This is a genomic window from Streptomyces sp. NPDC047072, from assembly GCF_040643855.1.
GTDB lineage: Bacteria > Actinomycetota > Actinomycetes > Streptomycetales > Streptomycetaceae > Streptomyces.
In genome coordinates, this window is the sequence record NZ_JBEYVC010000007.1 from 55,672 (window position 1) to 108,566 (window position 52,895).

63 protein-coding genes, 1 tRNA gene and 1 pseudogene (1 of these 65 running past the window's edge) are annotated in these 52,895 nt (G+C 70.7%); 32 read left to right on the forward strand and 33 right to left on the reverse strand.

What is annotated here, in order from left to right:
- Together ABZ896_RS04890 and ABZ896_RS04895 are read left to right on the forward strand one after the other, a co-directional pair.
- A protein-coding gene (locus tag ABZ896_RS04890; RefSeq protein WP_360922270.1) for a flavin reductase family protein crosses the window boundary here: on the forward strand, window positions 1-361 show its 3' portion. 185 nt of this gene lie to the left of the window's left edge; the window shows 361 of its 546 coding nt (coding positions 186-546); its start codon lies beyond the left edge, outside the window; its stop codon occupies window positions 359-361.
- A 43-nt stretch (window positions 362-404) separates the two neighbouring features.
- A complete protein-coding gene (locus ABZ896_RS04895) occupies window positions 405-872 on the forward strand; it encodes a GNAT family N-acetyltransferase (RefSeq protein WP_360921988.1) in 468 nt (155 codons plus the stop codon).
- A gap of 23 nt (window positions 873-895) precedes the next feature.
- On the opposite strand, the gene ABZ896_RS04900 is transcribed toward ABZ896_RS04895, so the two are convergent.
- The gene (locus ABZ896_RS04900; protein WP_360921990.1) at window positions 896-1,741 is read right to left on the reverse strand and encodes a sigma-70 family RNA polymerase sigma factor; all 846 of its coding nucleotides are present in this window, start codon (window positions 1,739-1,741) and stop codon (window positions 896-898) included.
- Between the two features lie 174 nt (window positions 1,742-1,915).
- Between ABZ896_RS04900 and ABZ896_RS04905 the strand changes: the two genes are divergently transcribed.
- Window positions 1,916-2,416, forward strand: coding sequence for a MarR family winged helix-turn-helix transcriptional regulator (locus ABZ896_RS04905; protein WP_360921993.1), 501 nt, complete (start codon window positions 1,916-1,918; stop codon window positions 2,414-2,416).
- Here ABZ896_RS04905 and arfB read toward each other — a convergent pair.
- Complete coding sequence (gene arfB / locus ABZ896_RS04910; protein WP_360921996.1) at window positions 2,413-2,850, reverse strand: alternative ribosome rescue aminoacyl-tRNA hydrolase ArfB; 438 nt, start codon at window positions 2,848-2,850, stop codon at window positions 2,413-2,415. The genes ABZ896_RS04905 and arfB overlap by 4 nt on opposite strands.
- Before the next feature lie 158 nt (window positions 2,851-3,008).
- On the opposite strand from arfB, the gene ABZ896_RS04915 reads away from it, so the two are divergent.
- Window positions 3,009-3,584, forward strand: coding sequence for a TerD family protein (locus ABZ896_RS04915; RefSeq protein ID WP_360921999.1), 576 nt, complete (start codon window positions 3,009-3,011; stop codon window positions 3,582-3,584).
- 68 nt (window positions 3,585-3,652) lie between these two features.
- Here ABZ896_RS04915 and ABZ896_RS04920 read toward each other — a convergent pair whose 3' ends face one another.
- From ABZ896_RS04920 to ABZ896_RS04930, 3 genes are read right to left on the reverse strand one after another with little or no spacing between them, the layout of a single operon-like run.
- A complete protein-coding gene (locus ABZ896_RS04920; protein ID WP_360922002.1) occupies window positions 3,653-3,841 on the reverse strand; it encodes a DUF397 domain-containing protein in 189 nt (62 codons plus the stop codon).
- A 12-nt stretch (window positions 3,842-3,853) separates the two neighbouring features.
- Entirely contained in the window at window positions 3,854-4,057 is a 204-nt protein-coding gene (locus tag ABZ896_RS04925; RefSeq protein WP_360922006.1) for a DUF397 domain-containing protein, read from the reverse strand.
- On the reverse strand, window positions 4,054-4,911 hold the full coding sequence (locus ABZ896_RS04930; RefSeq protein ID WP_360922008.1) for a helix-turn-helix transcriptional regulator: 858 nt from the start codon (window positions 4,909-4,911) through the stop codon (window positions 4,054-4,056). The genes ABZ896_RS04925 and ABZ896_RS04930 overlap by 4 nt, the downstream gene beginning before the upstream one ends.
- 155 nt (window positions 4,912-5,066) lie before the next feature.
- Between ABZ896_RS04930 and ABZ896_RS04935 the strand changes: the two genes are divergently transcribed.
- The 3 genes from ABZ896_RS04935 (at window position 5,067) to ABZ896_RS04945 (ending at window position 7,349) form a co-directional block, all read left to right on the forward strand.
- On the forward strand, window positions 5,067-5,543 hold the full coding sequence (locus tag ABZ896_RS04935) for an ATP-binding protein (protein ID WP_360922011.1): 477 nt from the start codon (window positions 5,067-5,069) through the stop codon (window positions 5,541-5,543).
- Window positions 5,544-5,743: 200 nt separating this feature from the next.
- The gene (locus ABZ896_RS04940; protein WP_360922015.1) at window positions 5,744-6,667 is read left to right on the forward strand and encodes a helix-turn-helix domain-containing protein; all 924 of its coding nucleotides are present in this window, start codon (window positions 5,744-5,746) and stop codon (window positions 6,665-6,667) included.
- Window positions 6,668-6,716: 49 nt separating this feature from the next.
- Window positions 6,717-7,349, forward strand: a complete 633-nt coding sequence (locus tag ABZ896_RS04945; RefSeq protein ID WP_360922018.1) for a Uma2 family endonuclease — start codon at window positions 6,717-6,719, stop codon at window positions 7,347-7,349.
- On the opposite strand, the gene ABZ896_RS04950 is transcribed toward ABZ896_RS04945, so the two are convergent.
- Window positions 7,312-7,539 (reverse strand): hypothetical protein, encoded by a 228-nt coding sequence (locus tag ABZ896_RS04950; RefSeq protein ID WP_360922021.1) that lies wholly within the window; start codon window positions 7,537-7,539, stop codon window positions 7,312-7,314. The two genes, ABZ896_RS04945 and ABZ896_RS04950, sit on opposite strands and share 38 nt — an antisense overlap.
- A gap of 59 nt (window positions 7,540-7,598) precedes the next feature.
- Between ABZ896_RS04950 and ABZ896_RS04955 the strand changes: the two genes are divergently transcribed.
- Both ABZ896_RS04955 and ABZ896_RS04960 read left to right on the forward strand, forming a co-directional pair.
- Window positions 7,599-8,111 carry a GNAT family N-acetyltransferase gene (locus ABZ896_RS04955; protein WP_360922024.1) on the forward strand — a complete coding sequence of 171 codons (513 nt, stop codon included), beginning with the start codon at window positions 7,599-7,601 and terminating at the stop codon, window positions 8,109-8,111.
- Window positions 8,112-8,251: 140 nt separating this feature from the next.
- A complete protein-coding gene (locus ABZ896_RS04960) occupies window positions 8,252-8,602 on the forward strand; it encodes a phosphotransferase (protein ID WP_360922273.1) in 351 nt (116 codons plus the stop codon).
- 46 nt (window positions 8,603-8,648) lie between these two features.
- Here the strand turns inward: ABZ896_RS04960 and ABZ896_RS04965 are convergent, their stop codons facing one another.
- A complete protein-coding gene (locus ABZ896_RS04965; protein WP_360922027.1) occupies window positions 8,649-8,984 on the reverse strand; it encodes a hypothetical protein in 336 nt (111 codons plus the stop codon).
- Between the two features lie 43 nt (window positions 8,985-9,027).
- Window positions 9,028-10,452, reverse strand: coding sequence for a M1 family metallopeptidase (locus tag ABZ896_RS04970; protein ID WP_360922030.1), 1,425 nt, complete (start codon window positions 10,450-10,452; stop codon window positions 9,028-9,030).
- A gap of 82 nt (window positions 10,453-10,534) precedes the next feature.
- On the opposite strand from ABZ896_RS04970, the gene ABZ896_RS04975 reads away from it, so the two are divergent.
- Both ABZ896_RS04975 and ABZ896_RS04980 read left to right on the forward strand, forming a co-directional pair.
- Window positions 10,535-11,035, forward strand: coding sequence for a hypothetical protein (locus ABZ896_RS04975; RefSeq protein ID WP_360922033.1), 501 nt, complete (start codon window positions 10,535-10,537; stop codon window positions 11,033-11,035).
- 155 nt (window positions 11,036-11,190) lie between these two features.
- Window positions 11,191-12,093: a phosphotransferase gene (locus ABZ896_RS04980; RefSeq protein WP_360922276.1), complete on the forward strand. Its 903-nt coding sequence runs from the start codon at window positions 11,191-11,193 to the stop codon at window positions 12,091-12,093.
- Between the two features lie 438 nt (window positions 12,094-12,531).
- Here the strand turns inward: ABZ896_RS04980 and ABZ896_RS04985 are convergent, their stop codons facing one another.
- The gene (locus ABZ896_RS04985) at window positions 12,532-13,242 is read right to left on the reverse strand and encodes a pentapeptide repeat-containing protein (protein WP_360922037.1); all 711 of its coding nucleotides are present in this window, start codon (window positions 13,240-13,242) and stop codon (window positions 12,532-12,534) included.
- A 148-nt stretch (window positions 13,243-13,390) separates the two neighbouring features.
- On the opposite strand from ABZ896_RS04985, the gene ABZ896_RS04990 reads away from it, so the two are divergent.
- On the forward strand, window positions 13,391-14,551 hold the full coding sequence (locus ABZ896_RS04990; RefSeq protein WP_360922040.1) for an FAD-dependent oxidoreductase: 1,161 nt from the start codon (window positions 13,391-13,393) through the stop codon (window positions 14,549-14,551).
- Window positions 14,552-14,605: 54 nt separating this feature from the next.
- Window positions 14,606-15,580 carry a zinc-binding dehydrogenase gene (locus ABZ896_RS04995; protein ID WP_360922043.1) on the forward strand — a complete coding sequence of 325 codons (975 nt, stop codon included), beginning with the start codon at window positions 14,606-14,608 and terminating at the stop codon, window positions 15,578-15,580.
- A 51-nt stretch (window positions 15,581-15,631) separates the two neighbouring features.
- Here the strand turns inward: ABZ896_RS04995 and ABZ896_RS05000 are convergent, their stop codons facing one another.
- Both ABZ896_RS05000 and ABZ896_RS05005 read right to left on the reverse strand, forming a co-directional pair.
- A complete protein-coding gene (locus ABZ896_RS05000) occupies window positions 15,632-17,029 on the reverse strand; it encodes an FAD-dependent oxidoreductase (RefSeq protein WP_360922046.1) in 1,398 nt (465 codons plus the stop codon).
- A 9-nt stretch (window positions 17,030-17,038) separates the two neighbouring features.
- Window positions 17,039-17,692: a rhomboid-like protein gene (locus ABZ896_RS05005; protein ID WP_360922049.1), complete on the reverse strand. Its 654-nt coding sequence runs from the start codon at window positions 17,690-17,692 to the stop codon at window positions 17,039-17,041.
- A gap of 34 nt (window positions 17,693-17,726) precedes the next feature.
- Here ABZ896_RS05005 and ABZ896_RS05010 point away from each other — a divergent pair, with 34 nt between their 5' ends.
- The 3 genes from ABZ896_RS05010 (at window position 17,727) to ABZ896_RS05020 (ending at window position 20,225) form a co-directional block, all read left to right on the forward strand.
- Complete coding sequence (locus ABZ896_RS05010; protein WP_360922053.1) at window positions 17,727-18,617, forward strand: aminoglycoside phosphotransferase family protein; 891 nt, start codon at window positions 17,727-17,729, stop codon at window positions 18,615-18,617.
- Between the two features lie 62 nt (window positions 18,618-18,679).
- A complete protein-coding gene (locus tag ABZ896_RS05015) occupies window positions 18,680-19,162 on the forward strand; it encodes a GNAT family N-acetyltransferase (protein ID WP_360922056.1) in 483 nt (160 codons plus the stop codon).
- Entirely contained in the window at window positions 19,152-20,225 is a 1,074-nt protein-coding gene (locus tag ABZ896_RS05020) for a DUF4037 domain-containing protein (RefSeq protein ID WP_360922059.1), read from the forward strand. The genes ABZ896_RS05015 and ABZ896_RS05020 overlap by 11 nt, the downstream gene beginning before the upstream one ends.
- Before the next feature lie 15 nt (window positions 20,226-20,240).
- Here ABZ896_RS05020 and ABZ896_RS05025 read toward each other — a convergent pair.
- A tRNA-Thr gene (locus tag ABZ896_RS05025) sits at window positions 20,241-20,314 on the reverse strand.
- A gap of 191 nt (window positions 20,315-20,505) precedes the next feature.
- Between ABZ896_RS05025 and ugpC the strand changes: the two genes are divergently transcribed.
- From ugpC to ABZ896_RS05040, 3 genes are all read left to right on the forward strand, one after another.
- The gene (gene ugpC, locus ABZ896_RS05030) at window positions 20,506-21,594 is read left to right on the forward strand and encodes a sn-glycerol-3-phosphate ABC transporter ATP-binding protein UgpC (RefSeq protein WP_360922062.1); all 1,089 of its coding nucleotides are present in this window, start codon (window positions 20,506-20,508) and stop codon (window positions 21,592-21,594) included.
- A 234-nt stretch (window positions 21,595-21,828) separates the two neighbouring features.
- On the forward strand, window positions 21,829-22,287 hold the full coding sequence (locus tag ABZ896_RS05035; RefSeq protein ID WP_360922064.1) for a hypothetical protein: 459 nt from the start codon (window positions 21,829-21,831) through the stop codon (window positions 22,285-22,287).
- A gap of 438 nt (window positions 22,288-22,725) precedes the next feature.
- Window positions 22,726-23,457: a nucleotidyltransferase family protein gene (locus ABZ896_RS05040; RefSeq protein WP_360922066.1), complete on the forward strand. Its 732-nt coding sequence runs from the start codon at window positions 22,726-22,728 to the stop codon at window positions 23,455-23,457.
- Between the two features lie 103 nt (window positions 23,458-23,560).
- Here the strand turns inward: ABZ896_RS05040 and ABZ896_RS05045 are convergent, their stop codons facing one another.
- The 7 genes and pseudogenes from ABZ896_RS05045 to ABZ896_RS05075 form a co-directional block, all read right to left on the reverse strand.
- Window positions 23,561-25,201 (reverse strand): DoxX family membrane protein, encoded by a 1,641-nt coding sequence (locus ABZ896_RS05045; RefSeq protein WP_360922069.1) that lies wholly within the window; start codon window positions 25,199-25,201, stop codon window positions 23,561-23,563.
- A gap of 131 nt (window positions 25,202-25,332) precedes the next feature.
- Window positions 25,333-25,443: pseudogene (locus ABZ896_RS05050) on the reverse strand (TrmH family RNA methyltransferase); the annotation flags it as partial.
- An 88-nt stretch (window positions 25,444-25,531) separates the two neighbouring features.
- Complete coding sequence (gene rlmB, locus ABZ896_RS05055) at window positions 25,532-26,473, reverse strand: 23S rRNA (guanosine(2251)-2'-O)-methyltransferase RlmB (RefSeq protein WP_360922071.1); 942 nt, start codon at window positions 26,471-26,473, stop codon at window positions 25,532-25,534.
- Between the two features lie 99 nt (window positions 26,474-26,572).
- Window positions 26,573-27,967 carry a cysteine--tRNA ligase gene (cysS, locus tag ABZ896_RS05060; protein ID WP_360922075.1) on the reverse strand — a complete coding sequence of 465 codons (1,395 nt, stop codon included), beginning with the start codon at window positions 27,965-27,967 and terminating at the stop codon, window positions 26,573-26,575.
- 66 nt (window positions 27,968-28,033) lie between these two features.
- Entirely contained in the window at window positions 28,034-28,519 is a 486-nt protein-coding gene (ispF, locus tag ABZ896_RS05065) for a 2-C-methyl-D-erythritol 2,4-cyclodiphosphate synthase (RefSeq protein WP_360922078.1), read from the reverse strand.
- Complete coding sequence (gene ispD, locus ABZ896_RS05070; protein WP_360922080.1) at window positions 28,509-29,267, reverse strand: 2-C-methyl-D-erythritol 4-phosphate cytidylyltransferase; 759 nt, start codon at window positions 29,265-29,267, stop codon at window positions 28,509-28,511. The genes ispF and ispD overlap by 11 nt, the downstream gene beginning before the upstream one ends.
- 277 nt (window positions 29,268-29,544) lie before the next feature.
- Window positions 29,545-30,027: a CarD family transcriptional regulator gene (locus ABZ896_RS05075; protein WP_003953493.1), complete on the reverse strand. Its 483-nt coding sequence runs from the start codon at window positions 30,025-30,027 to the stop codon at window positions 29,545-29,547.
- Between the two features lie 589 nt (window positions 30,028-30,616).
- Between ABZ896_RS05075 and ABZ896_RS05080 the strand changes: the two genes are divergently transcribed.
- Window positions 30,617-31,258, forward strand: coding sequence for a copper chaperone PCu(A)C (locus ABZ896_RS05080; protein WP_360922083.1), 642 nt, complete (start codon window positions 30,617-30,619; stop codon window positions 31,256-31,258).
- 67 nt (window positions 31,259-31,325) lie between these two features.
- Here the strand turns inward: ABZ896_RS05080 and ABZ896_RS05085 are convergent, their stop codons facing one another.
- Window positions 31,326-32,006: a response regulator transcription factor gene (locus tag ABZ896_RS05085; RefSeq protein WP_015659563.1), complete on the reverse strand. Its 681-nt coding sequence runs from the start codon at window positions 32,004-32,006 to the stop codon at window positions 31,326-31,328.
- On the reverse strand, window positions 32,003-33,256 hold the full coding sequence (locus tag ABZ896_RS05090; protein ID WP_360922086.1) for an ATP-binding protein: 1,254 nt from the start codon (window positions 33,254-33,256) through the stop codon (window positions 32,003-32,005). The genes ABZ896_RS05085 and ABZ896_RS05090 overlap by 4 nt, the downstream gene beginning before the upstream one ends.
- Before the next feature lie 224 nt (window positions 33,257-33,480).
- Here ABZ896_RS05090 and phoU point away from each other — a divergent pair, with 224 nt between their 5' ends.
- Both phoU and ABZ896_RS05100 read left to right on the forward strand, forming a co-directional pair.
- Complete coding sequence (phoU, locus tag ABZ896_RS05095) at window positions 33,481-34,173, forward strand: phosphate signaling complex protein PhoU (protein ID WP_360922089.1); 693 nt, start codon at window positions 33,481-33,483, stop codon at window positions 34,171-34,173.
- A 156-nt stretch (window positions 34,174-34,329) separates the two neighbouring features.
- Window positions 34,330-34,488, forward strand: coding sequence for a hypothetical protein (locus ABZ896_RS05100; protein ID WP_360922092.1), 159 nt, complete (start codon window positions 34,330-34,332; stop codon window positions 34,486-34,488).
- A 73-nt stretch (window positions 34,489-34,561) separates the two neighbouring features.
- Here ABZ896_RS05100 and ABZ896_RS05105 read toward each other — a convergent pair whose 3' ends face one another.
- The 4 genes from ABZ896_RS05105 to ABZ896_RS05120 all read right to left on the reverse strand — a co-directional run bounded on the left by ABZ896_RS05105 (window position 34,562) and on the right by ABZ896_RS05120 (window position 37,563).
- A complete protein-coding gene (locus tag ABZ896_RS05105) occupies window positions 34,562-34,912 on the reverse strand; it encodes a DoxX family protein (protein WP_360922095.1) in 351 nt (116 codons plus the stop codon).
- Between the two features lie 197 nt (window positions 34,913-35,109).
- Window positions 35,110-35,904, reverse strand: a complete 795-nt coding sequence (locus ABZ896_RS05110) for an ABC transporter permease (RefSeq protein ID WP_360922098.1) — start codon at window positions 35,902-35,904, stop codon at window positions 35,110-35,112.
- Window positions 35,901-36,851, reverse strand: coding sequence for an ATP-binding cassette domain-containing protein (locus ABZ896_RS05115; protein ID WP_360922100.1), 951 nt, complete (start codon window positions 36,849-36,851; stop codon window positions 35,901-35,903). The genes ABZ896_RS05110 and ABZ896_RS05115 overlap by 4 nt, the downstream gene beginning before the upstream one ends.
- Before the next feature lie 43 nt (window positions 36,852-36,894).
- Window positions 36,895-37,563, reverse strand: a complete 669-nt coding sequence (locus tag ABZ896_RS05120; RefSeq protein WP_360922103.1) for a DUF4097 family beta strand repeat-containing protein — start codon at window positions 37,561-37,563, stop codon at window positions 36,895-36,897.
- 222 nt (window positions 37,564-37,785) lie between these two features.
- On the opposite strand from ABZ896_RS05120, the gene ABZ896_RS05125 reads away from it, so the two are divergent.
- The 4 genes from ABZ896_RS05125 to ABZ896_RS05140 all read left to right on the forward strand — a co-directional run bounded on the left by ABZ896_RS05125 (window position 37,786) and on the right by ABZ896_RS05140 (window position 40,381).
- Window positions 37,786-38,559 (forward strand): helix-turn-helix domain-containing protein, encoded by a 774-nt coding sequence (locus ABZ896_RS05125; RefSeq protein ID WP_360922106.1) that lies wholly within the window; start codon window positions 37,786-37,788, stop codon window positions 38,557-38,559.
- Between the two features lie 132 nt (window positions 38,560-38,691).
- Window positions 38,692-39,189, forward strand: a complete 498-nt coding sequence (locus ABZ896_RS05130) for a hypothetical protein (protein WP_360922109.1) — start codon at window positions 38,692-38,694, stop codon at window positions 39,187-39,189.
- Window positions 39,190-39,198: 9 nt separating this feature from the next.
- A complete protein-coding gene (locus ABZ896_RS05135) occupies window positions 39,199-39,936 on the forward strand; it encodes an aminoglycoside phosphotransferase family protein (RefSeq protein ID WP_360922112.1) in 738 nt (245 codons plus the stop codon).
- Window positions 39,937-39,976: 40 nt separating this feature from the next.
- Window positions 39,977-40,381 carry an SMI1/KNR4 family protein gene (locus ABZ896_RS05140; protein WP_360922115.1) on the forward strand — a complete coding sequence of 135 codons (405 nt, stop codon included), beginning with the start codon at window positions 39,977-39,979 and terminating at the stop codon, window positions 40,379-40,381.
- 67 nt (window positions 40,382-40,448) lie between these two features.
- On the opposite strand, the gene ABZ896_RS05145 is transcribed toward ABZ896_RS05140, so the two are convergent.
- On the reverse strand, window positions 40,449-41,210 hold the full coding sequence (locus tag ABZ896_RS05145) for a phosphoglyceromutase (RefSeq protein ID WP_360922118.1): 762 nt from the start codon (window positions 41,208-41,210) through the stop codon (window positions 40,449-40,451).
- Window positions 41,211-41,361: 151 nt separating this feature from the next.
- On the opposite strand from ABZ896_RS05145, the gene ABZ896_RS05150 reads away from it, so the two are divergent.
- Window positions 41,362-42,627, forward strand: coding sequence for an MFS transporter (locus ABZ896_RS05150; protein WP_360922121.1), 1,266 nt, complete (start codon window positions 41,362-41,364; stop codon window positions 42,625-42,627).
- Here ABZ896_RS05150 and ABZ896_RS05155 read toward each other — a convergent pair.
- Entirely contained in the window at window positions 42,602-43,027 is a 426-nt protein-coding gene (locus ABZ896_RS05155; protein WP_360922124.1) for a DUF2000 domain-containing protein, read from the reverse strand. The genes ABZ896_RS05150 and ABZ896_RS05155 overlap by 26 nt on opposite strands.
- Before the next feature lie 49 nt (window positions 43,028-43,076).
- On the opposite strand from ABZ896_RS05155, the gene ABZ896_RS05160 reads away from it, so the two are divergent.
- Together ABZ896_RS05160 and ABZ896_RS05165 are read left to right on the forward strand one after the other, a co-directional pair.
- Entirely contained in the window at window positions 43,077-43,907 is an 831-nt protein-coding gene (locus ABZ896_RS05160) for an AraC family transcriptional regulator (RefSeq protein WP_360922127.1), read from the forward strand.
- A 24-nt stretch (window positions 43,908-43,931) separates the two neighbouring features.
- Entirely contained in the window at window positions 43,932-44,426 is a 495-nt protein-coding gene (locus ABZ896_RS05165; RefSeq protein WP_360922130.1) for a hypothetical protein, read from the forward strand.
- A gap of 14 nt (window positions 44,427-44,440) precedes the next feature.
- Here the strand turns inward: ABZ896_RS05165 and ABZ896_RS05170 are convergent, their stop codons facing one another.
- Together ABZ896_RS05170 and mshA are read right to left on the reverse strand one after the other, a co-directional pair.
- Window positions 44,441-44,932 carry a YbjN domain-containing protein gene (locus ABZ896_RS05170; protein WP_360922133.1) on the reverse strand — a complete coding sequence of 164 codons (492 nt, stop codon included), beginning with the start codon at window positions 44,930-44,932 and terminating at the stop codon, window positions 44,441-44,443.
- Window positions 44,925-46,262: a D-inositol-3-phosphate glycosyltransferase gene (gene mshA, locus ABZ896_RS05175; protein ID WP_360922137.1), complete on the reverse strand. Its 1,338-nt coding sequence runs from the start codon at window positions 46,260-46,262 to the stop codon at window positions 44,925-44,927. Before mshA ends, ABZ896_RS05170 begins: the two co-directional genes overlap by 8 nt.
- A gap of 203 nt (window positions 46,263-46,465) precedes the next feature.
- On the opposite strand from mshA, the gene ABZ896_RS05180 reads away from it, so the two are divergent.
- From ABZ896_RS05180 to ABZ896_RS05190, 3 genes are all read left to right on the forward strand, one after another.
- A complete protein-coding gene (locus ABZ896_RS05180; RefSeq protein ID WP_360922140.1) occupies window positions 46,466-47,260 on the forward strand; it encodes a class I SAM-dependent methyltransferase in 795 nt (264 codons plus the stop codon).
- 239 nt (window positions 47,261-47,499) lie between these two features.
- Window positions 47,500-48,597 (forward strand): NlpC/P60 family protein, encoded by a 1,098-nt coding sequence (locus ABZ896_RS05185; RefSeq protein ID WP_360922143.1) that lies wholly within the window; start codon window positions 47,500-47,502, stop codon window positions 48,595-48,597.
- Window positions 48,598-48,903: 306 nt separating this feature from the next.
- Window positions 48,904-50,205, forward strand: coding sequence for a SpoIIE family protein phosphatase (locus ABZ896_RS05190; protein ID WP_360922146.1), 1,302 nt, complete (start codon window positions 48,904-48,906; stop codon window positions 50,203-50,205).
- An 82-nt stretch (window positions 50,206-50,287) separates the two neighbouring features.
- Here the strand turns inward: ABZ896_RS05190 and ABZ896_RS05195 are convergent, their stop codons facing one another.
- From ABZ896_RS05195 to ABZ896_RS05210, 4 genes are all read right to left on the reverse strand, one after another.
- Window positions 50,288-50,626: a DUF2516 family protein gene (locus tag ABZ896_RS05195; RefSeq protein WP_360922149.1), complete on the reverse strand. Its 339-nt coding sequence runs from the start codon at window positions 50,624-50,626 to the stop codon at window positions 50,288-50,290.
- A gap of 129 nt (window positions 50,627-50,755) precedes the next feature.
- A complete protein-coding gene (locus tag ABZ896_RS05200) occupies window positions 50,756-51,427 on the reverse strand; it encodes a hypothetical protein (RefSeq protein WP_360922151.1) in 672 nt (223 codons plus the stop codon).
- A gap of 97 nt (window positions 51,428-51,524) precedes the next feature.
- Entirely contained in the window at window positions 51,525-52,082 is a 558-nt protein-coding gene (locus ABZ896_RS05205) for a helix-turn-helix transcriptional regulator (RefSeq protein WP_360922154.1), read from the reverse strand.
- Window positions 52,083-52,163: 81 nt separating this feature from the next.
- Window positions 52,164-52,745, reverse strand: coding sequence for a hypothetical protein (locus ABZ896_RS05210; protein ID WP_360922157.1), 582 nt, complete (start codon window positions 52,743-52,745; stop codon window positions 52,164-52,166).
- Between the last annotated feature and the right edge of the window lie 150 nt (window positions 52,746-52,895).

Consider the following 52,895-nt stretch of genomic DNA (forward strand, 5'->3'; position numbering starts at 1 on the left):
TCCGCCGCTCGTGCTGGTCAGCCTGCGCACGGGCGCCCGGATGGACGACCTGCTGGACGAGCAGCCGCTGTGGGCGGTCTCGGTGCTGTCCGAGAGTCAGCGGCACATCGCCGGCCGGTTCGCCATGAAGGGCCGCATCAGCGACCGGCTGCTGTTCGAGGACATCCCGTACGTCCGCGGCGAGGCGACGGGCGCGCCGCTGGTGGGCGGAGCGCTCGCCACGTTGGAATGCCGAACCGAACAACGGGTGCTCGCCGGCGACCACACCCTGGTGATCGGCCGGGTCCTCACAGCCCGCGTCCCGAGCGCCGACGGCGGCCCCCTGACCTATTTCCGCGGCCGCTACCGACAGCTCGACTGAAATTCCGTGGCCTTTGCACGATTACCCGGACTACGGTCCCCGGATGACATCGGCACTTCGCCTCGAAGAGATCACACCGGGTAATTTCAAGGCCGCGACGACCATACGAGTCCACCCCGAGCAGGAATTCGCGGTCTCCCCGGTCATGCAGTCCCTCGCGGAGGCGTACGTCCATCCCGCGGGCGTGGCCTGGCCCCGTCTGATCCTCGACGGCGACCGCCCGGTCGGCTTCCTGATGGCCTTCCTCGACATCGACTGGCACGCGGACGGCGGCACCGTCCGTCGCTCGGGCCTGTGGCGCCTGAACATCGCCGCGGACGCGCAGGGCAGGGGGTACGGCCGCTTCGCCGTCGAGTCCGTCGCGGCCGAGCTGCGCCGCCGGGGCACGAAGGAGCTGTACGTCACCTGGCACGAGGGCGCGGCCGGCCCGGCCGACTTCTATCTGAAGCTCGGTTTCCGCCGGACCGGGGAGCTCAGCGAGGAGGAGACGGTGGGGGTGCTGAGCCTCTGAGCTCCTGAGCTCCTGAGCTTCGGCTAGAGGAGCTCGATGTCGAGAAGTGCCGCCTGCTCCGGGTCCGTCGTGATGTCGATGACGGTGATGCGGTCGTGTACGAATGTGAATGCCAGGGTTCGCTGCACCCGACCGTCGAGGAGCAGGGCGATCCCTGTGCGGCCCTCGACGAGCGCGGGTACGAGGACCCCGACGGTGACGGCCCGGGAGTAGGTCGACGCGCCCTTGGCCACGGCGAGCGCGCCGGCCGTCACGCCGAACTCCGTGCGCGAGACGACGTCCGGGTCGAGCACCGCGAGCAGCCCCTCGAAGTCCCCCTCGCGCGCGGCGGCGAGGAAGACGTCCACGACCTCCCGCTGCCGTACGAGATCGGCGTCCTGCGGCTCCGCGCCCTGCACCCGGCGCCGGGCCCGGCTGGCGAGCTGGCGCGCGGCCGCCGGGTTCCTGCCGACGATGCCCGCGATCTCGTTGTAGGGAACGGCGAAGAGGTCGTGCAGGACGAACGCGAGCCGCTCGGGGGGCGTGAGGGTGTCGAGGACGACGAGGAGCGCGGCGCCGACGGAGTCCGCGAGCAGGGCGTCCTGCTCGGGCCCGGGCACGACGCCCGCGACCGGCACCGCACCCTCCAACGGCTGCTCGCCGCGCGCCTTGCGCGAGCGCAGCATGTCGAGACAGACCCGCCCCACGACGGTCGTCAGCCAGCCGCCCAGGTTGTCGACGCGCCCGGTGTCCGCCCGGCTCACCCGCACCCAGGCCTCCTGCACGGCGTCCTCCGCCTCGGCGGCCGACCCCAGCATCCGCTGCGCGACGGCCCGCAACCGCGCCCGATGCGACTCGAACCGCTCGGCCAGGAAGTCGTCGTCAGTCATGGGTCACAGCCCCTCAGTCGTCAGTCGTCGATGGATTGACGGATGGCGGGGGCGAGTTGTGACATTGGGCACGGGCCGCGGGCTCGTCAGGTGATCGACAGCAGGGCCTTGCCCATCAGCCTGCGTGCTTCCAGGTCGCGGTGGGCGTCCGCCGCGTACTCCAGGCGGTACACCGTGCCGATCGCCGGCCCCTCGGTGCCGGTACCGGCCGCCGCCCAGGCGGGACCCGTCAGTCATGCCGTCTTTCGCGTCGCCCGTCTGCACCGCATGATCGGCGGGCAGCTCCTGCGTCCGCTCGGCCTCCACCTCGGCCAGGAACTGATCATGATGCACCTGTGGGAAGGCGGGCCCCAGCGCCAGACCGACCTCGTCCAGCTGCTCGACTCCGACGCCGCCACGATGACCCGCAGCATCAGGCGCCTGGAGAAGGCCGGCTTCGTCCGCCGCAGCCCCTGCCCGGAGGACGGGCGCGCGGTCATCATCGAACCCACCGCCGCCAGCCAGGCACTGCGCTCACAGGTCGAGGAGTTCTGGTCCGACCTCGAAGACGCGACGACGAGCGCCTTCACCCCTCAGCAGCGCACCGAGGCCCTGCACTCCCTGCACCTCATCGAGGACGCACTCGCCCGCGCGGCGGCGGGGAGCCGTGCGGGCGACGACGGGCAGGGCGTTTAACCCCAGTCGCGCCCGGTCCGCCCGCGCTTCGTCTCCGAGCGCTGCTTCTTCTCCCTGAGCCGGCGTTCGTTGATCCCGCGCGGGATGCGGGTGGGGCGACGCGGCTTCGGCGGCGGAGCCGTCGCCTCGGCCAACAGCGCCGCCAGGCGTACGGCGGCGGTCTCGCGGTTGCGCCACTGCGAGCGGTGCTCGGACGACCGTACGGAGATCACCCCGTCGACGAGGCGCCCTGCGAGCTTGGCGAGCGCCCGCGCCTTCCACACCTCGGGAAGGGACTCGGTGTTCGCGAGGTCGAAGCGGAGCTCCACCTGCGAGTCACTGGTGTTGACGTGCTGCCCACCCGGCCCGGACGACCGCGAGAAACGCCACATGAGCTCGGCCTCGGGCAGGGAGACGGAGCCGCGGACGACGTACGGACCAGACATGCCGTACATGTTCCCGCGCCTGTCCGGTCCACGTCACCCCAATATCGTTCACCTACTGTTCGGTAAAGAAAGTAAAGTCGCGGGGAACCTTCGGGGACCCTCGCGGCGTTCATACGGGTAGCTGTAGCTTCGTGCGCGTTACTTAACGAGGGAAGGGACTCCCAACAATGGCTGTAAGCCTGTCCAAGGGTGGCAACGTCTCGCTCACCAAGGAGGCTCCGGGCCTGACCGCCGTCACCGTGGGCCTCGGCTGGGACGTCCGCACCACCACCGGCACGGACTTCGACCTCGACGCCTCGGCGATTGCGGTCAACCCGCAGGGCAAGGTCTACTCCGACGGTCACTTCGTCTTCTTCAACAACAAGCAGACCCCGGACCAGACCATCGTCCACACCGGCGACAACCGCACGGGCGAGGGCGCGGGCGACGACGAGGCGATCAACGTCAACCTCGCGGGCCTCCCCGCCGACGTCGACAAGATCGTCTTCCCGGTCTCCATCTACGACGCGGAGAGCCGCTCGCAGAACTTCGGCCAGGTCCGCAACGCGTACATCCGCATCGTGAACCAGGCCGGCGGCGCGGAGATCGCCCGCTACGACCTCTCGGAGGACGCGGCGACGGAGACGGCGATGGTCTTCGGCGAGCTGTACCGCAACGGCGCGGAGTGGAAGTTCCGCGCGGTGGGCCAGGGCTACGCGTCCGGCCTGGCGGGCATCGCACAGGACTTCGGCGTCAACGTCTGACGGACGTTGCGGTTCGCTGCGCTGAGCGGGAGCCCCTGGTCGTACGCCGGCCAGGGGCTCCGGCGCGTCTACGCGTGCGAGACGAACGCGGTCCAGGCGGCGGGGGTGAGGGCGAGGCGGGGGCCCGTGGTGTCGTGCTTGGAGTCACGGACGTGGACGGTGCGGGGTGCTACGGCGATCTCAACACAGGAGTCACCCTGGGTACCGCCGCTGTAGCTGCTCTTGAACCACACCAGCTCGGAGACATCCATGTTCATGCCCTCGCTTCCTTACGTCTGTGAGATGAAGGCGGTCCAGGCAGCAGGGGTGACGGCGAATCGGGGGCCCGTCGTGTCGTGCTTGGAGTCACGAACATGGACGGCATCGGAGCTGGTGGCGATCTCGACACAGGAGTTGCCGTCATTGCCGCTGCTGTAACTGCTCTTGAACCACGCCAGGTTGGAGACGTCCCCGGCAGCGGGCTTGCGGATCATGTTTCTCCCAGCAGTTGCTCGATGAGGGCCAGTGACTCCCCCGGTGAGAGAGCCTGCGCCCGGATGGTGCCATACCGCAGCTCCAGGATGCGCAGATGTTTCGGATCCGAGGTCGGACGGCCATTGAAGGCACCGTCGGAGCGCCCAACCACCGTTCCGTCCGGGAACTTCAGCACCTCGATCCTTCCGTCCAGACCGGAGTGCACCGCGGAGTTCATCGGCATCACCTGAAGCACGACGTTGTGCAGCTGTCCCACCTCCAGGAGGTGTTCGAGTTGTCGTCGCCACACCATTGTGCCTCCGATGGGACGACGCAGGGCCGCCTCTTCCAGCACGAAGTGGATGGACGGTGCCGGATCCCGCTCGAAGACGGATTGTCGCGCGATCCGAGCGTTCACCATGCGCTCCACGTCGTCCGGCGAATAAGGCGGCTGGGCTGCTGAGATCACGGCCCTGGCATGATCCGGCGTCTGCAACAACCCGTTGACGCTGTTGCACTCGTACACCCCGATCTCCACCGCCTGCCCTTCCAACTTGGCAAGCTCGCGCACCCTCCTCGGATACCGGACCTTCTTCACGTCCTCCCAAGTCGCCGCGATGAGCCCACCGGCCCCCAGGACCTCGTCGGCCCTGTCCAGATACTCCTGCCTCGGGATCCGCTTTCCGCCCTCGACCTTGTAGACGAGGTCCTCGCCGTACCCCACCGCCTCCCCGAACTCCGCCGCCCGCAGCCCCACGGCCTCGCGCCGCAGCTTCAACTGCCGCCCCACCGTGGCGATCACCGCGATTCCCCACTCGTCGTCGGGATCGACCTCCCAGCCGGGGTCGACCGTCTCGTCGCCGTCCACACTCATCCCGCACCCCTCCGCCGTACGACCGTGCACGCGACGCCCCTACCCGCGCGCACCGCCCCGACAGCCCGGACACGACCGGACAAGCTCCGGACAGTCACCGTACGCATCGGCAACGTCACTGTTCACGGTACGCACGCACGGCCACGCTGAGTGACGTGAATCAAGAAACCACCGTGATCCGCAACTTCAGCGTGCCGCTGTCGGCGACCCCGCGGGGCGCCCGCCTGGCGAGACTGCTGGCCTGCGAACAACTCCGGGAGTGGGGCCTGCCGTTGGACCCGGCGGAGCACATCGTCGCGGAGCTGGCGGCGAACGCGGCGACGCACGGCCGGGTCCCGGGAAGGGACTTCCGCCTGACGCTCTACATGGTCGGCGACACGCTGCGTATCGAGGTCACGGACACGAGGGGTGACCGCCTCCCCCACCCCGAACTCCCGCCCCCGGACGCGGAGTCGGGCCGAGGCCTGATCCTCGTCGACACCCTCGCCAGCCGCTGGGGCGTCTCCCCCGGCCCACCACCCCGCAAGACGGTGTGGGCCGAGATCCGCGTCGACCGGAGCACGGCGAACTGTGCTGCGGAGAATCCGTGCTGCGGAGCTTCGGGACGTCTTCCCCAAGAAACGAGACGGTGAGAAAGAACCCCCACCAAACCCCACCCCTCCCGCCCGCCGGGCGCTCTGACCCTCAGGGGTGAAGATTCCCAACTCAGCTGGATTTCGACCCGGTTGCCTGCCCTACTCTCGGCGCAACACAACCGCACAAAGCAACGGCCCCCGCCGGGACGGCAATCCCGATGCGAGGGCCTGACCACCAAGGAAGAGACAGCTTCCCGATGGACACTGAAAACCCTAGCGCGCCCCCGCGCGCCCAGTCCCGTGTTGCCACGGAGAACCACCCGAACCGGGACCCCGAAACCGAAACCGGCGGCGGTCTGATCCACGACCACACCCGCCACACCACCCGCTTCACGGTGATCGGCAACCACCTCGCCCAGCACTCGGAGCTGTCGCTCCTGGCGATCGGTCTCGCCACTCACATCCAGTCGCTGCCACCGCGCGCCGCCGTCGACATCAAGTCCCTGGCCGCCCGCTTCAAAGAGGGCGCCACCCGCATCGCGGCCGCCCTGCGCGAACTGGAGACCCACGGCTACCTGCGTCGCGAACGCCGACAGATCAGCGGCGGCCGGATCGTCACCCGCACGATCTCCTGCAACCAGCCGAAGCAGCACGGCACACCCCGCACTCCGGCACCCACCTCGACGCCCGCTCCGGCAAGCCCCACCCCCTCACCGAGCCCGACCGCACCCCCGCGGCACCCCGCCACACCACCCAAGAAACGCCCCCGGCTCCTCCCCGCCGTACCGCGCCCGGGTTACACCTCCCCCGCGCTCCTCCAGACGGCCACCGACATCCTCACCGGCCTGCGCCGCGTGGACCCACGTCTCCTCCTCTCCGCCCACGACATCGCGCACCTCGCCCCGGGTGTCGCCGCCTGGCTGCTGCACGAGGTCACCCCCACCGCCGTACGCCACGCCCTGACCGCAGCCCTCCCATCCGACCCGCTGCACCGCCCGGCCGCCCTCCTGGCCCACCGCCTGACAGCCCTGCTCCCACCGCCACCACCTCCGCGGCCCTCCGCGCCACCACCCCCCACCCGGCACCCGCTCCAAACCTGCGACGGCTGCGACCGCGCGTTCCGCGCCCCGGCGCCGGGCCGCTGCCGCGACTGCCGCTGCGATCTCTCGGAGGCCGCCTAGCATGAAAGCGACGATCCTTGCCGCCGGGCACAGACGAGGAGCGAGCGCCATGACCATCGCACCGGACAACGCGCACCGGAAGGGCTCGCACATCTACCGCGCCATGCGGGACCTCGTTGAGTCCATCGACGACACCGTTCCCGGCAAATTCGAGATCACCAAGGAAGGGATCGTCCACGACATGACGTCGCCGGGAGGACCTCACGAGGTCACGGCCGCGCACGTCAGCCGCCGTTTGGAGAAGGTCATGCCGGACGACCTTCTCGCCCACAACGGGACTCCCGATGTGGAGGACGAGCCCGAAGGCATCAAGCGGCATCCAGATGTGACGGTGATCGCCTGGACGGACCTGAACGTCGAGGGAGCCATCGACCCTCACACGGTCGTCGCCGCCATCGAGATCGTCTCCCGATCCAACCCGGACAACGACTGGGTCACCAAGATGCGCGACTACCCCCTGATGGGCATTGCCACCTACGCGATCTTCGACCCCCGCACCGGCACCGGCGCCGTCCTCACCGACATCCACTCCACCCCCGACGGTCCCCGCTACGCCACCCGAAAAGACTTCGTCTACGGCGAGGACGTCACCATCGCCGACTGGACGATCTCGACGGACAACCTGCCGCGCTACCCGGCCACCCTCACCGGCTCTGCGCCCTCCGGCTCCGCCACGACCTGAAGCGGGCGAAGAGCCAGAGCAGGAGGAGTGAGATCGCCACTCCCCCGCCCAGGTCGAGCAACGCGTCCGCCAGCTTCCCGACGGAGAAGTCGCGGGCGAGGGAGAACAGGTCGAACACGAACGTCAGGACCACTCTGCCCAGGAGCATGAGGGCCAGGAACCCGACTACGTCCTTCTCTTTCTTCGCCACCTTCACATCCCACACAAGGGATCTTTGCGATTGCTGTCGAACAAAGTAAGAACTGATCCATGTTTCTGGAACCCCTGGCACCCACGGACGGCGCCCTCCCCGGTGAGCTGCTCACCGAACTCACCGCCCTCTACGCCGCCAACCGCGACTTCCACGCCCTCAGCGGCGACTTCCCCGACGCCGACGACATCCGCCCGGAGCAGGTCGCTGCCGCACTCGCCGATGACCTCGCGCATCCCGACGCCGAGGTACTTCTCGCACGCGGTGAGGGCCGACTGGCCGGAATCGCGATCACTCTCGCCCACCACCCCGACCCGGCCGACCCGGACCCGTGGATCGGCCTGCTGATGATCGACGCGGCCATCCAACGGCGCGGCTACGGACGCCGGTTGGCGGAACTCGTCGAGAACCGCCTCCGCACCGGCGGCCGTACCGCCGTACGCCTCGCCGTCCTGGACAACAGCCCCCGCGCCCTCACCTTCTGGACCGCCCTCGGCTACGAGCCGATCACCCACCGCCCGGACCTCGACAGGGGCCGCCCCTGCACGGTGCTGCGCAAGCCCCTGACCTGAGCCGGGCCATCGCAACAGCCGTCCGCCGCCGGTAGGTTCACGGTCTGCAGCGCGGTGACCTACTCGGCTCCGGACGCAGCGCGGACGTCTACGCCCTCGACGACGACGATGACCGCGACGCCACCACCGAAGCGCTCGTGATGCGGCGACTGCACGGCGGCACCCTGCTGGACGCGCTCCGGCAGGGCACCGTAACGGCAGCCGCAGCGGGAGCGACGCTCGCGGACCTGCTGCACCGCCTGCATCGCATCCCCGCGCGGCTCGCCGCCGCTCCCGCGGACCGCATCCTCCACCTCGACCTGCACCCGGACCACGTGATGCTCACCCCGGACGGCCCCATGGTGATCGACTGGCGCAACACCCGGGACGGGCCACCCGGACTGGACCGGGCGATGTCGGCCCTGATCCTGGCGCAGGTCGCGGTCACCCCCACGACCGAAGAGGCCGACGAACCCCGCCCTGAGCGCGGGCGAGGTGCGCGTTCTCGGTGAGGCCGTAGGGCTCGTACGCGAGCTCGGCCGGCACTGACCGCGAAACTCAGACCGTCGGCGCCGGGTCCGTCGTCGACGGGCGGCGCTTGCGGACCAGTTGGACCAGCGCGCCCAGGACGATCGCGTTCACCACCGCGCCGAGGGCCAGGCCCAGATAGAAGGGGGCGTCGGTCGGGACCCAGCCGAAGGCGATCGTGAAGAGGAAGTTCGTCGGGGCGGTGAGCACCGTGGGAACGACGTAGAACATGGTGTCGATCTTCAGGTAGGAGTCCTCGAAGTACGCGTAGCACGCCAGGAACTCCACCACGGCCAGGTAGCCACGCGAGAGCCGGTTGCTCCAGGCGAGGGCGAGCACGGCACGGCTACGGGCGGCGAAACTCACTGCATTCTCCGATCAGTTGGGATCACAGGCGAGGACGACGGAATCACCGCCCGGGTTCCGCGCCCGGGTCCGCCGGCTTGCCGTCGCCGTACAGCCAGTCGTCCCAGATCTCGTCGAAGTCCTTGTCCGGCGCCCGCTGTTCGACGTACGCCGTGAACTCCCCGGTGTCCGCGGTGCCATGGCGATGCGCCGCCGCCCAGCCCCTCAGCACACCGGCGAAGACCGCGTCGCCGACCGTCTGCCGGATCCGGTGCAGGACCATCGCCCCGCGCTGGTAGACGGGGCTGTCGGAGATGTGCGCCGCGCCGGAGGGCCTCCCGGGCGGGAAGGACCACAGGTCGTCGTAGACGTCCTCGCCGTGCGCGTACAGCTCGTCGAAGGTCTCCTGCGCGCTGTCCCCGCCGTGCTCCTCGTCCCACAGCCACTCCGCGTAGGTCGCGAACCCCTCGTTGAGCCACATGTCCCGCCAGGACCTCGGGGTGACCGAGTCGCCGTACCACTGGTGCGCCAGCTCGTGGACGAGCGTCGCGGTGTCGGGCGCGCCGGGGAAGAAGGGCCGGTTCTGCGTCTCCAGCGCGTACCCCGCGTCCCCCTGCCGGTCGACGATCGCACCGGTCGAGGAGAAGGGGTACGGCCCGAAGGTCTCCTCCGACCAGGCCATGACCTCGGGGATCCGCGCGAGCACCTCGCGGCTCGCGTCCGCCTCGGCCGGGTCGACGGCGGTGTACACGGGCAGTCCCGACGGGGTCTCGGCGCGCCGGATGTCGTAGTCGCCGATCGCGAGGGTGGCGACGTAGCTCGCCATGGGCTCGGCGGTGTGCCAGGTCGACGTCGTACGGCCGTCCGCGGTCCGCTGCCGCGTCAACTCCCCGTTGGAGACGGCCTGGAGGCCCTCGGGGACGGTGATCGTGAGGTCGTAGGACGCCTTGTCGGAGGGGTGGTGGTTGCCGGGGAACCACGCCATCGAACCGGTCGGCTCACCGAGGGCCAGCACGCCGTCGTCGGTGGGCAGCCAGCCCTCCTCCGAGCCGTCCGGGTCGGTGATCGTCTCGGGCGTGCCGGAGTAGCGGACGGCCACCTTGAAGGTACGGCCCTCGTCGAGGTCGTCGTGCGGCCGTACGGTCAGCTCCTGCCCGGCGCGGTTCCAGCGGGCCTCGTCGCCGTCCACGGTGACGCGCTCGACGTCCAGGCCCTTGAGGTCGAGGTTGAAGGCGGTCAGGTCCTGGCGGGCGCGGGCGGTGAGGGTCGCGGTGCCGGACAGGTGCTCGTCGTCCGGGTCGTAGGCGAGGTCGAGGGCGTAGTGGGTGACGTCGTAGCCGCCGTTGCCCATCTTCGCGAAGTACGGGTCGCGCAGGCCGGAGCCGCCGGGGGTGCCGTGCACGCCGGCGTCGCACGCCGTCAGGGCGCTCGCCGTCAGCGCGCTCGCGAGGAGCAGGGCGACGGGGGCGAGCGGCACGGTTCGGGGCACGCCGCGATCCTATGAGCGGACGCCGCGAGCCCTTGGGAGCGCGCCGTGATCCGCTGAGGGCGCGCGTGACACCATCACGTACGTGCTCGACATCGGCTACGCCCTCTCCAACCGCTTCCCGGACCCCCCGCAGACCGACTACCGCAGCGTGGACGTCCACACCCTGCGCCACGACCTGTTCTGCGGAGACGTCTATCTCGCGGACACCAAGGAGGACCGGGAACTGTCCACAGCCTGGGGATGGGTGCCGGTGCTCGACTTCGCGTGGGCGCTGTGCGACATCGTCGAGCGTCTCGACCGGGACCCGGCGGGCTCCCGCGCCTCCCGCCCCCAGCACGCGGAACTCGACTTCACCGAGTCCACCGACCGTATGCTCTTCGAACGCCGCTTCGGCTGGGTGGACATCGAGTCCGACTGGATGCCCGCGGAGGAGCCCCCGCTCACCTTCTCCCACACGGACCTGCGCCGCGAGGCCCGCGACTTCCTCCACGACCTCATCGCCGACCTGGTGGACCTCCACGAGGACCTGGCGGACAACCCGGCGATCTGGACCCTCCAGGCACGGTTTCCGAGGGTGAAGTGAGCGAGGGTGAAGCGAGCGGGGGTGAAGTGAGCGAGGAGAACGCCGCCGGCGACACCGGCGACCAGACCGGTGAGCAGACGGGCGACCAAACCGGCATCCTGGCCGACGTCCAGACCGACATCCGCACCGCCCTCCTCGCCGACGTCCAGACCGACATCCTGGCCGACGAGGATCTGCTGCGGTCCCTCCTCCGGGAGCAGCACCCCGATCTCGCCCACCTGCCCCTGGGCCCCGCGATCCGCGGCTGGGCCAACGAACTCTGGCGTCTCGGCGGGCAGTTGGCGATACGACTGCCCCGCACGCCCGATGCCCCGGACCTCATCCTCAAGGAACAGCGCTGGTTGCCCGCCCTCGCCCCGCTCCTCCCGCTCCCGGTGCCCGTCCCGGTCCGCCTCGGCCGCCCGACCGACCGCCTCCCCGCCCTCTGGGCCGTCGTCACCTGGATCCCCGGCGACCCGGCCGACCGCGTCCCGGTCACCCGCGCCGACCACGCGGCCGACGCCCTCGCGGACTTCCTGCGCGCCCTGCACCGCCCGGCCCCCGCCGACGCACCGGTCAACCCCGACCGGGGTGTGCCCCTCGCGGTCCACGCGCCCGGCGTCGACAAGGGGCTGCGCACCATGGACCTCGGCGAGTTCGCCCCGGACGACGTCCGGCGGGTGTGGGAGGCGGGCCTCGCCGCGCCCGCCTGGGCGGAACCCGCGCGGTGGCTGCACGGTGACCTGCATCCCGCGAACGTCGTCGTGGCGGACGGGACGTTCGCCGGCGTGATCGACTTCGGCGAGCTGTGCGCCGGCGACCCCGCGACCGACCTCGCGGCCGCCTGGCTGCTCCTCCCGGACGGCGCGGCACCCCGCTTCTTCAAGTCCTACGGCACCGACGACCAGGCCCTGATCCGACGCGCCCGCGCCTGGGCGATCCGCAGCGCCCTCGGCCTGCTCACCGTCGGCCAGGCCGACGAGAAGGGCCTCCCCGGCGGCAAACCGACCTGGGGGACGGCGGGGCGTGCGGCACTGCGGCGCGTCCTGACCGACGACCCACCGCTGACCGACTCCTGACGGACCCACACCCCCGGCTCCCCCCGGATCCCCAGGGGACGGCGGGGCGTGCGGCACTGCGGCGCGTCCTGACCGACGACCCACCGCTGACCGACTCCTGACGGACCCACACCCCCGGCTCCTCCCAGATCCCCAGGGGACAGCGGGTCAGGGGACATCTCCAGCAGGTCCAGGCGGACGGCCCACCGCTGACCGACTGCCCACCGCTGACCGACTGCCCACCGCTGACCGACTCCTGACAGACCCCACGCCCCCAGCTCCCCCCGGATCCCCAGGGGACGGCGGGTCAGGGGACATCTCCAGCAGGTCCAGGCGGACGGCCCACCGACTCCTGACGGACCCACACCCCCTGCTCCTCCAGGCCCCCAACCGCCTCCCGGCTCCTCCCAGATCCCCATCCGACTTCCCCCGCTCCCCCCGGAACCCCTCGGGCTCCCCCTACTCCACCCTGATCCCCATCTGCCCCGCCAACACCGGCGCCAGATCCAGCAGTTGCCCCGTACTGATCACCGCCCCCGCCAACCGGTCCAACCCTCTCGTGATCTCCAGCGGCGCGGCCCCCCGCAGGTCGACGTCCTTCAGCGTCGCCGCCGTGAGATCCGCCCCCTTGAGCGCGCAGTCGACGAACTCGACGCGCTCCAACTGCGCACCGCCGAAGTCCGGTTCGACCAGGACGCAGCCCTCGAAGACGACGTCCTTGAGGCGCGCGGTGCGCAGATTGAGGTAGTCGATCTTCCCGCCACGGATCAGCACCCGCTCCAGCACCGCACCGTGCAACTGAACCCCACCGAGCCGCGCGTCGATCACCTCCGTGTCCCGGAAGGTCGCCTCCGCGAGGTCCGCGCCGACACCCCGCAGCCCCGTGAGCACGGAGTCCAGGAACCGCGCGTGGTACAGCCGGGTCTCGTCCATCGCGCACCCCGTCAGCGCACAGTCCATGAACCGCGCTCCCCCGCCGTCCTGCCCGACGAAGTCCACCTCCCGGAACTCCAGCCCGTCATAGTCCCCGTCCGGCTCCAACTCCCCACCGCCGAACGGAGCGAGCGGCGGCAACCGCACCTCCGGCCGCCGCGCCCCCTTCACCCGCGACACACCGGACGCCCCCGCCGCGCCCCGCGCCCCCGCACCACCACTCGCTCGCCTCACCATGCCCCCATCCTGCACCCCACCACTGACAATCCCCCTGACCTGCGAAAACCCCGCGCCAAGGCCCCCGATGTCACATTCCACCCCACTCGACCAGTCGTACAGATGACACCACCCAACCCCGACCCCGAGCCCGAGGAGAACCCCAGCCATGCACCGCATCACCGTCATCGGCGGAGGCCTCGCCGGACTGACCGCGGCCGTCACCGCCGCCGAGGCGGGCGCCAAGGTCACCGTGTACGAGGCCCACCACACCCTCGGCGGCCGGGCCCGCACCGCCGAGGGCCCGTACCGCACGAACGACGGCCCGCACGCCCTCTACAACGGCGGCCCGCACTGGACCTGGCTCCACCAGCGCGACCTCATCCCCCCGCTCGCGCCGATCCCGCCCCTGGAAGCCGCCCGGCTGCGCCTGCGGCACAAGGGCACCCTGCGCCGCACCCCACCCTTCGCGATGCTCAAGCTGCTGCGCCGCAGCGCCGTCGAGGCCCCGGTGGACACGGACTTCCTGTCCTGGGCGACCGAACTGGCCGGCGAGGAGGGCGCCCGCGCCGCCGCCCGCTTCGCGGCCGTCGCCGTCTTCCACCACGACCCGGGCGCGCTGTCCGCCGCGTTCGTGCAGGAACGGCTGCGCCGCACCGCCAAGCTGCCGCCCGAGGCGCACTACCCGCGCGGCGGCTGGGCGAGCGTCGTGGACCGGATGGCCGCCCGCGCCTGGAACCTGGGCGTCCGGATGGAGACCCTGTCCCGCGTCGACACCCTGCCCACCGACACCCCGGTCGTCGTCGCCACCTCCCTCGACGCGGCCCGCCGCCTCCTCGGGGACTCCTCACTGACCTGGCAGAGCGGCCGTACGACACTCGTCGACCTCGCCCTGCGCACCCGGCGCGGCGACGCCTTCGCGGTGTCCGACCTGGACGCCCCCGGCTGGATCGAACGGTTCACCGCCCAGGACCGTACCCTCGCCCCGGCCGGCGAGCAGCTGGTCCAGGGACAGCTCCCGCTCGCGCCGTACGAGTCGAAGGCCGACGGGGTGCGCCGCGCCGAGGAGTTGCTCGACCTGGCCTTCGAGGGCTGGCGCGAGCGCGTGACCTGGCGGCGCGCCTCCGTCGCGAACGGCCGTACGGGAGCCGTGGACCTGCCCGGCACGACCTGGCGCGACCGCCCCGCCATCGACCGCGGCGACGGCGTCTACCTCGCGGGCGACCAGGTGGCCGCCCCCGGCGTCCTCTCGGAGGTCTCCTTCACCAGCGCCCTGACCGCCGTATCGCTCGCTCTCGGCCGCAACGCCCTTGACCTCAAGCACGCTTGAGGCTGAAAGGTGGGCCGGGCGTCCAACCGGAATGCGACCTGAGGGAGCCCGTCCATGCACGCCATCCGCCTGCACGCCTTCGGCCCGGCCGAGAACCTCGTCCACGAGGAGGTGACCAACCCGCTCCCGGGCCCCGGCCAGGTCCGTATCGCCGTACGGGCGGCGGGAGTCCACCTCCTGGACACCGCCCTGCGCCAGGGCATGCAGGGCCCGCTGCCCGCCCTCCCCACGCTGCCCACCGTGCCGGGCCGGGAGGTCGCCGGCACGGTCGAGTCCCTCGGCGAGGGCGTCGCCGACCTGTGGCTGGGCAGGCGGGTCGTCGCCCACCTGGGCTTCGCGCCCGGCGGCTACGCCGAACTGGCCGTCACCGACGTCGACCGCCTCCACGACATCCCCGACAACCTCGACTTCGCCCAGGCCGTCGCCATGATCGGAACAGGGCGTACGACGATGGGAATCCTCCAGTTCACCGACCTCGGCCCGGACTCCGTGGCCGTGATCCCGGCGGCGGCCGGCGGCATCGGAACCCTCCTCGTCCAGTACGCCAAGAACGCCGGCGCCACCGTCATCGGCCTGGCGGGCGGCCCGGAGAAGACCGCACGCGTCGAACGCAACGGCGCCGACCTCGCCGTCGACTACACGGACCCGGCCTGGCCCCAGAAGGTCCGCGCCCACCTCGGCGACCGACACGCCACGGTCGTCTTCGACGGCGTCGGCGGCACCGTCGCCCGCGAATCCGTAGCCCTCCTGGGCCCCACCGGCCAACACCTGGTCTTCGGCTGGTCCGGCAAAGGCCCCCACGACGGCAAGCCCTACCTGGTCGACGGCCTCTCCGAACAGGTCCTCGGCCCACCCATGCTCCAAAAGGCCGGCGGCAACCTCCGCACCCTCGAACTCCGCGCCCTCACCGAGGCCGCCACAGGCCGCCTCACCCCGGCCATCACCCGCTACCCCCTCACGGAGGCAGCAGCCGCCCACCACACCCTGGAGACCCGGGGGACCATCGGGAAGGTGGTCCTGGAGCCCTGACCCGGCAGGATCCGGAGAGACCGGGACCGGCGCTCGGTACCGCCAGGAGACTCAGTGCCGCCCGGCGATCCGGTCCGCCACCCGCGCCAACCGCGACGACCGCACATCCGGCGTCCCCGCCTCCCGCCGGTCCGCCGCCCGATACGTCGCGTACATCCCCTGCACCCCCGCCCACCGCAACGGCTCCGGTTCCCACTTGCGGACCTTGTGTCCCACCCAGGGCAGGTCGGTGAGTTCGGTGCGCCCCGCCTGGCCGGAGTCCTGCTGGACCAGGTCCCTGAGCGTGCGCGCCGCGAGATTCGTCGTAGCGACGCCCGACCCGACGTAACCACCCGCCCAGCCGAGCCCCGTCGACCGGTCCAGCGTGACCGTCGCGCACCAGTCGCGCGGGACGCCGAGCACGCCCGACCAGGCGTGCTCGACGCGCACCCCGGCCAGCGAAGGGAAGCAGTTCACGAGGATGTCGCGGAGCGCCCGTACCGTCGCCGACTGGGTGCGGCCGTCGTTGTCGGTGCGGGATCCGAAGCGGTACGGCACCCCGCGTCCGCCGAGCGCGATGCGTCCGTCGGGGGTGCGCTGCGCGTACATGTAGGCGTGCGCCATGTCGCCCAGGGCCTCTAGCCCTTCCCAACCGATCGCCGCCCACTGCTGCTCGCTGAGCGGTTCCGTGGCGATCATCGAGGAGTTCATCGGCAGCCAGGTCCGACGCTGCCCCTTGAGGGCTGCGGTGAAGCCCTCGGTGCAGCGCAGGACGTAGGGCGCGCGGACGGTGCCGTAGGGCGTCACCGCGTGCTTGGGTTTGATCTCCGTGACCGGGGTCAGTTCGTGGATGGTCACGCCGAGCGCTTCTACGGCTGCCGCGAGTCCCTTGACCAGTTTCACGGGATGGATGCGCGCTCCGTGCGGGGTCCAGCTCGATCCGACGGCGTCGGCGACGCGGATCCGTTCGGCGGTCTGGCGGGCGCCGTAGAGTTCGCGGTCCTTCTCGCCGTACGACTGCTCGTGCGCGTGGAAGTCCTTCAGGCGTGCGAACTGCGCCGGGGTGCGGGCGACTTCGAGGACGCCTCCTTTGTGGATCCCGGCGTCGATGCCTTCCTCGGCGGCGATGCGGACGACTTCGTCGACGGTGTCGTTCATGGCCTTCTGGAGGCGTACGGCGGCTTCGTGGCCGTGCACGCGCGCGTAGCGGTCGCGTCCGGCGATGCCGTTGTAGAGCCAGCCGCCGTTGCGGCCGGAGGCGCCATAGCCGCAGAACTTCTGTTCGAGGACGGTGATGCGCAGGAAGGGCGCGGCCTTCTTCAGGTAGTAGGCGGTCCAGAGTCCCGTGTAGCCGCCTCCGACGATCGCGACGTCCGCCGATGTGTCGCCGTCGAGGGGTTCGCGTACGGCCGGGAGGCCGTCGTCCGCGTACCAGAAGGAGATGCCGCCGTTGACGACGCTGGTGTCCATGGCCGGACGTTAACCCGCCGCCAGGCCCGCTGTCTCCTTCGGATTTCGTCGTCCTGGTACGCCTCTGACCAGCGGATAGCAGGCGAATCCGATGAGTGCGGAGGTGAGGTGGCCGAGGTCGGTGAAGGTCCGTGCGGTGACCAGGGGGACGGCGTACACGACGAGTACGGCGAATCCGTAGACGTAGCGCCAGGGTGGCGGGACCCGGTAGACGAGCACGGCGGCGACGCCCGCGAGGGCGTAACTCACTCCGATGTCGAGGGTGTTGACGGCCGACTCGGGTGCCATGCCGTTCCGGATGCCCCAGAGCAGGGCGCCTTCGCTGATCAGGGTGGCCAGTACGTGGGCGGCGGCGCAGACGGCCAGCCAGCGCGCGGTGCCGAGCCAGTGTTCCGCCTGTGCGTGGAAGAGCGAGTAGAGGACGACGTACGGCAGCCAGCGGCCGCCGTCGATCCACATGGCGCTGGCGACGAGGACGCGTACCGGGTTGTTCGAGAGTTCGTGGAGGTTGGTCGAGCGTTGCCGCAGGAAGTCCTCTTCGAACTCCGGCGACATGTGGTGCAGCGCGACCGTCGTCACGAAGAGGATGCCCAGCCAGACGTAGGTGCCGGGGGCGCCGCGAACGTATGTCCACACCCTGTGGATACCGCGGTCGATTCGCATGAGCCGATTCACGCACGCCGGTAGGGTCCGCAGGGTGATCGACATCCCGGAGGCGCTGGCAGCGACACAGGAGCTTTACAACGGCGAGGCGGGGCGGCGGTTCGTCGCCGGTCTGCCGGCAGTGGCGGAAGAGTTCTTCGACCGCTGGGACCTGAGACCGGACGGCCCCTCCATGCACGGCGTCACCGCGCTCGTCCTGCCGGTCGTCCGCCGCTCCGACGGCACCCCCGCCGTCCTCAAGCTCCAGCTCCTGGACGACGAGAGCGTCGGTGAGCCGGTCGCGCTGCGTCTGTGGGACGGCGACGGGGCCGTACGGCTCCTCGACCACGACCCGGTCACCCACACCATGCTCCTGGAGCGCCTCGACCCCTCCCGCATGCTGTCGACCCTGCCCGGGACTCGTGATGCCGTCCTCGTGATCGCAGGGCTGCTCGCCCATCTGACGTCCCGGCCCGCCCCGGAGGGCATGCGGCGCCTCGGGGACATCGCGGGGGCCATGCTGGAGCGCACTCCGTGGGCCCTGGAGCGCGTTCCGGACTCGGAGACCCGTCGGCTGCTGGCCGACTGCGCGGCCGCCGTGCGCGAGGTCGTGGGCGAGCCCGGTGACCGGTTGCTGCACTGGGATCTGCACGACGAGAACGTCCTCGCCTCCGACCGGGCCCCCTGGCTCGCCATCGACCCCAAACCGCTCGCCGGTGACCCCGGCTTCGAGCTCTGGCCTGCCCTCGACAACCGTTACGAGCCGGACGAGGTCGGCTGGCGATTCGACGCCATGACGGACGTCATGGGCCTGGACCGGGCACGCGCGCGTGCGTGGACGCTGGGACGGCTCCTCCAGAACGCCCTCTGGGACGTCGAGGACGGCCGTGCCGTCGAACCCCGTCAGCTGGACATCGCCCGCCGCCTGCGCGCCTCGGGTGCCTGAGGCGGCCCCATTGGTGCCCGAAGCGAACCATTGGTGCGCGAATCGACCTTCTGGAGCCTGGAATGATCCGTCCCGCCACCCCCGCCGACGTCCCCGTCATCCACGCGCTCATCCGCGAACTCGCCGACTACGAGAAGGCCTTGCACGAGGTGCGGGCCACCGAGGACCAGCTCCATGAGGCCTTCTTCGGCGACCGTCCCGCGGTCTACGCCCATGTGGCGACCGACTCCGAGGACACGGTGGTCGGTTACGCGATCTGGTTCCTCAGCTTCTCCACCTGGCGCGGAGTGCACGGGATCTACCTGGAGGACCTGTACGTCCGCCCCACGGCCCGCGGCGGCGGCCACGGCAAGGCCCTGCTCACCGAACTCGCCCGCATCTGCGTCGAGCGCGGCTACCAGCGCCTCGAATGGTCCGTCCTGAACTGGAACACGCCCGCGATCTCCTTCTACGAGTCCCTCGGCGCGCGTCCCCAGGACGAGTGGACGGTTTACCGGCTGACGGACGAGGAACTCGTGAAGGTTACACGCATGCATGAGCACTGAGCGGGCACGGCTCACTTACATGAGCAACACCCGTACCCCTGTGTTCATCCCGGGCCTCGAACTCGCGCGCCGCTTCTACACCGAGGCCGTACGGCCGTTATTGGAGGAGGCCGCTGCGGGCATACCGCACTCGGCCGCCCGGATAGGCCCCGGCTCCGAGGTCCTCGGCTACGACACCCCGCGCTCGGTCGACCACGAGTGGGGGCCGCGCCTCCAGCTGTTCCTCCGTCCCGGGGACGTCTCCCGGCACGCGGGCCGCATCAGACACGTCCTCGCCGAGCACCTGCCGAAGACGTTCCACGGCTATCCCACGCACTTCGCGCCCACCGGCGAGGCGGCCGACATCCGTGTCATGGCGGCCACGGAGGGGCCCGTCCACCACCGTGTCGAGGTCAGCCACGTCTCCTCGTGGTTCACCCACACCCTCGGCTTCGACCCGACGGCGCCCATCGCCACGGCCGACTGGCTCGCCACGCCCACCCAGCGCCTCGCCGAGGTCACCGGCGGCGCCGTCTTCCACGACGGGCTGCACGTCCTCGCCCCCGCGCGGGCGGCCCTGCGCTGGTACCCGCACGACGTGTGGCTGCACGTCCTGGCCCGCGGGTGGCAGCGCATCGCCGACCAGGAGGCCTTCGTCGGCCGCTGCGGCGAGGTCGGCGACGAGCTCGGTTCGGCCGTGGTCGCGGCCCGGCAGGCGCGGCACCTGATGCGCCTGTGCCTCCTCATGGACCGCCGCTGGCCGCCGTACGCGAAATGGCTCGGCAGTGCCTTCGCCCGTACGTCGGCGGGGCACCGGCTCGTCCCGGTCCTTACGGCGGCTCTGGCGGCGACGGACTGGCACGCGCGCGAGGGGCATCTTGCGGCGGCCTACGAGACGGTCGCCGACCTCCACAACCAGCTCCGCCTGACCGACCGCGTCGACCCCGGGACCCGGCCGTACCACTCGCGCCCTTTTCGGGTCCTGCACGCGGAGCGCTTCACGGAGGCGCTGCGGGCGCGCATCACGGATCCGGCGATCAGAGACCTCCCGCTCACGCGAAAGCCCAGCTCAGACACCGTCTGAGCTGGGCTCGGAAAGAGCCCCCTGTCGGATTCGAACCGACGACCTACGCATTACAAGTGCGTTGCTCTGGCCAGCTGAGCTAAGGAGGCGCCCGTGCAGTGTACCCAGGTCATCAGGGCGCTCTGTCGAAAATTTCCGCGAAGTTCACAGGGGCATAGGTACTGACATACGGGTGAACGCCAGGTACCGTCCAATGCCAGTCCACCTGTGGACTACACCACCACCTTCCTACAACGGATCGTCCGGCACGTTCCTGCCGGTAGAAGGGGGCCTCTGAGCCATGGCCACTGTTTCGTTCGACAAGGCGACCCGTATTTACCCGGGTTCCACGAAGCCCGCCGTCGACGGTCTCGACATCCACATCGAGGACGGCGAGTTCCTCGTCCTGGTCGGCCCGTCCGGCTGTGGCAAGTCCACCTCGCTCCGTATGCTCGCGGGGCTCGAGGACGTCAACGGCGGTGCCATCCGCATCGGTGACCGTGACGTCACGCACCTGCCGCCGAAGGACCGGGACATCGCCATGGTGTTCCAGAACTACGCGCTGTACCCGCACATGACGGTCGCCGACAACATGGGCTTCGCGCTCAAGATCGCCGGCATCAACAAGGCGGAGATCCGGCAGAAGGTCGAGGAGGCCGCGAAGATCCTCGACCTCACCGAGTACCTGGACCGCAAGCCGAAGGCGCTCTCCGGTGGTCAGCGTCAGCGTGTCGCCATGGGTCGCGCCATCGTGCGTGAGCCGCAGGTCTTCCTCATGGACGAGCCGCTGTCGAACCTCGACGCCAAGCTCCGTGTGTCGACGCGTACGCAGATCGCCTCGCTGCAGCGCCGTCTCGGCATCACGACCGTCTACGTCACCCACGACCAGGTCGAGGCCATGACGATGGGCGACCGTGTGGCGGTCCTCAAGGACGGTCTGCTCCAGCAGGTCGACACCCCGCGCAACATGTACGACCGTCCGGCCAACCTCTTCGTCGCCGGCTTCATCGGCTCCCCCGCCATGAACCTGGTCGAGGTCCCGATCGCCGACGGTGGTGTGAAGTTCGGCAAGTCCGTCGTCCCGGTCGACCGTGAGGCGCTCTCCGCCACCACGGACAAGACCGTGACCGTCGGTGTCCGTCCGGAGCACTTCGACGTGGCCGGTCCGGAGTCGGACCAGGGTCTCGCGGTCGTCGTGAACGTCGTCGAGGAGCTCGGCGCCGACGCGTACGTCTACGGCACCGCCAAGGTCGGCGACGACTCCAAGGACCTCGTGGTCCGTGTCAGCGGCCGTGACGTCCCGGAGAAGGGCAGCACGCTCAACGTCGTCCCGCGCGCCGGTGAGACCCACGTGTTCTCGACCTCGACGGGCGAGCGTCTGTCCGACTGACACCGGGCGACCGACCGGGTACATCCCGGGGTAATTCACCCAGGTTGACGAGTAGGGCCCCGCAGAGCGCTGCGGGGCCCTTTTCGTGCCCGGCCGGGCTGCGCCAAATACCCCGGCACACCGGGCATTTCGAGCAGCGTGCGTCAACGCCTTACCCCAAAAACGCCACCATCTCGTCCCCCGAACCGGTGACTAAATGTCGCCAAATCATCACCGGGCGCTACCCTCACACGCGTGAAGCACTCCACTAACCAACAGACGCGTCGCGGTCGGGGCCCCGCCCGCCGGATCGGCCGCTCCCTCGCCCTCGTCCTGCCCGTCGTCCTGGTGCTCTCGGGAACCCTCGCGGTCACCCGGGTCAACTGGACGGGGGATCCCTCCTCCGGCTCGGTGCTCACCGCGTCGGACGCGACGGTGTCGGACGGCAAGGCCCGTAGCGTGCACCGGGCCGCCCAGGACATCCTGCGCGACCAGCTTCTGACCGAGCTCCAGCAGAAGAACCCCGGTATCGCCCTCACGCACCTCCAGGAGGCGGTGAACGAGCGTCCGTCGCTGGCGAAGCACTGCGTGTCCATCGCCCGCGCCCTGGGCCGCGCGGCGGTCCGCGTCTACGGCCCGACCCGCGCCCAGTCCTACGCCCGCCCGGTCTGCGACACGTCCTTCGCGACGGGCGTGGCGGCGGCGCACGGCTAGCGCCGGGGCGGGACGCCTTTCCTCCGGCCCGTACAGCCCACACGGCCCGCCTGGCAGCTCCTACGAGCCTGTCGGGCGGGCCGGTGACGCGGCGGGCCCTCTCGGGCCGGTCGGCCGTGTCGGCTCCCGATTTTCCCCGGCTCACGGCTTTCTCTGACTCGCGGGTTCCTCCGTCTCACGGCTTTCTCAGGCTCGCGGGTTCCTCCGGCTCGCGCCGCCCCTCTAGCTCGGGTGGCTTTCTCCGGCTCGGTCGGCATTCTCCGGCTCGCGTCGCTCCTCCAGCTCGGCTGGCTTTATGCGGCTCGGTCGGCCCCTCCGGCTGGCGCTGCCCCTCCGGCTCGGGCGGCCTTCTCCCGCTCACGGCAGCCCTTCTTCCCGCTCGCGTGGGCGCCCCCGCCCCGCTCCGGCCGCCCGCAGGGTGCGACGTACAGTTTCGGCATGAGTGATCCGAACGCCGTGTCCCGGCCGACCCAGGCCGTGATCCTCGCCGGTGGGCAGGGTTCCCGGCTGCGCCCCTACACCGACGACCGGCCCAAGCCGATGGTCGAGATCCCCGGCACGGGCACGCCGATCATCGGCCACCAGCTCGTCTGGCTCGCCGAGGAGGGCGTGACCGACGTCGTCGTCAGCTGTGGGCATCTCGCCGAGGTGCTCCAGAAGTGGCTGTCCACCGCCGACCTGCCGGTGAACGTCCGTACGGTCGTGGAGACCGAGCCGCTCGGGCGGGGCGGTGGGCTCCGGTACGCCGCGGCGCGTCTTCCGCACCCCGACCGGGCCTGGTATGCGACGAACGGGGACATCTGGACGCGGTTCTCGCTGCGCGAGATGGCCGACTTCCACACGGAGCGGGACGCGGTCGCGACGCTCGCGCTCGCGCGGCCGCGGATCCCCTGGGGCGCCGTGCAGACGGACGGGTTCGGGCACATCACGGACTTCATCGAGTCGCCGCCGTCGACGTTCGAGATCAACGCGGGTGTGTACGTGTTCTCGCCAGCGTTCGCGGAGCTGCTCCCGGAGCGGGGGGACCATGAGCGGACGACGTTTCCGCGTCTCGCGCGGGAGTCGCGGCTCGCCGGGTTCCCGATTCCCCACGGGGCGTACTGGCGGGCCATCGACACGGCGAAGGATCTGACCGAGGCGGCGAAGGAACTGGCCGCGTTGGGGCGCTAGCACCACGTAGGAAAAGGTCCCGCACATCCATCTGTGCGGGACCTTTGTGCGGGCCGTCGGTCTCAGCCGGTGGGCTTGCCCAGGATGTCGCCCACCGGCCCGCCTACCCCAACAGGCCGCCCACCAGGCCCGGTTCGCCGGAGGAGGAGCCTCCGGTGTCGGAGCCGCCTGTGGAGCCGCCGGAGGTACCCGTGCCGCCGGTCGGGCCGGAGGTCGTGCTGGGGGCCTGCTGGGCGGGCGAGGACTGCTGGGGCGAGGTGCGGCCGGTGGTGCCCTGGGTCTGGCTGGGCGCGCCGCCGGTGGCCGTGCCGGTGTCGCGGGTCGCGCCGGGTGCCGTGGAGGCGTCGGCGGACGGGCCGGCGGTGGCGCCGCCGGAGGGGGACGTGGAGGCGGACGGGGTCTTCTTGTGCGGCCGGCCGGGCTCGGAGGGGAGCGGGGAGCCGGGGAGTTCGTTGCGCGGGGCCTCGCCGGGGCCGGGGACGATGATCCGGTCGGCGTCGCGGACGGCACCGCCGAGGACGGAGCCGATCAGCAACGTGAGGCCGGCGACGATCGCGGTGATGAGGGCGCCGCGGCGCAGGACGTAGCGGCGCAGTTCCCAGATGTCGGAGCGGGGTCCGAGGCGGCGCCAGGCGCTGCCGGCGAGGCGGCCGTCGACGGAGTAGACGGGGGCGCCGGCGATGATCAGCGGGGACCAGGCGGCGAGGTAGATGATGTCGGGGGTGTCGTAGGCGGGGACGCTCTTCCAGCTGACGGTGACGAGGAGCGCGGCGGAGAGGCCGGCGCCGACGACCGCGGCGACCCGCTGCCAGCAGCCCAGGATCGTCAGGACGCCGACGATGACCTGGAGGAAGGCGATGACGAGGCCGGATCCGACGGGGTGGTGGAGGGCGAACTGGCGCAGTGGCTCGGCGACTTCCCAGGGGTGCAGGGTGTTGAGCCACTTGACCATGGAGCCGCGTTTGCCGCCGTCGAAGTAGACGGGGTCGCAGAGCTTGCCCATGCCGGCGTAGATGGAGATGAAGCCGAGGAAGATGCGCAGCGGGAGCAGGACGACGCCGAGGTTCATACGGCGGCCGGGGTAGTAGGCGTGCCGGGCCGCTTCGTCGCCGGGGCGCCTCGTGGGGCCGGCGGCGCCAGTCTCGTCGTAGGCCGCCGAGAACTCCGGGTCGGCGTACGCGCGTTCGTCGTCGACGCTGCCAACTGCCCGCATGTTCGGCAGGAGTCGGGTGCCGTCGCCGTCGGGGGTGCGCTGGGCGCCGACGATCGGGGTCTCGACGGTGCGGGTCAACTCGTCGTCGTGGCCGCCCTGGTAGCCGTGGTCGACGTCGACGCGCGGGATGACCTGGGTGGCTCCGGCGTCGGCGGACGGCGGCGCGGTCTCGCCGTGGCGGACGCTGCCGCCCCGCACGGCCTGGAGCAGGCGGATGGCGCCGGTGTCGTCGGGCGCGGACTTGCCGCTCCAGACGACGGGTCGTCGGCGACCCGCACCGGCACTCGCGCCGACGGCCGGCATGTGTGCGGTGTCCTCGGCGGCGCTCAAGTGCCGGGCGATGCTCGGGGATTGACTCCGTCTCGCCGACGCGCCCAACTGCACGCGGAAACTCGCGTGGTTGACGATGATCTGCGCCGGATCGCTCGGCACCTTCACCATGCTCAGCGCGGGAGCGTCATCGAACCCGGAATCGAATCCCGACGAGCGTCCCCCCGTGGGTGTGCGGGGTGTTCTGGTGTCCACACTCATCTAACCGAGTGACGTGTGTTTAGGACACTGCTTTGACCCGCCGGATCTGTCCGGACTCCGTCAAGCTCGCCCGGAAGACCCGGAACACCCCATCCGGGTGACGCCCACGAACACCCGTTCACGCACGCCCGTCACCCGCGTCGCCGGGCCACCTCATACAGCACAATCCCCGCCGCCACACCGGCGTTGAGCGACTCGGCGCCACCCGGCATCGGGATCCGCACCCTGAAGTCGCAGGACCCCTCTTGTCTGCCGCCCTCGCAGCTTCGCGCTTCGCACGGCTGCACCGGCCTCCGACCGGCGGGCTCCGCCAGCCTCCGCCGATCGCCGTCAGCCCCTCCGCCGGGCCACCTCATACAGCACAATCCCCGCCGCCACACCGGCGTTGAGCGACTCGGCGCCACCCGGCATCGGGATCCGCACCCTGAAGTCGCAGGTTTCGCCGACCAGTCGGGACAGGCCCTTGCCCTCGCTGCCGACCACGATGACGACCGGGCCTTCCAGGGCGTCGAGTTCGCCGACCTGGTGCTCGCCGTCGGCGGCGAGGCCGACGACCACGATGCCCGCCTTCTTGTACGCCTCCAGCGCACGGGTCAGGTTGGTGGCGCGGGCGACCGGCGTACGGGCGGCCGTGCCGGCGGAGGTCTTCCACGCACCCGCGGTCATGCCGGCCGCGCGCCGCTCCGGTACGACGACGCCGTGGCCGCCGAACGCGGAGACCGAGCGGACGACCGCGCCGAGGTTGCGGGGGTCGGTCACGCCGTCGAGGGCGACGATGAGCGGGTCCTCGCCGTCGTCGTAGGCGGCGGACGCGAGGTCCTCGGGGTGGGCGTACTCGTACGGCGGGACCTGGAGGACCAGGCCCTGGTGGTTGAGGCCGTTGGTCATGCGGTCGAGCTCGGGGCGGGGGGCCTCCATGAGGTGGATGCCGCCGCGGTCGGCGACGAGCTGGAGCGCCTCGCGGACCCGCTCGTCGTTGTCGATGAACTGCTGGACGTAGAGCGTGACCGCGGGCACGCCCTCGCGCAGCGCCTCGACCACGGGGTTGCGGCCGACGACCATCTCCGAGGTGCCCTTGCCGCCGCGGCCGCGCGGTGCGGGACGGCGTGCGGTCTGCCGCGCCTGCGCGTTGGCGATTCGGTTCTTCTTGTGGCCCTTGCGCATCTCGGCGGGCGGGGTGGGGCCCTTGCCCTCCAGGCCCTTGCGCCGCTGGCCGCCACTGCCGACCTGCGCGCCCTTCTTGCCGGACATGCGGCGGTTGTTGGCTGCCATGACCTACCTGTCCTACGTCGGTGATGTTTTCGTACGTCTATGCAGTGTGCCGCCCGGAGGGCCGGGCGGCACAATCGATCTTCGGTGACCGGGGCGCGGCTAGCGCGGGCCGAGGCTCCAGCGCGGGCCCTGGGGGCTGTCCTCGATGGTGAGTCCGGCCTGGCCGAGCTGGTCGCGGATGGCGTCCGCGGTGGCCCAGTCCTTGCGGCCGCGGGCGGCCTCGCGCTGGTCGAGGACGAGCCTCACGAGGCTGTCGACCACGCCGTGGAGATCCTCGCCGCGGTCGCTCTCGCCGGCCCAGTGGGCGTCGAGCGGGTCCAGGCCGAGGACGCCGAGCATGGCGCGCACCTCGGCGAGGCGGGCGACGGCGGCTTCCTTGTCGTCGGCCGCGAGGGCGCTGTTGCCCTGCCGGACCGTGGTGTGCACGACGGCGAGGGCCTGCGGGACCCCGAAGTCGTCGTCCATGGCCTCGGCGAAGGCGGGCGGCACCTCGGCGGACGGTTCGACGGGACCGGCCTTCTCGACCACCCGCTGCACGAAGCCCTCGATCCGCGCGAACGCGGACTCGGCCTCGCGCAGGGCGTCCTCGCTGTACTCGATCATCGAACGGTAGTGGGGCGTGCCGAGGTAGTAGCGGAGCACGATGGGGCGCCAGGCCTTGACCATCTCGCTGACGAGCACGCTGTTGCCGAGCGACTTGGACATCTTCTCGCCGCTCATGGTGACCCAGGCGTTGTGCACCCAGTACCGGGCGAACTCGTCGCCGTAGGCCTTGGCCTGGGCGATCTCGTTCTCGTGGTGCGGGAAGATCAGGTCCAGGCCGCCGCCGTGGATGTCGAAGGCGGAGCCGAGGTATTTGTGCGCCATGACCGAGCACTCCAGGTGCCAGCCGGGGCGGCCGCGGCCCCACGGGGTCTCCCAGTAGGGCTCGCCGGGCTTGGCCGCCTTCCACATGGCGAAGTCGCGGGGGTCGCGCTTGCCGGAGACGCCCTCGTCGGGCTGGCGCAGGTCGTCGATGTCCTGGTTGGACAGCGACAGGTAGCCCGGGTAGGAGCGCACGTCGAAGTAGATGCTGCCGTCGGCCTCGTACGCGTGGCCGCGCTCGATGAGGCCGCGCATCATCTCGACCATCTCGGTGACATGGCCGGTGGCGCGCGGTTCGTACGTCGGCGGGGGGCAGCCGAGCGCGGCGTAACCGTCGTTGAACACGCGCTCGTTCTCGTAGCCGATGGACCACCACGGGCGGTTCTGCTCGGCCGCCTTGGTGATGATCTTGTCGTCGATGTCCGTGACGTTGCGGATGAAGGTGACGTCGTAGCCGCGGTACTCGAACCAGCGGCGCATGATGTCGAAGTTCAGGCCGGAGCGGATGTGGCCGATGTGCGGGGCCGCCTGCACCGTGGGGCCACAGAGGTAGATCGAGACACAGCCCGGCGTGAGCGGGGCGAAGTCACGGATCTGCCGGGCGCTGGTGTCGTACAGGCGAATAGTCACGATCCCTAGGGTAGTGGGCGTTGTCGAGTGCCCGAGACGGTTGTGGATAACGGTTGTGGGCGAGGGTCAGGCGACCCGTACGACCAGGGCCGTCGCCACCGCCATCAGCCCTTCACCCCTACCGGGGAATCCCAGTCCGTCCGTTGTCGCCCCGGACACCGACACCGGTGCTCCCGCCGCCTCCGACAGGATCTTCTGGGCCTCGTCGCGGCGCTTGCCGATCTTCGGACGCGGTCCTACGACCTGTACGGCGATGTTGCCGATCCGGAAGCCGGCGTCGCGGACGATGCGGGCGGCCTCCGTCAGGAGGGTGACGCCGGAGGCGCCGGACCATTCGGGGCGGCCGGTGCCGAAGTGCTGGCCGAGGTCGCCGAGTCCGGCGGCCGAGAAGAGGGCGTTGCAGGCGGCGTGGGCGACGACGTCCGCGTCGGAGTGCCCGGCGAGACCGGTGCCCTCCCATTTGAGGCCCGCGCACCACAGCTCGCGGCCCTCCTCGAAGGCGTGGATGTCGGTGCCGATGCCCACCTGGGGCAGGACGAGGTCAGAACCCATCGTTGAGCCTCCTGCGCGCCAGAACCGCCTCCGCCAGCACCAGATCCAACGGCCTGGTCACCTTGAACGCCTCCTCGTGGCCGGGCACGACCACGACCGTCGATCCGAGCTGCTCGACCATGCTCGCGTCGTCGGTGACGTCCTCGGTGACCGTCTCGTGGGCGCGGACCAGGGTGGCCCGGTCGAAGCCCTGCGGGGTCTGTACGGCGCGCAGGCGCGCGCGGACCGGGGTCGCGACCACCGGCTCGGGCTCACCGGGGGCCGGCTCGACCTCTTTGACGGTGTCCGCGAGGGGCAGCGCGGGCACGACGGCCACCGCTCCTTCCCGTACCGCCTCGATGACCGCGTCGACGGTGTCGACGGGGACGAGGGGGCGGGCCGCGTCGTGGACGAGGACGATGTCGTAGTCCGGGGGCAGGGCGTCCAGGCCGAGCCTGACGGAGTCCTGGCGTTCGGCGCCGCCCGGGACGACGACGAAGTCGGTGCGCTCGGGCAGCGCGTGGGCGTCGAGGAGGGACTTGACCTCGGCGGCGCCGTCGGGCGGGGCCACGACGACGACCAGGGAGACGGCCCGGGAGGCGGCCATCGCGCGGACCGCGTGGATGAGCATGGGGGTGCCGTTCAGCGCGCGGAGCGCTTTGGGGGCGCCCGGGCCGAGGCGTACGCCCCGGCCGGCGGCCGGAATCACGACCGCCGTACGGGCGTTGGGCCGTTCTTCCGCGGTCGATGGGCGCGAAACGTCAGACATCGGTTCCTGTCAGGTTTGTGTGCTCGGCCAAGGTGGGTACGGAGTCAGCGTGCCGGGCGCGACGCCTTGACCGGACCCTTCCGTGACACGGTCGAGCCTGCTGCCCGGGCCCGGCACGCCCAGTATCGGGGGTGCACCCCCGGGAGGAACACGCTTACGGCGCCGGAGACGAACATGCCGCAGCGCCCGGCGACAGCTTTCGCGTCATCGGGCACCGCGGCATTTCAGTGTTCTGCTGCTGAGCTGAGCGGGCTTGCTGCTGCCTGCACAGGGACGCTCAGGAGGCGAGAACCTCGTCGAGCAGGGCTTCGGCCTTGTCCTCGTTCGTGTTCTCCGCGAGGGCGAGTTCGCTCACCAGGATCTGCCGAGCCTTGGCGAGCATGCGCTTCTCACCTGCGGAGAGTCCGCGCTCGCGCTCACGACGCCACAGGTCACGCACGACTTCCGCGACCTTGATGACATCGCCGGAGGCGAGCTTCTCCAGGTTTGCCTTGTAACGACGGGACCAGTTAGTGGGCTCCTCGGCGTACGGCGCGCGCAGCACCTCGAAGACCCGGTCCAGCCCGTCCTGACCGACCACATCACGCACGCCGACGAACTCCGCATTGTCCGCTGGCACACGTACCGTCAGGTCACCCTGGGCGACCTTCAGCACCAAGTAGGTCTTGTCCACGCCTTTGATCTGGCGAGTTTCGATGGCCTCGATCAGCGCGGCCCCGTGATGGGGATAGACCACGGTGTCGCCAACCTTGAACGTCATGTGACAGGTACCCCTTCCGTGGCTATCCAGGGTAACACGGAAACGGCGGGTTCTGAATGGCGTTTTCGCAGGTCAGGGCATATCTCGGGGCTTGACAACAGCAACAGGAACGTGCTGCGGAGGGCGAGCGGAAGAGGGTATTCGCAGGTCGGAGCGGCTCTCCGGGGGAGGTGAAACGCGTACGTTACACACATCCGGAGGCCCGTCCGAGCGGACTAACGTCCCCAAATGTCCGGTTCCATGTGTGCGACTTCCGCTACTCCGTTCGGTGTCCGTCGGCCGCTTCCGCGCCGATTCCGGAATTGATCACGGAGGCCGCGGGATCACAGGGTGATCAATTCCGAGGGCGATCCCGCATTCCTTCACTGAAAATTTGCCGCCGGGTCTCGGCGGCGCTTATGTGAATGCCGGACTAGCGCCGGAGTGCGCGACCAAAGTGACTCACGAGTCACTTGTGCACGGAGTGACACGCCTCTTGGGGAGGGTCGGGTGCGGCCGGGCGGGAACGGCTCGGTAACCTAAGGCCGCTGACAGACACTTAGCGCGGCTTTATGGGCCGCCTCGCTCAAGTCAAGGAGTTGCCGCCGCCGTGAGCAGCAGCCTTCGACGCGGCGCCCTCGCCGCCTCCGCCATCGCGTTCTCGGTCGCCGCGCTCTCCGCGTGCGCGGCCGGCAACAACGCCCAGACGCTGGAGGTCAAGCCGGACAACGCGGCGACCACCGTCGGGACCATCAAGCTCCAGAACGTCGTGGTGATCACCCAGCCCAACGACGAGGACGGCCAGACCAAGGGTCCGGCCGCCGTCTCCGCCACCGTCTTCAACACCGGCGACGAGCCCCAGACCCTCGACTCCATCAGCGTCGACGGCGGCGGCAGCGCCGAGATCAAGGCCGCCAAGGGCAAGGGCGCGGTCTCCGTCCCGGCGCACGGCTCCATCGTCCTCGGCGGCAAGGGCAACGCCTCCGCGGCCCTGAGCGAACTGGGCGAGGGCATCAAGGACGGCAACGCCCAGAAGATCACCTTCACGTTCAGCGAAACGGGTGACGTGAGCCTGCGCGCCTTCGTCGTCCCGGCCGACAGCTACTACGAGAAGTGGGGCCCCTCGGCGGTGCCGTCGACCCCGGCGGCGACGGGCAAGCCGTCGGCGACCCCGACCGGCTCGGCGACCCCCTCGGGCGCGGCCACGCCGACCGACGCGGCCTCCGCGAGCGCGACGGCCGAGAGCCACTGAGCAGTCGTACGAGAAAGGGCGGGACCTCCTGAGGAGGGCCCGCCCTTCGTCGTACGGCAGCTGCTGTTTACGGCTCGAATTTGTAGCCGAGACCCCGCACCGTCACCAGGTACCGGGGCGCGCCCGGGTCCGGCTCGATTTTGGCGCGGAGGCGCTTGACGTGGACGTCGAGGGTCTTGGTGTCGCCCACGTAGTCGGCGCCCCAGACGCGGTCGATGAGCTGCATGCGGGTCAGGACGCGGCCCGCGTTGCGCAGCAGCATCTCCAGGAGGTCGAACTCCTTGAGGGGGAGGTCGACCTTGGAGCCGGAGACCGTGACCACGTGGCGGTCCACGTCCATACGGACCGGACCGGCCTCCAGCGCGGCCGGGGTGACCTCCTCGGGCTCGCCGCGGCGGCGCAGGACGGCCCGGATACGGGCGACCAGCTCGCGCGAGGAGAACGGCTTGGTGACGTAGTCATCGGCTCCTATTTCCAGGCCCACGACCTTGTCGATCTCGCTGTCCTTGGCCGTCACCATGATGACGGGGACGTTGGAACGGCCGCGCAGCTGGCGGCAGACCTCGGTGCCGGGCAGGCCCGGCAGCATCAGGTCGAGGAGGACGAGGTCGGCGCCGTTGCGCTCGAACTCGTCGAGTCCGTCGGGGCCCGTGGTCGCGACCGCGACCTCGAAGCCCTCCTTGCGGAGCATGTACGACAGGGCGTCGGAGAAGGACTCCTCGTCCTCGACGACGAGCACTCGGGTCACGGAAGGACCTCCGGGGCGGGAAGCGGGTCGTAAGAAGTCGACTCGGGGGTGGGCCCGTCCTCGTCGTCGAGGTCGGGGTGCTGGAGCGCGCGGTCGCGGGCCGCGCCCGCCTCCGGCAGCCTGAGGGTGAACGTGGAGCCCTGTCCCTCCGAGCTCCACACCGTGACCTCCCCGCCGTGCGAGGCGGCCACGTGCTTGACGATCGCGAGACCGAGGCCCGTGCCGCCCGTCTGGCGGGAGCGGGCCGGGTCCACGCGGTAGAAGCGCTCGAAGACGCGCTCCTTGTCCTTGTCGGAGATGCCGATGCCCTGGTCGGTGACGGCGAGCTCGATCAGGTCGCCGCCGGGCGCGGTGACCCGGCGGGCCGCTATGCCGACGCGGGTGCGGGCGGGCGAGTAGTTGACGGCGTTCTCTACGAGGTTGCCGAGGGCCGCGGCGAGCTGGCCGCGGTTGCCCCAGACCAGCAGGTCGGCGGAGCCTCCCGCGGCCATGGTGATCTGCTTGGTGCCCGCCTGGTGGCGGCAGCGGTCGATGGCCTCGGCAACGAGTTCGTCGACGCGGACCGGCTCGGCGTCCTCCAGCGGGTCGTCGTTCTGCACCCGGGAGAGGTCGATGAGCTCCTGGACCAGGTTGGTCAGCCGGGTCGCCTCGATCTGCATCCGGCCGGCGAAGCGCTCGACGGCCTCCGGGTCGTCGGAGGCGTCCATGACGGCCTCGGACAGCAGGGAGAGCGCGCCGACGGGGGTCTTCAGCTCATGGCTGACGTTGGCCACGAAGTCGCGTCGTACCGCCTCGATCCGCCGGGCCTCGGTGAGGTCCTCGACGAGGAGCAGTACGAGCCGGGAGCCGAGGGGCGCCACGCGCGCGGAGACCGCCAGGGCCTCGCCGCGGCCGGTCCCCCGTCGGGGGAGGTCCAGCTCGACCTGCCGTATCTCGCCGTCCCGTCGGGTGTCGCGGGCCATCTGGAGCATCGGCTCCACGGAGAGCTTGCCGCCGCGGACCAGCCCGAGGGCGTAGGCGGCGGAGCTGGCCTTGACGACGGCGTCGGCCTCGTCGAGGACGACGGCCGAGGAGCGCAGGACGGACAGGACGGTGTCCACGCCCGGGGGGAGGACCGGGTCGGTGTGCAGGGAGGTGCGGGTGGGGCGTTTCTGGTCGCGTTCGCTCCAGCGGAACGCCAGCATGGCGATCACACCGGTGAGCACACCGGCGATCGCTGCCGCTGCGGCGACCGCCGCGTTCACGTCCATGCCTCCAGGTTAGGCACGGGATCGGTCCTGGCCACAGCCGTCCGAGTGTCAGCTCGAACACTCGTCGCCCAGAGTTCACCTTGGAGCCAGTATTGGTTCATTTGGGAGGGCGGAAACGGACGCGTAGGGGGCCGAACGTGGGAGCGTGGGGTACGCAGCACCGGTTTCACGGCCGGTTTTGGCCCCTGGAACCCCGAGAGAACGACGTACGAGAGGGAACCCTGATGCGGGACGCGTACCACGAGGAACTTGACTCGATCGGCGACGGTCTGGTGGAGATGGCCCGGCTGGTCGGCTCGGCGATCGGACGCGCCACGACCTCCATCCTCGACTCCGACCTGAAGCTGGCCGAAAGCGTGATCGAGGCCGACCAGAAGGTGGACGACCTCCAGCACGACCTGGAGGCGCGCGCGATAGCGCTGCTGGCCCGGCAGCAGCCGGTCGCCACGGATCTCCGTATCGTCGTCACCTCGCTCCGCATGTCCGCGGACCTGGAGCGCTCGGGCGACCTCGCGCAGCACGTGGCGAAGCTGGCCCGGCTCCGCTTCCCGGAGCGCGCGATCCCGCACGACCTGCACGCCACCATCCTGGAGATGGGCCAGCTGGCGCAGCGCCTGATGGCGAAGGCGGCCGAGGTCATCATCACGAAGGACGTCGACCTGGCGCTCCAGCTGGAGCAGGACGACGACGAGATGGACCTCCTGCACCGCACGCTCTTCCAGCACCTGCTGGACGACAAGTGGAAGCACGGCATCGAGACGGCGGTGGACGTCACGCTGCTGGGCCGCTACTACGAGCGCTTCGCCGACCACGCGGTGTCGGTCGCGAAGCGGGTGGTGTACCTGGTGACGGGCGAACACGCGGACGAGCTCCAGGCGGCTGAGATCCAGCCGGTGGCGGGGGTCGAAGGGGCGTGACCCTCCGGGGGTGGCACCGGTGAGGTGTGCGGGGAGCTGTTCGGGGCGTGGGCGAGCCACAGTGCGCCGTTGATGCGCCCAGGGGGGCGGGCATGCAATGGGGACAGGGTCTGGTCGTACGCCGGGAAGGTCAGGCCCTCGCCTCGAGGAGGACCCATGGCCGAATCCCCCAGCACTCCCACGTCCGACCCGACCCAGGAACGCCCCACCGAGCAGCCCGCCCAGATCAGGACCCTGACGGTCATCGGCGCGTGCAGCTGCGGCTCGGGCTGCGGGTGCGGGTGCCAGTCGGGCAACCCGTGCCAGTGCGGCTGATCCGGTAGCCCGCGGTTGTCTCGTACTTCTCGTACGACGATGAGGGGCCCCAAGCGATCGACGGGGCCCTTCGTCAGACGGCCGCTGCCAGGCCCAGGACCAGGGCGGACACATTGGTGGCGAGGAAGACGATCCCGCCCACGATGTTGCGGGAGCCGACCCGCAGGTGGGCGATGATGGCGCCGATGAAGTAGAGCGTGAGGCCACCGGCGGCGAGGGTGCCGAGGACCGGTACGGCGAGCCCGGCCAGCAGCCCCGCGGTGCCCGCGGCGAGCAACATGCCCAGTACCGGCACCCACTTGCGGGGTATTCCCTTCATGTCCGCCTGGGTCTTGGGGTATTCGTGGCCGATCAGATAGGTGACGGCGGCGGCCCCGTTGAAGACCGCGCCGAGGATCGTGACCGTGAGGTAGGCGGCGAACAAGTTGACTCCCTGCTCTGTGGGTCTGTGGATCGTGCCGATGGGTGCTGCTCCTGGACGACGGATCGACGGCTCGGTTTTGTGACATCGCAGGGGACCGGACGTATAGCCGCCAACTCACGGTCTAGGTGCGCCGCGTACACGAAAAGGGCGGTGCGAATCGGTGCGCACCGCCCCAACCACCAGCGTGGACATGGCCGTTACTTCGGGTCGGCGTCGAACTTCGACGTGGACCAGAAGTAGCCGAGGACCGCGAGCCCCACGCACCAGGCGATCGCGAGCCATCCGTTGTGGCCGATCTCCGTGCCGAGCAGCAGCCCGCGCAGGGTTTCGATGGCCGGCGTGAACGGCTGGTACTCGGCGATCGGCTGGAACCAGCCTGGCATCGCGCCGACGGGCACGAACGTGCTGGAGATCAGGGGCAGGAAGATCAGCGGCATCGCGTTGTTGCTGGCCGCCTCCGCGTTGGGGCTGACCAGCCCCATGCCGACGGCGATCCAGGTGAGCGCCGTCGCGAACAGGACGAGCAGTCCGAAGGCGGCGAGCCACTCCAGGACCGTGGCGTCGGTGGAGCGGAACCCGATCGCCACCCCGACCGCCCCCACGAGGACGACGCTGATGACCGACTGGAGCACGCTGCCGACGACGTGCCCGATCAGCACGGACCCGCGGTGGATGGACATCGTGCGGAAGCGGGCGATGATCCCCTCGGTCATGTCGTTGGAGACGGAGACCGCGGTGCCGATCGTGGTGGAGCCGATGGTCATCAGCAGCAGACCGGGCACAAGGTAGGCGGTGTACGCCGAGCGGTCCGGCCCGCCACGGCCCCCGATGCCCGCGCTCATGGTGTCGCCGAAGATGTAGACGAACAGCAGCAACAGCATGATCGGCGTGAGCAGCAGGTTCAGCGTGAGAGACGGGTAGCGGCGGGCGTGCAGGAGGTTGCGCCGCAGCATCGTGGACGAGTCGCGCACGGCGAGGGAGAGATTGCTCATCGGGCCGTCTCCTCAAGGGGGTTGGCGGTGCTGTCGGTCAGGGCGAAGAACACGTCGTCGAGGTCGGGGGTGTGCACGGTCAGCTCGTCGGCCTCGATACCGGCGGAGTCCAACCGGTCGAGTACGGCGCGCAGTTCGCGCTGGCTGCCGTCGCTGGGGAGCTGGAGCGCGAGCGCCTCGTCGTCCGGTGCCGCGTCGTGCAGGGCGGATGCGGCGGACCGGTAGGCGGCCGGGTCGGTGAAGCGGAGCCGGACGTGTCCGCCGGGGACGATCCGCTTCAACTCCTCCGCGGTGCCTTCCGCGACGATCCCGCCGTTGTTCAACACCGCGATCCGGTCGGCGAGTTCGTCCGCCTCCTCCAGATACTGCGTGGTGAGGAAGACGGTCACCCCGTCGGTCACCAACTCCCGGATGATCCCCCACATGGTGTGCCGGGAACGCGGGTCGAGACCGGTGGTCGGCTCGTCCAGGAAGATGATCCGCGGACCGCCCACCAACGTCATGGCGATGTCGAGCCGCCGCTTCATACCCCCCGAGTAGGTCGACGCGGGCTTCTTCGCCGCCTCCACCAGGTCGAAACGCTCCAGCAGTTGGGCGGAGACCCGCTTCCCCTCGGCCCGGGACAGGTGATGCAGGTCCGCCATCAACAGCATGTTCTCCTCACCGGTGATCAGCCCGTCCACCGCGGAGAACTGACCGGTCACCCCGATCGCCGCCCGCACTGCCTGCGGTGCGGTGGCGATGTCGTGCCCGGCGATCGACGCCTGACCGGCGTCGGCCCGGATCAGAGTGGAGAGGATCTTCACGGCGGTGGTCTTTCCGGCGCCGTTCGGGCCGAGCAGGGAGAAGATCGTCCCCTGCGGGACGGCCAGGTCGACGCCGTCGAGGACGGTCTTGTCGCCGTACGACTTGCGCAGCCCGTTCGCCGCGATGGCCAGGTCGGTCATGTCAAGTACTCCTAGGTGAAGGCGAGTTGCAGGCGCCGGGTGGCTAGAGGCTGCGGGCGGTGATGTCGCCGTAGCCGGAGGTCGCGTGGAGGGTGAGGTCGGCGCCGTCGGCGTTCTTGAGGCTGTTGTGGATACGGCCGTACGCGGTGCCGGCGTCCAGGGCGGCGGAGACCCCGCGGGCCGCGGTGACCGTGATGTCGCCGTGCTCGGTGCGCAGGGTGAGCGCGCCGGCACCGGCCTCGGTGACGGTCAAGTCGCCCTTCTGGGTGCGGAGTTCACCGCTTCCGCTCAGACGGCCGACGGTGATGTCGCCGGCCTGGAGGGTCAACTGGACGTCGGCGGTCTCGTCGAGCTTGACCGTGGCCTGGGCGGCCTCGAAGACGATGTCGCCGAGGCGTCCGACCCCGCGCAGTTCGGCGGCGGCCGCGGTGGCCCGGACACGGGAGCCGGCGGGCAGTTGGACGGTGACCTCGACGGCACCGGACGGACCGAAGGCCTGGTTCTTGACGGGGGTCTCAATCCGCAGGACCGCGCCTTCCGCGTCGTAGGCGACGGTGGTCTGCTCGGCGGCCCTCACGTCCCGGCTGCGGGAGGCGTCCGCGGGGAGCACCTCGACGGTGGTGTCGGCCCGGTCGGCGGCGATGAACCGGATGGCGCCGGCGGGGATGTCCAGGACGGCCAGGACGGGGGCGGGGGTGGCGAACTTCTGCATGGTGCACTCCTTGGCTTCGCTGTTTCCGATGATGGAAAAGCTACGTTGCGTTCATAGATACGGCAACATATTCGTTGCACGTGACTGTCATTTACGCAGCTAGAAGCCGCGAAATCATTGCAATGGACGTAAAACTAATGCAACAACACTCACTCGAAGCGTTGCAATAGATGGAGACTGAACGCTATGCTGGCGATGTCACGAACCACTGAGGAGGCCGCGATGCCGGGAGGCAGACTCACCCAGCAGGAACGTCAGCAGATCGCGCTGGGACTGGCCGACGGCCTCGCCTACGCGGAGATCGCGCGACGCCTCGACCGCCCGACCTCGACCGTCACACGCGAGGTCATGCGCAACGGCGGCCCCGCCGGCTACCGCGCCGACCTCGCCCACCGGGCCACCGAACACCGTGCGCACCGCCGTAGGCAGACCGTGCCGCGCGGGGCGAAGACGCCTCTTGAGGGCGACGGACGCGATGTCGAGGCCGTACGCGCGTACGAGGAGTCGTTCACCACGCTCCTCATGCAGCAGGGGCTGCCGAAGATGATGTCCCGGGTGCTGGTGTGCCTCTACACGAGCGACGCGGGCAGCCTCACCGCGTCCGAACTCGCCCGGCATCTGGAGGTCAGCCCGGCGTCCATCTCCAAGGCGATCACGCTTCTGGAGAGCCAGGGGCTGATCCGGCGGGAGCGCGACGAACGCCGGCGCGAGCGGTACGTCGTCGACAACGACGTCTGGTACCAGGGGATGATCGCCAGCGCCCGGGGCCACGCCCAGATGGCCGAGACCGCACGTCAGGGCGTCAGCCTCCTCGGTCCCGACTCCCCCGCCGCCGTCCGCCTGGAGAACATCGCGCGCTTCGTCGACTTCGTCGGGGAGAGCATGATCCGGGCGGCGGAGCAGGCCCGGGACATACTCTTCGCGACGCCGGAGACGATGTCTGAGTCGACGCATGAGCCGATGCCGGTGCCGGACGGCGGTGACGGACCGCGGTGACGGGCGGGGCGGGTCCGGAGCGCTGAGTCGCTCGACGGCCTGTTGCTCGACGGCCCGTTGCTCGGCGGCCGTCCGTTGTCAGTGGCTGCTGCTCTACTGGGATTCAGCAGACGGTGACCGACGGAGACCGACATGGGTGTTCTGTACGACTACTTCCACGCGCCCGACCACACCACGGCGACGGACCAGGCGATCGGCCCGGGCGGCGACTGGCTGCGCGGGTCGTCGCTGGAGGACGTGGGCGCGGACTGGATCGACGCGAAGGGGCTGGACCCGGACGTCGTGCTGGCGCAGTTGGTCGCCTTCGCGGAGGGCGTCCGGCTCGCCGACCAGCAGGACGCGCCGGAACTGGTCTGGCCCGAACCGCCGTACCCCCAGGCCGGATCCGACGACCCCGACTCCCCGTGGAACACCGGGCTCATCCTCCAGCAGCTCCCCGACCGCTGGCGTGACCTGCTCGCCACGCTTCCCGAGGACGCCGTACCGATGGTGGCGGCCCAGTGGTTCGAGATAGAGGAGGTCGACTTCGCGGACTACCTCCACGTCAAGGACACGGTCGAGACGTTCATGGCCCTGGCGTCCCGGGCGCGCGCGGCGGGTGCCCATGTGTACTGCCGGTGCTGTCTGTGAGGGCGGTTCATGGCCGCCGGCGGTGAGGAAGTGCCGCTGTCCGGCGGGCGTATCACGGCCGGGGTGGTACGGATCGCGGACACGGTACGCCGCCCGACCTCGGCGTCCTCCCCGTACGTGGCCGTTCTCCTCACCCACCTCGAACGGCAGGGCTTCTCCGGCGCTCCCCGCCACCTCGGCACCGACGAGCGGGGTCGTGACGTCCTCAGTCACATCCCGGGCGAGGTGCCGTCCCGGTTCCAACGGTGGACGGACGCTCAAGTCGCCGCGGCAGGACGCCTGTTGCGAAACCTCCACCACGCGACCCGCACCCTCCCCGGCGCCGCCCCCGTCGTCTGCCACCACGACCCCGGCCCCAACAACACCGTCTTCCGCACCGAACTCCCCGTCGCCTTCATCGACTTCGACACCGCGGCCCCGGGAGACCCACTCGAGGACCTCGCCTACATGGCCTGGACCTGGTGCGTCTCCTCCCGCCCCGACCGGGGTCCGGTCGAACTCCAGGCCGCACAGGTACGGCTGCTAGCCGACGCCTACGGACTCCCGCCGAAGGACCGACCACGACTGTTCGACGCGATAACGGAACGCCAGACACGCAACGCGAACTGGTGGCGCCAACGCCTACCCGAGAACCACCGCCCCCACGACACAACCACGGAACAAATCACCGACCGCATCACATGGTCCCTACGGGAACACAACTACACAGCCACCCACCGCACCGAGTTCCACGCGGCTCTCCACTGAGCCGACCACCGCGCTCTCGGTGTCAGTGGTGGTCGCTAGCGTGACCACTGACTGGTTCCGCGCCTGGACCGGCAGCGCGGAGGCGAACGGCGACTGCTTCCGTGTGTTCGGCCAGGACGGCACCGGCGGCTACGCGGCCTTCTGGCTCGTCCGCCCGCACCGCCCGCTCGTCGACCAGCCCGTGGTCTTCCTCGGATCCGAGGGCGAAACCGGGGTCGTGGCGCGTGACTTGGGTGCCTTCTTGTGGCTGCTGGCAGGTGGATACGGCCCCTGGGAGGCGGCCACCTCGTACGAACCGGACTGGGTCCCGCGTCACCACCAGGAACTGGCGTCTGTCGCCGAAAGATTCACGGCCGACCACAGGCAGCCAGCAGATGCCGTCATCGAGCAGGCGACCCGAGAGTTCCCCGACTTCGACGACACCATGATGGACCTCTGCCGCTGACCGCCACGGCCCGCGAAAACCCCCTACCCGCGGCGAAACCGCAGGTAGGGGGCCCAAGCAAAACGGGTTACTTCTTCTTGCCCTGGTTCTTGACCGCCTCGATCGCTGCCGCTGCCGCGTCCGGGTCGAGGTAGGTGCCGCCGGGGTTCAGCGGCTTGAAGTCGGGGGCGAGTTCGTAGGAGAGGGGGATGCCCGTGGGGATGTTCAGGCCCGCGATGTCGGCGTCGGAGATGCCGTCGAGGTGCTTGACCAGGGCGCGGAGGGAGTTGCCGTGGGCGGCGACGAGGACCGTGCGGCCGGCCAGGAGGTCGGGGACGATGCCGTCGTACCAGTAGGGGAGCATGCGCACGACGACGTCCTTGAGGCACTCCGTGCGGGGGCGCAGCTCCGGGGGGATGGAGGCGTAGCGGGGGTCGCCCGACTGCGAGAACTCCGTGCCGTCCTCGAGCGGCGGCGGCGGGGTGTCGTAGGAACGGCGCCACAGCATGAACTGCTCCTCGCCGAACTCCGCGAGGGTCTGCGCCTTGTCCTTGCCCTGGAGCGCGCCGTAGTGGCGCTCGTTCAGGCGCCACGAGCGGTGGACGGGGATCCAGTGCCGGTCCGCCGACTCCAGCGCCAGCTGCGCCGTGCGGATCGCGCGCTTCTGGAGGGAGGTGTGGACCACGTCGGGGAGGAGATCGGCGTCCTTCAGGAGCTCGCCGCCGCGGACTGCCTCCTTCTCGCCCTTCTCGTTGAGGTTGACGTCCACCCAGCCGGTGAACAGGTTCTTCGCGTTCCATTCGCTCTCGCCGTGGCGGAGGAGGATCAGCTTGTACGGTGCGTCGGCCATGCGTCTGAGCGTAATCCACGGCCCCGGTCCGCCGTGTGTCCGCTCGGCAGGCGGACGGTTGACGGGATCTGTTAATTGAGTGGCCCGCCGACGACCTACGTCAGTAAGTTGCGATCACTACCCGAGCCGCTTACATCTGTGGGGGATCCCTGTGTCAGTCGCCAGCCTGAGACGTGCCACGCACGAGACCGTCTCCGGCCTCCCCCGCGAGTTCTGGTGGCTGTGGACCAGCACCCTCGTCAACCGGCTCGGCGCCTTCGTCGCCACCTTCATGGCGCTGTACCTCACCCTCGACCGCGGCTACTCCGCCTCCTACGCCGGTCTCGTCGCCGCCCTGCACGGCCTCGGCGGTGTCGTCTCCTCCCTCGGCGGCGGGGTCATGACCGACCGGCTCGGACGGCGCCCCACCCTGCTGATCGCCCAGGCCTCCACCGCGGCCTCCGTCGCGCTGCTCGCCTTCGTGCACGACCCGGTCGCCATCGCCGCCGTCGCCTTCCTGGTCGGCATGGCCTCCAACGCCTCCCGCCCGGCCGTGCAGGCGATGATCGCCGACGTCGTCCGGCCCGAGGACCGTATCCGCGCCTTCTCCCTCAACTACTGGGCCATCAACCTCGGTTTCGCGATCTCCTCCACGGCCGCCGGCTTCATCGCCGAGGTCAGCTACCGCGCCGGGTTCCTGGTCGAGGCCGGGATGACCGCGGTCTGCGCGGTCGTCGTCTTCCTGAAGCTGCCCGAGTCCCGGCCGAGCGCACCACAGAGCACCGGGAGCTCGCAGGACGACGTACGCCTGACGACCGTCCTGCGCGACCGGCGGTTCATGGCGGTCGTGGGGCTGTCCTTCCTCGTCGCGGTGATCTTCCAGCAGGGTTCGCTCGGGCTGCCCGTCGCGATGGGCGAGGCCGGGTTCACGCCCGCCGACTACGGGCTGGCCATCGCCCTGAACGGCGTGCTGATCGTCGCCCTCCAGATCCCCGTGACCCGGCTCATCCAGCACCGGGACGCCAAGCGGCTGCTCGTCGTGTCGTCGCTCCTCGCGGGGTACGGCTTCGGGCTCACCGCCTTCGCCGGGTCCGTGGGCCTGTTCGCCCTCACCGTCTGCGTCTGGACGGTCGGCGAGATGATCAACGCGCCGACGCAGACCGGCCTCGTCGTCCGCCTCTCCCCCGCCCAGGGCCGCGGCCGCTACCAGGGCATGTACACCCTGTCCTGGTCCGTCGCCGCCCTCGTCGCGCCCCTCCTGTCCGGCTTCGTCATCGACCACTACGGCGCCGAGTGGCTGTGGGGGCTGTGCGCGGTCGTCGGAACGGTCGCCGCGGCCGGGTACGCCGCCCTCATGCGCCGACTGCCCGACGAGGGCCCCCACACCGCCGTACTCGAGAAGTCCGCCGCCGTCACGGATGCATCCGCGCGCCCTTGAGCACCTTGTCCACGGCGTTGCGTGGCCCGTACACCGCGAGTCCCACCAGGTCCAGCTCCGCCGTCGCGACCGCCCGCACCGCCGCGCGGTTGTCACGGTCGTTGCCGGTCGAGAAGAGGTCGCTCGTGAAGACGGAACACGCCAGCGAACGGGACAGCACGCGCGCGTGGGCCGTCGTCAGCGTCTCCTTCGTGCCCTCGAAGACCAGGACCGGCTGGCGGAACATCCGCAGATAGGACACCCCGTCGGCGTCCTCGTACGGCTCCCCCATCACCTCCGGCGCCTCCGTACCCAGGCCGCTGACCAGGAAGGAGGTGACATTGAGGCGCTGCCAGGTCTCCAGGTCCTCGCGCAGCAATACGGCGATCTTGGTGTCGAAGCGGATCGGTTCAGTGCTCATGGGGGAAGCGTGCGGGTCGTCGTACGACACCGTCTTGTACGTTCTTTGCATGGCCCCCGCGCACCCGGCCCCCCGGCACCCGGCCCCCCGGCGCGACGTCACCGCATGGCGGCCCCTCGTCCCCGGCGTCACCGAGGTCTTCCACGCCCACTTCACGGAGTACGCCTACCCGATGCACGTGCACGAGGCGTGGACGCTGCTCATCGTGGACGACGGCGCCGTCCGGTACGACCTCGACCGGCACGAGCACGGGACGCCGGGCGACACCGTGTCGCTGCTGCCGCCGCACGTCCCGCACAACGGCGAGCCCGCCACCCCGGGCGGCTTCCGCAAGCGGGTCGTCTACCTCGACGGCACCCACCTCGGCGACGACCTCATCGGACCCGCCGTCGACACCCCCGACCTGCGGGATCCACTGCTGCGGCGGCGCGTCGGACAGCTGCACACCGCGCTCGTACGGCCCGGCGAGGAGCTGGAGGCCGAGAGCAGGCTGACGTTGATCGGCGAGCGGCTCACCACGCTCCTACGGCCCCGGAAGGCGACCGGGACCCGCCGCGACCCCGCGCTCGCCCGCCGGCTGCGCGAACTCCTCGACGAGCGGGTCGTCGAGGGGCTGTCGCTGGAGGAGGCCGCGGGGCTGGTGCAGGCCCATCCGGCGCATCTCGTACGGGCGTTCAGCGGGGCGTACGGCATCGCGCCGCACCAGTACCTGACCTCGCGCCGCGTGGACCGGGCCCGGCGGCTGCTGCTCGCGGACCGCAGGCCGGCCGAGGTCGCCGCGCTCACCGGCTTCCACGACCAGGCCCATCTCACCCGGCACTTCAGGAAGTTGGTGGGGGTCACGCCGGGGCGTTATGCGCGGAAGACACCCGTCCGGTGATCGTCCGCGATTACCGTCCCCTCCATGGATGACACACAGAAAGCACACGACTCGGACACATCTCGAATCGCGCCGGTCAAAAACCGCTCCCTACCACTCAGACGCTTCTCGGTCGCCGTCGCGGGGGCGGCGACCGTTCTGGCCCTCGGTGTCGGCGGTGTCGCCCTCGCCGCCACCTCGGACGACGACCCCACCCCCGAACCGCCGACCTCGACGAGCACCCAGGACGACGGCGGCACCGTGGGCGGCAGCGGCGGCACCGACCCGTCCCCGACCTCAACCTCCGTCGACGACCCGACCGACGAGCCCTCCGCCCCGAGCCAACTCGACGAGATCGAGCGGCGGCTCACGGAACTCGACCGGAAGATCGACCAGTTGCCGACGAAGAAGGAACTGGCCGACGCGCTGCGGGCGATGGCGAACGAGCTCGACAAGCCGTCGTCGGAGCCGAGCGGCGAACCCCACGACCCGACCGACGAGCCGCTGCCCGACAACTCCCTGCCGCCGGGCGGGAACTGAGACCGCGCCCGGGGTCAGCCGGCCGGTCCGCGCGTCAGATGCGCGAACGCGTCCAGGTTCCGCGTCGACTCGCCCCGGGCCGTCCGCCACTCGTACTCCCTGCGGATCGCGGTGGCGAACCCCAGCTCCAGCAGCGTGTTGAAGGCACCGTCGGCCGCCTCCAGGACCTGGCCGAGGAGGCGGTCGACCTCGTCGGCGGTGACGGCGGCGAGCGGCAGCTTGGCGGTGACGTAGATGTCGCCGAGGTGGTCGACGGCGTACCCGATGCCGTAGAGCTTGAGGTTGCGCTCCAACAGCCAGCGGTGGACGCCGGGTTCGTTCTCGTCGGGGTGGCGGATGACGAAGGCGTTGAGCGAGAGGGAGTGGCGGCCGACCAGCAGGGAGACGGTCGTCTTCAGCTTGCGGGTGCCGGGCAGCTGGACGACGTAGGTGCCGGGCTCCGGGCTCTCCCACTCCAGCTCGGCGCCGGCCAGGAACTCCTCGATCACCTTCCGCGCGTCAGCCATGGTGCGAGCGTACGCGACGGCGGTGCGACTGGGCCGCCGCGATGTAGACGTCCGCCGTCGCGGCCGCCGCGGTGTCCCAGCCGAAGGACTGCGCGTGCCGGGCGGCGGCCTCGCCCATCCGGGGCGCGAGGGCCGGGTCGTCGGCGAAATCACGCAGCACGCGCGCGTAGCGGGCCGGATCGTGTCCTCGTACGAGGAAACCGGTCCGTTCGTCGGCCACCGCCACGGGCAGCCCGCCGACCGCCGCCGCGAGGACCGGGGTGCCGGCCGCCTGGGCCTCTATGGCGACCAGGCCGAAGGACTCGCTGTAGGACGGCATCACGAGCACGGAGGCGGCCCGGAACCAGTCGGCGAGCTGCTCCTGGCCGACGGGCGGGTGGAAGCGGACGACGTCCGCGATGCCGAGCCGGGACGCCAGTTTCTGCAGGCCCTCCGGTTTGGACAGGCCGCTGCCGCTGAGGCCGCCGACGACCGGGACGAGGATGCGCGAGCGCAGGTCGGGGCGCTCGTCGAGCAGGACCGCCACCGCGCGCAGGAGGATGTCCGGGGCCTTGAGGGGCTGGATGCGGCCCGCGAAGAGGGGGATCAGGGCGTCCTGCGGGAGGCCGAGGCGGGCGCGGGCGGCGGCGCGGCCGTCGGCGGGGCGGAAGCGGTCGAGGTTGACGCCCGGGTGCACCACGGCGACCTTCGCGGGATCGGCGGCGTAGTGCCGTACGAGCTCCTCGCGCTCCTCGGCGGTGTTCGCGATGAGACGGTCGGCGGCGGAGACGATCTGGGTCTCGCCGATGACGCGGGCGGCCGGCTCGGGGGTGTCGCCGCTGGCCAGGTTGGCGTTCTTGACCTTGGCCATGGTGTGCATGGCGTGCACCAATGGGGTGCCCCAGCGCTGCGCGGCGAGCCAGCCGACATGGCCGGAGAGCCAGTAGTGGGAGTGGACCAGGTCGTAGTAGCCGGGGCGGTGGCCGGCCCAGGCCTGCATCACGCCGTGGGTGAAGGCGCAGAGCTGGGCGGGCAGGTCCTCCTTGTTGAGGCCCTCGTAGGGGCCCGCGTCGATGTGACGGACCAGGACGCCGGGGGCCATCTCGACCGTCGGCGGGAGTGCGGCCGTCGTCGCGCGCGTGAAGATCTCCACCTCGATGTTGATCGCGGCGAGGCGCTGGGCGAGTTCGACGATGTAGACGTTCATGCCGCCGGCGTCGCCGGTGCCGGGCTGGTGGAGCGGTGAGGTGTGCACGGAGAGCATGGCGACACGGCGCGGGCGGCGGTGCAGCCTGAGCCTTGGGGGCGTGGCCGGAGAGCGGCGCCCGAGCCTGCTGACGTACTGGCTCACGTGGCGGTCCTCCTTGCAGCGGGCATGCCTGTCGGAGGGTGCTCGGCGCCCTCCAAGGGGGTGCAACAGCGGAGGGTCGGGTTCCCATTCCGGGCGCGCCGAATTTTGCCGAGGTATTACCGGTCATCGTTCAACCGTTCGATGCCGGGGCACGTTGTTATGCCCCTGCCTGCGACCTACGGCGGCCGCCTAAGCTCGTGAACATGTCCTCCCGCGCCACCTCCCGCCCCGTGGGCACGGTCACGCGCGGGACCACCAACCCGAACCGGCTGCGGCGCATGGACCGGTGGATCGCCGCCGTCCAGGGGGCCGCCCTGCGCCGTGCCGCGGACCCCGTCGCCGTCGACCTCGGGTACGGCGCCGCGCCCTGGACGGCCGTCGAACTGCTGGTCCGCCTGCGCGCGACCGCGCCCCACGCGCGCGTGGTCGGCGTCGAGATCGAACCGGCGCGGGTCGCGGCCGCGAAGCCGTACGAGCGGGACGGGCTCGTCTTCCGGCACGGCGGGTTCGAGATCCCCGTCCCCCAGCGGCCGTTGCTGATCCGGGCGGCCAACGTGCTGCGGCAGTACGACGAGGCGGAGGTGGCCGCGGTCTGGGAGCGGCTGTGCGGACGGCTCGCGCCCGAGGGGCTGCTGGTCGAGGGGACCTGCGACGAGATCGGGCGGCGGCACGTGTGGGTGGCGCTCGGGCCGGAGGGGGCGCGGACGGTGACGTTCGCGGCGCGGCTGGGGTCCCTGGAGCGGCCGTCGGATCTCGCCGAACGGCTGCCGAAGGCGCTCATCCATCGCAACGTCCCCGGTGAGCCGGTGCACGCGTTCCTGCGGGACTTCGACCGGGCCTGGGCGGCCGCGGCGCCCTACGCCTCGTACGGCGCCCGGCAGCGGTGGATCCGGGCGGTGCGGGATCTCAGGGCGGACTGGCCGGTGACGGACGGGGCCGCGCGGTGGCGGCAGGGGGAAGTGACGGTGGCGTGGGGGGCGTTGGCGCCGCGGGGGTGAGGGGCGTCGGCGCGGCCGATCCGTCCGGTTTCACCCGGAAGGGTGAGCGATGGCGGAACGATCTCCGTGAGTCGTTCGTCACACAGGCGGGGAGATCGTCATCGGGGGCGGGGAGCGGGGGAAGGGACGGGAAGGACGGCGGGCGAGAAGTACCAGCTCTGTCGTTTTGGGGCACAACGTGGCACGATCCCCCGGGCACCGTAAGTTACTGACGGTAAATCAGCTTTGGGGGCAAGGGTATGGGGACGGGCAAGCGCGGTCTGATCGCTGTGGCCGTGAGTGTGATCGGCGCGGTCACCGTGCTGGCGGCGCCGGGCGCGGCGTTCGCGAGCGTCACCGCTCCGACGCCGACACCGACGTCCTCCGCCTCCGCTTCAGCCGACGCCTCGACTCCCGTGACCAACAAGGACATCGAGGCCGTACGCAAGCAGCTGGACGAGCTGTACCACGACGCGGCCGTGGCCACCGACGCCTACAACGCCGCCGAGGAGAAGGCCCGGCGCCAGTCCGCGCAGATCGTCGAACTGGCCAGGAAGATCGTCAAGGGCCAGGAGAAGCTCGACGCGTTGAAGAAGCGCGCGGGCGCCGCGGCCGCCGCCCAGTACCGCACCGGCGGACTGCCCGACGAGGCACAGCTGATGCTCAGCGACAGCCCGCAGCAGTTCCTCGACGGCACCGGGCGGGTGCTCCAGGGGCAGCGCGCCACCAAGGCGCTGATCGCGGAAATGACCTCCACCCAGCAGGACTTGAAGCAGTACGCCGCGGACGCCTCCGCCCAGTGGACGAAGCTGGAGGCGAACCGCAAGGCGAGGGCGGCCGCCCAGAAGCAGATCGAGAAGCAGATCGCGGCGGCCGAGAAGCTCGAGTCCCAGCTGGAGGAGAAGGAGCGGGAGCGGCTCGCCGAGTTGGAGGAACAGGCCGCGTACCAGGCACAGAGCGCCTGGCTGGACTCCGGGATCCTCGACGAGATCAAGAGCAACGCGAGCGCGGCCGGGAAGCTGGCCGTCGAGTACGCCACGGCCCAGATAGGCAAGCCGTACGAATGGGGCGCCGAGGGCCCGGGGTCGTACGACTGCTCGGGGCTGACCTCGCAGGCCTGGGCGAGCGCCGGCTCCCCCATCCCCCGCACCTCGCAGGAGCAGTGGAAGCAGCTCAAGCACGTCGACATCAAGGACATGCGGCCCGGTGACCTGATCATCTACTTCGACGACGCCAGCCATGTCGCGATGTACATCGGCGAGGGCGCGATCGTGCACGCCCCGCGGCCGGGGCGGACGGTGACGATCGCCGGGGCGGGGTCGATGCCGATCCTCGGGGTGGTCCGGCCGGACGCGTGAGCGGCTGGGCGAGATGCGTGAGTGGCTGAACCAGACGCTTGGGCGGCTGAAACCTGTGCGTCGGATGTGATTCAGGGCACGTCCAGGGGCCCGTGAAACCTGTCGTGGACGTGACGTTCGTCATTCCCGCAACACCCGTCACCTGCCCAACTGGGCCGGGAATCAAGGCATATGACGCTGGCGAGGGCTCCGCCGACGTGTCCCTCGCCATTCCTCAACCGCCCCGGCACCCGCTATGGTCCCCGTCGGTGGATCGACATCCCTCGCTCCGCCGTGCCCTCGGGGGGAGGGAAGGAACCCACAACCATGCCCGTACCCATACCGCGGCAGAGAGCGATCCCGGCCGTGGAGAGTGGTCAGGCGCAGGCCGTGCACCAGGGCGGCCCCTCCAAGGAAGAGCCCCCGCGCGAGGAAGCCACGGTCGACACCAACGCCGCCGCCCCGAACCTGACGCTGCTGGTGATCGAGGACGATCCCGGCGGCTCCCCGGTCGTCCCCGAGCTGCTCGACTCGGCCGGCAAGCCGATCCGCGTCCGCACCGCCCGCAACCTCACCGAGGCGGAGCGGCTGCTCACCGACGACGTGCACTGCATCCTGCTCGACCTCGCGCTGCCCGCCCCGGGCGGTGCGGACGACGACGAACTCGCCGTCCTCCGGCACGTCCTGCACCTCGCGCCCCGGCACGCCGTCCTCGCGCTCACCGCGTCCGGCGACGCCGAGCGCGGCGCCGAGGCGGTGCGGGTGGGCGCCCAGGACTACCTCTTCCGGGACGAGCTGGACGCCCGGCTGCTGAGCCGGGCGATCCGGTACGCGGTGGAGCGCAAGCGGTCCGACACGGCGGAGCGGCGGCTCGCGGAGGGCCGGGTGCGGGCGCAGGAGAACCGGCGCCTGGAGCGCGGGCTGCTGCCGACCCCGCTGCTCGAGGGTTCCTCGCTGCGGTTCGCGGCGCGCTACCGGCCGGGGCGCTCGCGCGCGCTGCTCGGCGGTGACTTCTACGACGTCGTACGGACTCCCGACGGCACGGTCCACGCGATGATCGGTGACGTCTGTGGTCATGGCCCTGATGAGGCGGCGCTCGGTGTGGAGCTGCGGATCGCCTGGCGGGCGCTGACCCTGGCGGGGCTGTGCGGGGACGAGCTGCTCGGGACGTTGCAGCAGGTGCTGGAGCACGAGCGGTCCGACGACGAGATCTTCGCGACGCTGTGCACGGTCGACATCGCGCCGGACGGGCGACGGGCGGGGCTGTGCCTCGCCGGGCATCCGGCGCCGGTGGTGTGCCGGCCGGGGCAGCCGGCGGGGTTGCTGCCGCAGGAGAACAACGGGCCGGCGCTGGGGATGCTGTCGGGGGCTCGGTGGCCGCGGATGCAGGTGCCGCTCGGGGCGTCGTGGAGTCTGATGCTCTACACCGACGGGCTGATCGAGGGGCGCGTCGGGGACGGGCGCGAGCGGCTCGGCCAGGACGGGATGGTGTCTCTCGTCCGGCGGCTCCGGGGGGAGGGGCTGGCCGGGGAGGGGTTGCTGCGGGCCGCGGTCAATGAGGTGCGGGAGTTGGCGGGTGGGGAGCTTGCCGACGACGTGGCTGTGCTGCTGCTCGACAGAGACGGATGAGTGTCGTTGCGGGACCTGTCGAGTGCCGAGTACGGGTGCTTCGTGGCTGGTCGCGCAGTTCCCCGCGCCCCTGAGGGCGCTGTCAGCGCCCTCCGTTCCAAGGGCCGTACGGGCCGTCGCTACTCGAACCCCGTCCCCTGCCGCTGCGGCCGCCGCCCGGGAGGGCTCGGATCGCGGGGCGGACGTCGACCATGTAGACGATCGTCGCGATGAGGCCGATGATCGGCAGGAATGACAGGATGTTGAAGATCAGGTTGACCACGAAGGCCAGGCCGAGGATGACCAGCCAGAACGGCTTGGTCTTCTTGTCGGCCGCGCGGTAGGCGTCCTCGCGGCGGATCGCGGCGTCGAACAACGCGAAACCGCTGAACACGATCAGGGCCATGCTCAGCAGCCACATGAAGTTCGTGAACCCTTGCATCAGCACAATGCCCACCACCCGTCTCGGCCTGTCCCTACGCCGTCACCGTACCCGGTCCCGCAGGCCCGATACCCGTACAACGGGCCGGGCACTCGGTAAGTGCCCGGCCCGTGTGCGTCCCGCGGTGCCTTACTTGGCGGGCGGGGTCGTCTTCTTGGCGGTGGTGGTCTTGCGGGGGGTCGCCTTCTTGGCCGTGGTCTTCTTCGCGGCCGGAGCGGCGGGAGCCGCGGCAGCGGGCGCGGCCTCGGCGGGCTTCGCGGCCGGCGCCTCGTCCTTGACCGGGACCGGCTCCGCCTTCGGCTCGACGGCGATGGCCAGTTCCTCGATCTCCTCGGCGGCCTCGCCACGCCAGGTCTTCACGGTCTGCTCGCCGCGCTCGGCGACCTTCTCGTAGGTCTCGCGGGCCTTGACGGCGTACTCGGCGGCGACGCCGACGCCGCGCAGGGCGAAGTCCTGAGCGCTCTCGCCGAACTTCTTGAGGTCGGCGTCGATGGTGGAGCCGAGCTTCTTGAAGTCGCCGTCCAGGGTCGCGATGAACTCGCCGACCTTGGCCTGGATGGTCTCCTGCGTCTCCCTGACCTTGGCGCCGGCCTCCTTGGCGCGCGCCTGGGCCTTCTCCTGGACCGCCTTCGGATCGGTGCCGCGCACCGCTTCGATGCGTGCCGGGGCCTCGGCACGCAGCTGCTCCACCAGACCGGGCACCTTCTTGGCCTCCTGGAGGGCGAGGTCACCGGCGCCGGCGAGGAAGTAGAGCGGGGTCGGGTCCGTGACGGCCTTGCGGATGTCGTCGGTGATGGCCATGGGATGGTCCTCCCGGGTCGCTTTCAGCTGAGGGTTTTGGGTTCCCGCGGGCGTCCTGGGCATGGTCGAGCCGTCCGAGTCGTACTCGGGGGCGGGCTCAGCCTGCCGTCTGCTGCGGGTCGGCGTCGCTGCCGTCGGTCGTGCGGGTACGGCGGTTCCTGGCTGCCGTGCGTTTCGGTTTCGCGTGGGTGCCGACCGCAGCGGGGCCGCCGTCCGGGGCGTCCTCGCCCTGTACGGCACTCCGCGCGTCCTGCGCCTCGGCCGTACCGTCGCCCTGGGCGGGCGGGGCGTCGGCCGGGGCGATCTCGAATCCGTTCTCCTTGCGGAAGGACTCGTAGATCTGGAGCAGCACCTGCTTCTGCCGCTCGTTCAGCGTGGGATCGGCGAGGAGGACCGCACGTGTCTCCACCTCGTCCAGGTCCCGCTCGGCGTCGAGGATGCCGGCCCGCACGTACAGCGTCTCCGCGGAGATCCGCAGGGCCTTGGCGACCTGCTGCAGCACCTCCGCGCTCGGCTTGCGCAGCCCGCGCTCGATCTGGCTCAGATACGGATTCGACACCCCGGCGGCGTCGGCGAGCTGCCTGAGCGAGAGTTGCGCGGTACGCCGCTGCTCACGCAGGTACTCACCGAGATTGCCGACGTTGAGCGATGCCATGCCCCTACTGTGCCCCACCCCCGCTAACTATTGCAAGCACCTGCTTGCAATAGTGCGCCACACCACTCCGCCACCGCTCACTCAGCACGAAGGCCGCGTCCAGAGGGTGAGGTCGCTGCTGGTGGCGACTGTGAGGGTCCGGCCGGTGGGCGAGAATCCGGCTGCGCGGAGTTCGGAGTGGTCGGAGTGGAAGACGTGCCACCACGTGCCTCCCGCCGGGCCGTTGTGGGAACCGCCGTCCGCGGAGAGGATGACGCGGTCGTGGGGCCAGTCGGGGCTGACGACGTCCAGGGTCCAGCCGTCCGGTGTGGTGCTGTGCAGGCCTCCGCCGAAGAGCCCGGCGATCCGCACGGGGACGCCGGCGATCGGGCCGAGCCCGGGGCAGGTGAGGTCCGGGTGGGCGTCGGGAGTGCTCGTGTCGAGGTCGGGATCCCTGTCGCGGGCGATCTTCTCTCCAGTGACCGCGTCGAAGAGTCCGTGGCCGTCGCTGGACACGACCATCACGAGGTCGTGCCCGCTGTCGGGGTGGACGGCGAATCCGATGCCGAGGAGGCCCCCGATGGGAGTCGTGTGGTCCAGCACCGGCCGCCACGGCTCGGGAGCCGGCGTAACGGTGGCGGCGAGGTAGCGCTCGCGCAGCTGCTGCTGGTACGTCGTGATCAACTCGTCTCCCCGGTGCGATCCGCGTCGAGGGTCTCCCACGCAACGGCCCACGTCGACTCGAATTCCTCCCGGGCTCTCGTAGCCGTGTCGGAAACTCGGAAACTCGGTTGATCCGGACTGCTTCCGCGCTTCGAATGGGACCGGCTGGAG

Excerpts from the sequence above, each read along its gene's own strand:
- ABZ896_RS04895 (WP_360921988.1), top strand. The coding sequence starts at position 405 with ATGACATCGGCACTTCGCCTCGAAGAGATCACACCGGGTAATTTCAAG.
- ABZ896_RS04900 (WP_360921990.1), bottom strand. The coding sequence starts at position 1,741 with ATGACTGACGACGACTTCCTGGCCGAGCGGTTCGAGTCGCATCGGGCG.
- arfB (WP_360921996.1), bottom strand. The coding sequence starts at position 2,850 with ATGTACGGCATGTCTGGTCCGTACGTCGTCCGCGGCTCCGTCTCCCTG.
- ABZ896_RS04915 (WP_360921999.1), top strand. The coding sequence starts at position 3,009 with ATGGCTGTAAGCCTGTCCAAGGGTGGCAACGTCTCGCTCACCAAGGAG.
- ABZ896_RS04920 (WP_360922002.1), bottom strand. The coding sequence starts at position 3,841 with ATGAACATGGATGTCTCCGAGCTGGTGTGGTTCAAGAGCAGCTACAGC.
- ABZ896_RS04925 (WP_360922006.1), bottom strand. The coding sequence starts at position 4,057 with ATGATCCGCAAGCCCGCTGCCGGGGACGTCTCCAACCTGGCGTGGTTC.
- ABZ896_RS04930 (WP_360922008.1), bottom strand. The coding sequence starts at position 4,911 with ATGAGTGTGGACGGCGACGAGACGGTCGACCCCGGCTGGGAGGTCGAT.
- ABZ896_RS04940 (WP_360922015.1), top strand. The coding sequence starts at position 5,744 with ATGGACACTGAAAACCCTAGCGCGCCCCCGCGCGCCCAGTCCCGTGTT.
- ABZ896_RS04945 (WP_360922018.1), top strand. The coding sequence starts at position 6,717 with ATGACCATCGCACCGGACAACGCGCACCGGAAGGGCTCGCACATCTAC.
- ABZ896_RS04955 (WP_360922024.1), top strand. The coding sequence starts at position 7,599 with ATGTTTCTGGAACCCCTGGCACCCACGGACGGCGCCCTCCCCGGTGAG.
- ABZ896_RS04960 (WP_360922273.1), top strand. The coding sequence starts at position 8,252 with ATGCGGCGACTGCACGGCGGCACCCTGCTGGACGCGCTCCGGCAGGGC.
- ABZ896_RS04985 (WP_360922037.1), bottom strand. The coding sequence starts at position 13,242 with ATGGTGAGGCGAGCGAGTGGTGGTGCGGGGGCGCGGGGCGCGGCGGGG.
- ABZ896_RS04990 (WP_360922040.1), top strand. The coding sequence starts at position 13,391 with ATGCACCGCATCACCGTCATCGGCGGAGGCCTCGCCGGACTGACCGCG.
- ABZ896_RS04995 (WP_360922043.1), top strand. The coding sequence starts at position 14,606 with ATGCACGCCATCCGCCTGCACGCCTTCGGCCCGGCCGAGAACCTCGTC.
- ABZ896_RS05000 (WP_360922046.1), bottom strand. The coding sequence starts at position 17,029 with ATGGACACCAGCGTCGTCAACGGCGGCATCTCCTTCTGGTACGCGGAC.
- ABZ896_RS05005 (WP_360922049.1), bottom strand. The coding sequence starts at position 17,692 with ATGCGAATCGACCGCGGTATCCACAGGGTGTGGACATACGTTCGCGGC.
- ABZ896_RS05015 (WP_360922056.1), top strand. The coding sequence starts at position 18,680 with ATGATCCGTCCCGCCACCCCCGCCGACGTCCCCGTCATCCACGCGCTC.
- ABZ896_RS05020 (WP_360922059.1), top strand. The coding sequence starts at position 19,152 with ATGAGCACTGAGCGGGCACGGCTCACTTACATGAGCAACACCCGTACC.
- ugpC (WP_360922062.1), top strand. The coding sequence starts at position 20,506 with ATGGCCACTGTTTCGTTCGACAAGGCGACCCGTATTTACCCGGGTTCC.
- ABZ896_RS05040 (WP_360922066.1), top strand. The coding sequence starts at position 22,726 with ATGAGTGATCCGAACGCCGTGTCCCGGCCGACCCAGGCCGTGATCCTC.
- ABZ896_RS05045 (WP_360922069.1), bottom strand. The coding sequence starts at position 25,201 with ATGAGTGTGGACACCAGAACACCCCGCACACCCACGGGGGGACGCTCG.
- rlmB (WP_360922071.1), bottom strand. The coding sequence starts at position 26,473 with ATGGCAGCCAACAACCGCCGCATGTCCGGCAAGAAGGGCGCGCAGGTC.
- ispF (WP_360922078.1), bottom strand. The coding sequence starts at position 28,519 with ATGGGTTCTGACCTCGTCCTGCCCCAGGTGGGCATCGGCACCGACATC.
- ispD (WP_360922080.1), bottom strand. The coding sequence starts at position 29,267 with ATGTCTGACGTTTCGCGCCCATCGACCGCGGAAGAACGGCCCAACGCC.
- ABZ896_RS05075 (WP_003953493.1), bottom strand. The coding sequence starts at position 30,027 with ATGACGTTCAAGGTTGGCGACACCGTGGTCTATCCCCATCACGGGGCC.
- ABZ896_RS05090 (WP_360922086.1), bottom strand. The coding sequence starts at position 33,256 with ATGGACGTGAACGCGGCGGTCGCCGCAGCGGCAGCGATCGCCGGTGTG.
- phoU (WP_360922089.1), top strand. The coding sequence starts at position 33,481 with ATGCGGGACGCGTACCACGAGGAACTTGACTCGATCGGCGACGGTCTG.
- ABZ896_RS05100 (WP_360922092.1), top strand. The coding sequence starts at position 34,330 with ATGGCCGAATCCCCCAGCACTCCCACGTCCGACCCGACCCAGGAACGC.
- ABZ896_RS05110 (WP_360922098.1), bottom strand. The coding sequence starts at position 35,904 with ATGAGCAATCTCTCCCTCGCCGTGCGCGACTCGTCCACGATGCTGCGG.
- ABZ896_RS05115 (WP_360922100.1), bottom strand. The coding sequence starts at position 36,851 with ATGACCGACCTGGCCATCGCGGCGAACGGGCTGCGCAAGTCGTACGGC.
- ABZ896_RS05120 (WP_360922103.1), bottom strand. The coding sequence starts at position 37,563 with ATGCAGAAGTTCGCCACCCCCGCCCCCGTCCTGGCCGTCCTGGACATC.
- ABZ896_RS05125 (WP_360922106.1), top strand. The coding sequence starts at position 37,786 with ATGCCGGGAGGCAGACTCACCCAGCAGGAACGTCAGCAGATCGCGCTG.
- ABZ896_RS05130 (WP_360922109.1), top strand. The coding sequence starts at position 38,692 with ATGGGTGTTCTGTACGACTACTTCCACGCGCCCGACCACACCACGGCG.
- ABZ896_RS05135 (WP_360922112.1), top strand. The coding sequence starts at position 39,199 with ATGGCCGCCGGCGGTGAGGAAGTGCCGCTGTCCGGCGGGCGTATCACG.
- ABZ896_RS05145 (WP_360922118.1), bottom strand. The coding sequence starts at position 41,210 with ATGGCCGACGCACCGTACAAGCTGATCCTCCTCCGCCACGGCGAGAGC.
- ABZ896_RS05155 (WP_360922124.1), bottom strand. The coding sequence starts at position 43,027 with ATGAGCACTGAACCGATCCGCTTCGACACCAAGATCGCCGTATTGCTG.
- ABZ896_RS05160 (WP_360922127.1), top strand. The coding sequence starts at position 43,077 with ATGGCCCCCGCGCACCCGGCCCCCCGGCACCCGGCCCCCCGGCGCGAC.
- ABZ896_RS05165 (WP_360922130.1), top strand. The coding sequence starts at position 43,932 with ATGGATGACACACAGAAAGCACACGACTCGGACACATCTCGAATCGCG.
- ABZ896_RS05170 (WP_360922133.1), bottom strand. The coding sequence starts at position 44,932 with ATGGCTGACGCGCGGAAGGTGATCGAGGAGTTCCTGGCCGGCGCCGAG.
- ABZ896_RS05180 (WP_360922140.1), top strand. The coding sequence starts at position 46,466 with ATGTCCTCCCGCGCCACCTCCCGCCCCGTGGGCACGGTCACGCGCGGG.
- ABZ896_RS05185 (WP_360922143.1), top strand. The coding sequence starts at position 47,500 with ATGGGGACGGGCAAGCGCGGTCTGATCGCTGTGGCCGTGAGTGTGATC.
- ABZ896_RS05190 (WP_360922146.1), top strand. The coding sequence starts at position 48,904 with ATGCCCGTACCCATACCGCGGCAGAGAGCGATCCCGGCCGTGGAGAGT.
- ABZ896_RS05195 (WP_360922149.1), bottom strand. The coding sequence starts at position 50,626 with ATGCAAGGGTTCACGAACTTCATGTGGCTGCTGAGCATGGCCCTGATC.
- ABZ896_RS05200 (WP_360922151.1), bottom strand. The coding sequence starts at position 51,427 with ATGGCCATCACCGACGACATCCGCAAGGCCGTCACGGACCCGACCCCG.
- ABZ896_RS05205 (WP_360922154.1), bottom strand. The coding sequence starts at position 52,082 with ATGGCATCGCTCAACGTCGGCAATCTCGGTGAGTACCTGCGTGAGCAG.